Source organism: Serinicoccus marinus DSM 15273, from assembly GCF_008386315.1.
Classification (GTDB): Bacteria; Actinomycetota; Actinomycetes; order Actinomycetales; family Dermatophilaceae; genus Ornithinicoccus; species Ornithinicoccus marinus.
Map to the genome: position 1 here is coordinate 2,562,994 of NZ_CP043808.1, position 56,705 is coordinate 2,619,698.

General features: G+C 72.7%; 51 protein-coding genes, 1 tRNA gene and 6 pseudogenes (2 of these 58 only partly in view). 25 read left to right on the top strand and 33 right to left on the bottom strand.

The features are described from left to right. A pseudogene (locus tag FU792_RS12255) lies at positions 1–1,360 on the top strand (MFS transporter) (it extends 154 nt beyond the left edge of the window). Between the two features lie 64 nt (positions 1,361–1,424). Here FU792_RS12255 and FU792_RS12260 read toward each other — a convergent pair. Beyond that, entirely contained in the window at positions 1,425–1,922 is a 498-nt protein-coding gene (locus FU792_RS12260) for a YajQ family cyclic di-GMP-binding protein (RefSeq protein ID WP_022925240.1), read from the bottom strand. Positions 1,923–2,018: 96 nt separating this feature from the next. Here FU792_RS12260 and FU792_RS12265 point away from each other — a divergent pair. The 4 genes from FU792_RS12265 (at position 2,019) to folP (ending at position 5,266) form a co-directional block, all read left to right on the top strand. Next, a tRNA-Tyr gene (locus FU792_RS12265) sits at positions 2,019–2,101 on the top strand. A gap of 168 nt (positions 2,102–2,269) precedes the next feature. Beyond that, on the top strand, positions 2,270–2,815 hold the full coding sequence (locus FU792_RS12270; RefSeq protein ID WP_028131062.1) for an RNA polymerase sigma factor: 546 nt from the start codon (positions 2,270–2,272) through the stop codon (positions 2,813–2,815). Between the two features lie 71 nt (positions 2,816–2,886). After that, positions 2,887–4,278 carry a hypothetical protein gene (locus tag FU792_RS12275; protein ID WP_028131061.1) on the top strand — a complete coding sequence of 464 codons (1,392 nt, stop codon included), beginning with the start codon at positions 2,887–2,889 and terminating at the stop codon, positions 4,276–4,278. Between the two features lie 16 nt (positions 4,279–4,294). Further along, on the top strand, positions 4,295–5,266 hold the full coding sequence (gene folP / locus FU792_RS12280) for a dihydropteroate synthase (RefSeq protein ID WP_022925238.1): 972 nt from the start codon (positions 4,295–4,297) through the stop codon (positions 5,264–5,266). Between the two features lie 46 nt (positions 5,267–5,312). On the opposite strand, the gene htpX is transcribed toward folP, so the two are convergent. The 7 genes and pseudogenes from htpX to nuoH (FU792_RS12315) form a co-directional block, all read right to left on the bottom strand. Next, entirely contained in the window at positions 5,313–6,182 is an 870-nt protein-coding gene (gene htpX / locus FU792_RS12285; protein ID WP_022925237.1) for a zinc metalloprotease HtpX, read from the bottom strand. A 170-nt stretch (positions 6,183–6,352) separates the two neighbouring features. Then, positions 6,353–7,963 (bottom strand): proton-conducting transporter transmembrane domain-containing protein, encoded by a 1,611-nt coding sequence (locus FU792_RS12290; RefSeq protein WP_149814796.1) that lies wholly within the window; start codon positions 7,961–7,963, stop codon positions 6,353–6,355. Beyond that, entirely contained in the window at positions 7,960–9,567 is a 1,608-nt protein-coding gene (locus FU792_RS12295; RefSeq protein ID WP_022925235.1) for a complex I subunit 4 family protein, read from the bottom strand. Before FU792_RS12295 ends, FU792_RS12290 begins: the two co-directional genes overlap by 4 nt. Next, a complete protein-coding gene (nuoK, locus tag FU792_RS12300; protein WP_149814797.1) occupies positions 9,564–11,909 on the bottom strand; it encodes an NADH-quinone oxidoreductase subunit NuoK in 2,346 nt (781 codons plus the stop codon). The genes FU792_RS12295 and nuoK (FU792_RS12300) overlap by 4 nt, the downstream gene beginning before the upstream one ends. Further along, a complete protein-coding gene (locus FU792_RS12305; RefSeq protein WP_022925232.1) occupies positions 11,906–12,466 on the bottom strand; it encodes an NADH-quinone oxidoreductase subunit J family protein in 561 nt (186 codons plus the stop codon). Before FU792_RS12305 ends, nuoK (FU792_RS12300) begins: the two co-directional genes overlap by 4 nt. Next, positions 12,463–12,774: a 4Fe-4S binding protein gene (locus FU792_RS12310; RefSeq protein WP_238705982.1), complete on the bottom strand. Its 312-nt coding sequence runs from the start codon at positions 12,772–12,774 to the stop codon at positions 12,463–12,465. Before FU792_RS12310 ends, FU792_RS12305 begins: the two co-directional genes overlap by 4 nt. A 151-nt stretch (positions 12,775–12,925) precedes the next feature. Further along, positions 12,926–13,898: pseudogene (nuoH, locus tag FU792_RS12315) on the bottom strand (NADH-quinone oxidoreductase subunit NuoH). A gap of 192 nt (positions 13,899–14,090) precedes the next feature. On the opposite strand from nuoH (FU792_RS12315), the gene FU792_RS12320 reads away from it, so the two are divergent. The 4 genes from FU792_RS12320 to FU792_RS12335 are packed head-to-tail and all read left to right on the top strand — an operon-like array spanning position 14,091 to position 15,959. Further along, positions 14,091–14,624 (top strand): toxin-antitoxin system HicB family antitoxin, encoded by a 534-nt coding sequence (locus tag FU792_RS12320; protein ID WP_052327842.1) that lies wholly within the window; start codon positions 14,091–14,093, stop codon positions 14,622–14,624. Between the two features lie 9 nt (positions 14,625–14,633). Beyond that, positions 14,634–14,963: a hypothetical protein gene (locus FU792_RS12325; protein WP_149814798.1), complete on the top strand. Its 330-nt coding sequence runs from the start codon at positions 14,634–14,636 to the stop codon at positions 14,961–14,963. 23 nt (positions 14,964–14,986) lie between these two features. Continuing rightward, complete coding sequence (locus FU792_RS12330; RefSeq protein ID WP_275100782.1) at positions 14,987–15,475, top strand: DUF4097 family beta strand repeat-containing protein; 489 nt, start codon at positions 14,987–14,989, stop codon at positions 15,473–15,475. A 19-nt stretch (positions 15,476–15,494) separates the two neighbouring features. Beyond that, a complete protein-coding gene (locus FU792_RS12335) occupies positions 15,495–15,959 on the top strand; it encodes a GNAT family acetyltransferase (RefSeq protein ID WP_022925228.1) in 465 nt (154 codons plus the stop codon). A 1-nt stretch (position 15,960) separates the two neighbouring features. Here the strand turns inward: FU792_RS12335 and FU792_RS12340 are convergent, their stop codons facing one another. Next, positions 15,961–16,533: an NADH-quinone oxidoreductase subunit C gene (locus tag FU792_RS12340; protein ID WP_149814800.1), complete on the bottom strand. Its 573-nt coding sequence runs from the start codon at positions 16,531–16,533 to the stop codon at positions 15,961–15,963. Between the two features lie 217 nt (positions 16,534–16,750). On the opposite strand from FU792_RS12340, the gene FU792_RS16810 reads away from it, so the two are divergent. The 5 genes from FU792_RS16810 to FU792_RS12360 all read left to right on the top strand — a co-directional run bounded on the left by FU792_RS16810 (position 16,751) and on the right by FU792_RS12360 (position 19,852). Then, positions 16,751–17,206: a hypothetical protein gene (locus FU792_RS16810; RefSeq protein WP_161600251.1), complete on the top strand. Its 456-nt coding sequence runs from the start codon at positions 16,751–16,753 to the stop codon at positions 17,204–17,206. A gap of 11 nt (positions 17,207–17,217) precedes the next feature. Next, positions 17,218–17,388: a hypothetical protein gene (locus FU792_RS16815; RefSeq protein WP_161600252.1), complete on the top strand. Its 171-nt coding sequence runs from the start codon at positions 17,218–17,220 to the stop codon at positions 17,386–17,388. A gap of 93 nt (positions 17,389–17,481) precedes the next feature. Beyond that, positions 17,482–17,940 carry an OmpA family protein gene (locus FU792_RS12350; protein WP_149814801.1) on the top strand — a complete coding sequence of 153 codons (459 nt, stop codon included), beginning with the start codon at positions 17,482–17,484 and terminating at the stop codon, positions 17,938–17,940. 47 nt (positions 17,941–17,987) lie between these two features. Then, positions 17,988–18,620, top strand: a complete 633-nt coding sequence (locus FU792_RS12355) for an RNA polymerase sigma factor (protein WP_084485177.1) — start codon at positions 17,988–17,990, stop codon at positions 18,618–18,620. Next, complete coding sequence (locus tag FU792_RS12360) at positions 18,617–19,852, top strand: serine/threonine-protein kinase (RefSeq protein ID WP_028131058.1); 1,236 nt, start codon at positions 18,617–18,619, stop codon at positions 19,850–19,852. Before FU792_RS12355 ends, FU792_RS12360 begins: the two co-directional genes overlap by 4 nt. An 11-nt stretch (positions 19,853–19,863) precedes the next feature. On the opposite strand, the gene FU792_RS12365 is transcribed toward FU792_RS12360, so the two are convergent. The 4 genes from FU792_RS12365 to FU792_RS12380 are packed head-to-tail and all read right to left on the bottom strand — an operon-like array spanning position 19,864 to position 23,111. Continuing rightward, entirely contained in the window at positions 19,864–20,472 is a 609-nt protein-coding gene (locus FU792_RS12365; protein WP_022925222.1) for an NADH-quinone oxidoreductase subunit B, read from the bottom strand. A 1-nt stretch (position 20,473) separates the two neighbouring features. Further along, on the bottom strand, positions 20,474–20,830 hold the full coding sequence (locus tag FU792_RS12370; RefSeq protein WP_022925221.1) for an NADH-quinone oxidoreductase subunit A: 357 nt from the start codon (positions 20,828–20,830) through the stop codon (positions 20,474–20,476). Positions 20,831–20,840: 10 nt separating this feature from the next. Next, complete coding sequence (locus FU792_RS12375) at positions 20,841–22,340, bottom strand: serine hydrolase (protein ID WP_022925220.1); 1,500 nt, start codon at positions 22,338–22,340, stop codon at positions 20,841–20,843. Positions 22,341–22,370: 30 nt separating this feature from the next. Next, positions 22,371–23,111, bottom strand: a complete 741-nt coding sequence (locus tag FU792_RS12380; protein ID WP_238705983.1) for a fructosamine kinase family protein — start codon at positions 23,109–23,111, stop codon at positions 22,371–22,373. A 42-nt stretch (positions 23,112–23,153) separates the two neighbouring features. On the opposite strand from FU792_RS12380, the gene FU792_RS12385 reads away from it, so the two are divergent. Further along, complete coding sequence (locus FU792_RS12385; RefSeq protein WP_022925218.1) at positions 23,154–23,663, top strand: low molecular weight protein-tyrosine-phosphatase; 510 nt, start codon at positions 23,154–23,156, stop codon at positions 23,661–23,663. Between the two features lie 11 nt (positions 23,664–23,674). Here FU792_RS12385 and FU792_RS12390 read toward each other — a convergent pair whose 3' ends face one another. Then, positions 23,675–24,610, bottom strand: coding sequence for an SDR family NAD(P)-dependent oxidoreductase (locus tag FU792_RS12390; protein ID WP_022925217.1), 936 nt, complete (start codon positions 24,608–24,610; stop codon positions 23,675–23,677). A gap of 70 nt (positions 24,611–24,680) precedes the next feature. Between FU792_RS12390 and FU792_RS12395 the strand changes: the two genes are divergently transcribed. The 7 genes from FU792_RS12395 (at position 24,681) to FU792_RS12425 (ending at position 34,018) form a co-directional block, all read left to right on the top strand. After that, a complete protein-coding gene (locus FU792_RS12395; RefSeq protein WP_028131055.1) occupies positions 24,681–25,775 on the top strand; it encodes a lipid II:glycine glycyltransferase FemX in 1,095 nt (364 codons plus the stop codon). A gap of 36 nt (positions 25,776–25,811) precedes the next feature. After that, complete coding sequence (locus FU792_RS12400; RefSeq protein ID WP_022925215.1) at positions 25,812–26,132, top strand: TraR/DksA family transcriptional regulator; 321 nt, start codon at positions 25,812–25,814, stop codon at positions 26,130–26,132. Between the two features lie 169 nt (positions 26,133–26,301). Continuing rightward, entirely contained in the window at positions 26,302–28,197 is a 1,896-nt protein-coding gene (locus FU792_RS12405) for a 2-oxoacid:acceptor oxidoreductase subunit alpha (RefSeq protein ID WP_022925214.1), read from the top strand. Next, positions 28,194–29,399, top strand: coding sequence for a 2-oxoacid:ferredoxin oxidoreductase subunit beta (locus FU792_RS12410; protein WP_022925213.1), 1,206 nt, complete (start codon positions 28,194–28,196; stop codon positions 29,397–29,399). The genes FU792_RS12405 and FU792_RS12410 overlap by 4 nt, the downstream gene beginning before the upstream one ends. A 14-nt stretch (positions 29,400–29,413) precedes the next feature. Next, entirely contained in the window at positions 29,414–30,388 is a 975-nt protein-coding gene (gene rarD, locus FU792_RS12415; RefSeq protein ID WP_033418922.1) for an EamA family transporter RarD, read from the top strand. A gap of 121 nt (positions 30,389–30,509) precedes the next feature. Beyond that, positions 30,510–31,139: a TetR/AcrR family transcriptional regulator gene (locus tag FU792_RS12420; protein ID WP_161600253.1), complete on the top strand. Its 630-nt coding sequence runs from the start codon at positions 30,510–30,512 to the stop codon at positions 31,137–31,139. Positions 31,140–31,159: 20 nt separating this feature from the next. Further along, positions 31,160–34,018: an MMPL family transporter gene (locus tag FU792_RS12425; protein WP_022925210.1), complete on the top strand. Its 2,859-nt coding sequence runs from the start codon at positions 31,160–31,162 to the stop codon at positions 34,016–34,018. Here the strand turns inward: FU792_RS12425 and FU792_RS12430 are convergent. Continuing rightward, entirely contained in the window at positions 33,988–34,980 is a 993-nt protein-coding gene (locus FU792_RS12430; RefSeq protein ID WP_149814802.1) for a hypothetical protein, read from the bottom strand. The genes FU792_RS12425 and FU792_RS12430 overlap by 31 nt on opposite strands. A 96-nt stretch (positions 34,981–35,076) precedes the next feature. Between FU792_RS12430 and FU792_RS18025 the strand changes: the two are divergent. Both FU792_RS18025 and FU792_RS18030 read left to right on the top strand, forming a co-directional pair. Beyond that, positions 35,077–35,615 (top strand): annotated as a pseudogene (locus FU792_RS18025) (alkaline phosphatase PhoX); the annotation flags it as partial. A gap of 60 nt (positions 35,616–35,675) precedes the next feature. Then, the gene (locus FU792_RS18030; RefSeq protein ID WP_238705984.1) at positions 35,676–36,578 is read left to right on the top strand and encodes a PhoX family protein; all 903 of its coding nucleotides are present in this window, start codon (positions 35,676–35,678) and stop codon (positions 36,576–36,578) included. 236 nt (positions 36,579–36,814) lie between these two features. Here FU792_RS18030 and FU792_RS12440 read toward each other — a convergent pair whose 3' ends face one another. The 18 genes and pseudogenes from FU792_RS12440 to FU792_RS12525 form a co-directional block, all read right to left on the bottom strand. After that, the gene (locus FU792_RS12440) at positions 36,815–37,813 is read right to left on the bottom strand and encodes a polyprenyl synthetase family protein (protein WP_022925208.1); all 999 of its coding nucleotides are present in this window, start codon (positions 37,811–37,813) and stop codon (positions 36,815–36,817) included. Continuing rightward, positions 37,810–39,345, bottom strand: coding sequence for an NADH-quinone oxidoreductase subunit NuoN (gene nuoN, locus FU792_RS12445; protein ID WP_237740028.1), 1,536 nt, complete (start codon positions 39,343–39,345; stop codon positions 37,810–37,812). The genes FU792_RS12440 and nuoN overlap by 4 nt, the downstream gene beginning before the upstream one ends. 11 nt (positions 39,346–39,356) lie before the next feature. After that, positions 39,357–40,907, bottom strand: a pseudogene (locus tag FU792_RS12450) (NADH-quinone oxidoreductase subunit M). Positions 40,908–41,045: 138 nt separating this feature from the next. Next, positions 41,046–42,530, bottom strand: a complete 1,485-nt coding sequence (nuoL, locus tag FU792_RS12460; protein ID WP_238705985.1) for an NADH-quinone oxidoreductase subunit L — start codon at positions 42,528–42,530, stop codon at positions 41,046–41,048. 363 nt (positions 42,531–42,893) lie between these two features. Continuing rightward, positions 42,894–43,193 carry an NADH-quinone oxidoreductase subunit NuoK gene (nuoK, locus tag FU792_RS12465; RefSeq protein WP_022925204.1) on the bottom strand — a complete coding sequence of 100 codons (300 nt, stop codon included), beginning with the start codon at positions 43,191–43,193 and terminating at the stop codon, positions 42,894–42,896. Continuing rightward, entirely contained in the window at positions 43,193–43,597 is a 405-nt protein-coding gene (locus FU792_RS18035) for a hypothetical protein (RefSeq protein ID WP_238705986.1), read from the bottom strand. Before FU792_RS18035 ends, nuoK (FU792_RS12465) begins: the two co-directional genes overlap by 1 nt. Continuing rightward, complete coding sequence (locus tag FU792_RS18040; protein WP_338101188.1) at positions 43,570–43,980, bottom strand: NADH-quinone oxidoreductase subunit J; 411 nt, start codon at positions 43,978–43,980, stop codon at positions 43,570–43,572. The genes FU792_RS18035 and FU792_RS18040 overlap by 28 nt, the downstream gene beginning before the upstream one ends. A 109-nt stretch (positions 43,981–44,089) precedes the next feature. Further along, positions 44,090–44,799 (bottom strand): annotated as a pseudogene (gene nuoI / locus FU792_RS12475) (NADH-quinone oxidoreductase subunit NuoI). Then, positions 44,777–46,212, bottom strand: a pseudogene (nuoH, locus tag FU792_RS12480) (NADH-quinone oxidoreductase subunit NuoH). Before nuoH (FU792_RS12480) ends, nuoI begins: the two co-directional pseudogenes overlap by 23 nt. Further along, positions 46,209–48,743 carry an NADH-quinone oxidoreductase subunit G gene (locus FU792_RS12485; RefSeq protein WP_022925200.1) on the bottom strand — a complete coding sequence of 845 codons (2,535 nt, stop codon included), beginning with the start codon at positions 48,741–48,743 and terminating at the stop codon, positions 46,209–46,211. Before FU792_RS12485 ends, nuoH (FU792_RS12480) begins: the two are co-directional and overlap by 4 nt. Continuing rightward, positions 48,740–50,053, bottom strand: coding sequence for an NADH-quinone oxidoreductase subunit NuoF (gene nuoF, locus FU792_RS12490; protein WP_022925199.1), 1,314 nt, complete (start codon positions 50,051–50,053; stop codon positions 48,740–48,742). Before nuoF ends, FU792_RS12485 begins: the two co-directional genes overlap by 4 nt. Then, complete coding sequence (gene nuoE / locus FU792_RS12495; protein ID WP_022925198.1) at positions 50,050–51,000, bottom strand: NADH-quinone oxidoreductase subunit NuoE; 951 nt, start codon at positions 50,998–51,000, stop codon at positions 50,050–50,052. Before nuoE ends, nuoF begins: the two co-directional genes overlap by 4 nt. Further along, on the bottom strand, positions 50,997–52,400 hold the full coding sequence (locus FU792_RS12500) for an NADH-quinone oxidoreductase subunit D (RefSeq protein ID WP_022925197.1): 1,404 nt from the start codon (positions 52,398–52,400) through the stop codon (positions 50,997–50,999). The genes nuoE and FU792_RS12500 overlap by 4 nt, the downstream gene beginning before the upstream one ends. Continuing rightward, on the bottom strand, positions 52,400–53,260 hold the full coding sequence (locus tag FU792_RS12505) for an NADH-quinone oxidoreductase subunit C (RefSeq protein ID WP_022925196.1): 861 nt from the start codon (positions 53,258–53,260) through the stop codon (positions 52,400–52,402). Before FU792_RS12505 ends, FU792_RS12500 begins: the two co-directional genes overlap by 1 nt. After that, complete coding sequence (locus FU792_RS12510; protein ID WP_022925195.1) at positions 53,257–53,811, bottom strand: NADH-quinone oxidoreductase subunit B; 555 nt, start codon at positions 53,809–53,811, stop codon at positions 53,257–53,259. The genes FU792_RS12505 and FU792_RS12510 overlap by 4 nt, the downstream gene beginning before the upstream one ends. A 34-nt stretch (positions 53,812–53,845) precedes the next feature. Further along, on the bottom strand, positions 53,846–54,211 hold the full coding sequence (locus FU792_RS12515; RefSeq protein ID WP_022925194.1) for an NADH-quinone oxidoreductase subunit A: 366 nt from the start codon (positions 54,209–54,211) through the stop codon (positions 53,846–53,848). A gap of 88 nt (positions 54,212–54,299) precedes the next feature. Beyond that, positions 54,300–55,595 carry a geranylgeranyl reductase family protein gene (locus FU792_RS12520; RefSeq protein WP_022925193.1) on the bottom strand — a complete coding sequence of 432 codons (1,296 nt, stop codon included), beginning with the start codon at positions 55,593–55,595 and terminating at the stop codon, positions 54,300–54,302. 123 nt (positions 55,596–55,718) lie between these two features. Beyond that, on the bottom strand, positions 55,719–56,423 hold the full coding sequence (locus FU792_RS12525) for a demethylmenaquinone methyltransferase (protein ID WP_022925192.1): 705 nt from the start codon (positions 56,421–56,423) through the stop codon (positions 55,719–55,721). Positions 56,424–56,461: 38 nt separating this feature from the next. Between FU792_RS12525 and FU792_RS12530 the strand changes: the two genes are divergently transcribed. After that, positions 56,462–56,705: the start of an isochorismate synthase gene (locus tag FU792_RS12530; RefSeq protein ID WP_033418899.1), read on the top strand. 1,091 nt of this gene lie beyond the right edge of the window; 244 of the gene's 1,335 nt are visible here — the first part of the coding sequence; it begins with the start codon at positions 56,462–56,464; the stop codon falls past the right edge of the window.

A 56,705-nucleotide genomic window follows, 5' to 3' on the forward strand; every position in this document is an offset into this window, starting at 1 on the left:
CCCCCTCGGCCGCCCAGCAGCTCTGGCTCCTCGACGCCTACCCCCTGGTGCTCGCGACCCTGCTCGTCACGATGGGCACGGTCGGTGACCGCATCGGCCGCCGCCGCATCCTGCTCATCGGGGCCACCGGCTTCGCGGTCGTCTCGGCGCTGGCGGCCTTCGCGCCGACCGCCGAGCTGCTCATCGCCGCCCGGGTGGGTCTGGGCGTCTTCGGCGCCACCCTGATGCCGGCAACGCTGTCGCTGCTGCGCACGATGTTCCTCGACCGGACCCAGCGCCGGCTCGCCATCGCGATCTGGGCGACCGGCTTCTCCGTCGGCTCGGCCCTCGGCCCGGTGGTCGGCGGCATCCTGCTCGAGCACTTCCACTGGGGCTCGGTCTTCCTGGTCGCCGTGCCGGTGCTGCTCCCCCTGCTCCTGCTCGGACCCTTCCTCGTCCGGGAGTCCCGCGACCCGGCGCCGGGAGGCATCGACCTCGGGGGGATCGCCCTGTCGATGGTGGCCCTGGGTGGCCTGGCCTGGTCGCTGAAGCACGTCGCAGTCGAGGGGCCCGACGTCCTGGCCCTGGCCGCCCTCGTCGCGGCCGCCGCGGCGGGCACCGGCTTCGTGCGCCGGATGCGCCGCTCCGCCGACCCCATGCTCGACGTGCGCCTCTTCGCCGTCCCGGCCTTCTCCGGGGCCCTGGCGGTCAACCTGCTCAGCATCGTCGCGCTGACCGGCTTCCTCTTCTTCGTCACCCAGCACCTGCAGCTCGTCGAGGGTATGCCTGCGCTCGACGCCGCGCTCGTGCTCGTCCCGGGCGTCGTGGCCATGGTGGCCTCGGGGCTGCTCGTGGTCCGTGTGGTCCGGCACGTGCACCCGGCGCTCGCCGTGGTGGGCGGGCTGGGGTTCTCCGTCGCCGCCTACGCCCTGCTGAGCCTGGGCGGCACGGCGACGGTCCCGCTGATCGCGCTCGCCTTCGCGCTGCTCGGCCTGGGCATCGGTGCCGCCGAGACGATCTCCAACGACCAGATCCTCACCACGGTCCCCCCGGCCAAGGCGGGCGCCGCCTCGGCCGTCAGCGAGACGGCCTACGAGTTCGGCGCCGTGCTCGGCACGACCCTGCTCGGCGGCCTGCTCACCTCGGTCTACCGCTCCTCGCTGACCCTGCCGGCCGGCACCGACCCGGAGGCGGCGGTCGCGGCCCGCGAGACGCTCGGCGGGGCCGCCGCCGCGGCCGAGCGTACCGGCGACCCGGCCCTGCTCGAGGCGGCGCGGTCCGCCTTCGACGCCGGCGTCGGGGTCACGAGCACCGCGGGCGCGGTCCTGGTCGCGCCGCCGCGCTCATCGCCTGGGTGACGCTGCGCGACGCCGAGCGCTGACCGCCGCAGCGGCGCCTCCGACCGTGCTCCGGCCGCCCATGGCGCGACGGAGCACGCTCGGACCTCAGCGGTAGTTGGTGAACTGCAGCGCCACGTCGAGGTCCTTCTCCTTGAGCAGCCGCTGCACCGCCTGGAGCTCGTCGCGGGACTTCGAGGTGACCCGCAGCTCGTCCCCCTGGATCTGGGACTTGACGCCCTTGGGTCCCTCGTCGCGGATGATCTTGCCGATCTTCTTGGCGTTCTCCGAGGAGATGCCGCTCTTGAGGCCCGCCTCGAGCCGGAACTCCTTGCCCGAGGCGTAGGGCTCCCCGTCGTGGGTGTAGTCGAGGTGCTTGAGCGAGACGCCACGCTTGACCAGCTTGGTCTGCAGCACGTCGAGCACCGCCTTGCACCGCTCCTCGCTGTTGGCGGCCATCGAGATGGTCTCGCCGGACAGCTCGACCCGGGCCCCCACGTTGCGGAAGTCGTAGCGGTTGCCGATCTCCTTGGCGGCCTGGTTGACGGCGTTGGCGACCTCCTGGTGATCGACCTTGCTGACGATGTCGAAGGACGAGTCGGCCATGGGCATACCTCCTGTGTCGTGGCCGGTGGCGGCCCGCTCGCGGGTTCGGACCACCGGGGGTGTGACTGTTAGCATGTCACCCGCGCTTCGCGCACTGGCAGGTTGTCCGAGCGGCCAATGGAAGCGGACTGTAAATCCGTCGGCGTATGCCTACGCAGGTTCGAATCCTGCACCTGCCACCCCTGAGGACGGGCACCGGGAGACCGGTGCCCGTCCTTCGTCGTCTCACCCGCTTCGGTATGCCCGTCGCCGCCCGCTGCGGAGCGGCGCCTGCAACACGGGCCCGACGCCCGACATAGTGCAGGTGGACGGGCCGACGGGGCTCGCCGCAGCAGCCAGGAGGAGCGATGCCGCTACGCCTCGCCGGGGACGACCCCGGCACGGACCGCACCGGGGACACCCGGGACGCCGCCTGGTTCGACTCGTTCTTCGCCCGGCACGCCACCCAGGTGCACCGCTACTACACCCGTCGCGCGAACCACGACGACGTGGAGGACCTCACCGCCGAGGTCTTCGCCACCGCCTGGCGGCGCCGGGAGAAGATCCCGTCGGACTACGAGCTGCCGTGGCTCTACCGCACGGCCTCCTACGTCCTGGCCAACCACCGCCGCAAGCCCACCCTCACCCTCCTGGCGGACTACTCCGGTCAGGAGGAGGGAGAGCTGCACGTCCGCAGCGTCGACCCGGCCGAGCTGGTCATGGCCGACGAGGACGTCCGGCAGGCGATGTCCCGGCTCAGCACCCGGGACCGCTCGATCCTCATGCTCCACGCCTGGGAAGGGCTCGACGGCGAGGGTCTGGCCCGCGCGCTCGGGCTCACCCGCGGCGGCGGCGCCGCCGCGCTCTCCCGGGCCCGCGCCCGGCTGCGCGAGGCCTGGGAGCACGACCACTAGACAGCACGCCGGACCGCACGGTCCGGCAGACCGGCACCACCTGCGCACCACCGCACCGAAGGAGACCGATCATGGTCGAGCACCACGACGACGAGGCACTGCACCGGCTGCGCGCCAGCGACCCGGCCACCGGGTCGCACCCGGACCTCTCCCGACTGCGCGCGCTGGTCGAGCACAAGGCGCCCGCGAGCGGGAGCACCGGCGCCGACTCCGCCGCCCGCGTCGACGACCTGCTCCGGGACCCGGTCATCCGGGCACCGTGGGTGGCGGCCGCATGCATCGGGGCGCTGGCGATCGGTGGCGCCGGGTATGCCGTCGGCGCGCAGCGCGGCCCCGGCACCCTGCTCGTCGCGGGCCAGGACTCGCTCCTGGGCGCCGCCGGGGCCGGCATGGACGCCGGGCTGAGCGCGGAGGTGGCCGGGTCGTCCTACGCGAGCAGCGGCTCGGTCGACGCCGACCCGGAGCCCTACGACCCCGGCCCCGTCCGCCTCGTGGCGGCCCCCGGCCTGTCGCAGGAAGCCACCACCGCGCCCATCTCGGTGCTGCGCAGCGAGGAGGACCCCGAGGCCTTCGTCTCGGCCTGGGCCGAGACGTTGGGCATCGACGGGGTGCCGATGAAGGTGGACGCCGAGTTCCTCCCGGAGGGCGACGTCGGGCTGGCCGAGGCCGACAGCGGGCGGATGCTCATGGCCTCCACCGAGGGCGGCGGGTTGCACGTGTCCTACACCGACATGTTCGCCTCCCCCGACTGCCGGGAGAGCTTCGCCTACGCCGTGGGGGAGGAGCGCGAGATGCTCGCCGAGTACTGGGAGGCGACCTTCGGGGAGGGCACCCCGCTGCCGACCGCCGACGACTGCCGCGAGACGACCGGCGAGCGCCCCACGGACGAGCAGGCCGAGGGCGCGGCGCGCGACTTCCTCGCGCAGGCGCAGATCCCCACGGACGCCTTCACCTTCGTGGTGAGCGAGTACGACCGGAGCACCCCCTTCGCCCACGTCGAGGCGGCACCTCCCGGCGGCGCCTACGGGCCGAAGCACATCAGCCTCACCGTGGGTCCGGAGGGCGTCATCGCCGCCTACGCGGGGCTGGGCGAGATGGTCCCGATCGGGGACTACCCGGTGATCTCCCCCACGGAGGCCGTGGAGCGCTACGGCGAGAAGGAGTTCTCGCAGGAGTACGGCGTGCAGCTCCCCGAGGACCTCGAGGACACCCGGCCGTCCGGGACGGGGACCACCTTCGTCGCACCCGACCTGCCCGACGCCCCGGAGGTCGAGGACGGCATGTCGCTCCCGCTGCTCCTCAAGGACAAGGAGGTCACCGGCGCCGAGCTCGTGCGGGGCACGATCTACACCCACTCGGGCAACATGGAGGTCCCGGTGTGGGAGCTGTCGACAGGCGACGGCATGACCTACCCGGTGATGGCCGTTGCCGACGAGTCGATCGACTGGATCGCCTGGGAGTGACCGAGCCGGTGGGACGATGGCGGGCGTGACCTCGGCCATCCTCCCTCCCCTGCTCCCCCGCCCGCCGGCCCTGGTGCTGCGCGGGCACATTTTCGACAGCGGCCGCCCGGCCGTGATGGCCATCGTCAACCGCACCGCCGACAGCTTCTGGGCCGGCAACCGGCACAGCGCCCTCGACGACGCCCTGGCCGCGCTGCACGCCGCCGTCGAGCACGGTGCCGACATCATCGACGTGGGCGGGGTCCGCGCCGGTCAGGAGGGCGAGGAGGTCGGCGCCGCCGAGGAGTTGGACCGGGTCATGCCGTTCCTCGAGGCGGCGCGGCAGGCATATCCGGATCTGGTGCTGTCGCTGGACACCTGGCGCAGCGAGGTGGCCGAGGCCGCGGCCGGGCTCGTCGACCTGGTCAACGACACCTGGGCCGGGCACGACCCCGAGCTGGTGCACAGCGCGGCGCGGGCGGGCGCCGGCGTCGTCGTCTCGCACACCGGCGGGTTGCCGCCGCGCACCGACCCGGTCGACGTGCGGTATGCCGACTCCCGGGGTGACGACGAGCTGGCCGTGGTCCGTGACGTCCTGGCGGTGCTCGCGCGGGGCGCGCAGGTAGCGGTGCAGGCGGGGGTGCCGCCCGAGCGGGTGCTGGTGGACCCGACGCTGGACTTCGGCAAGACGACCCGGCACTCGCTCACGACGCTGCGGCACACCGAGGACGTCGCGGCCCTGGGCTACCCGGTGCTGCAGGCGCTGTCGCGCAAGGACTTCGTCGGCGAGACCCTCGACCTGGAGGCCGACGACCGGCTGGAGGGGACGCTCGCGGCGACCGCCGTCGCCGCCTGGCTGGGCACCACGGTCTTCCGCGCCCACGACGTGCGAGCCACCCGGCGGGCGGTCGACATGGTGGCGAGCATCCGCGGCGACCGTCCCCCGGCCCGGGCCGTCAGGGGCGAGCCCGGCCGGCACCGAGCACCGGCGGGCGCCGGGCATACCTGACCGGTGCGCGGCTCCGGCGCCTGAGCACGCCCGGCGAGGGGTCGGGTCAGAGACGCTCGATGCCCGGCTGACCGGACTGGGCCATCTGCTCCAGGCGGGCGATCCGCTGACCCATCGGCGGGTGCGTGGCGAACATCTTCGTGACGTCGCGGGCCCGGAAAGGGTTGGCGATCATCATGTGGCTGGCGTTGACGACCTGCCGCTCGGGCGCGAGCGGCGCCTGCTGCGTCCCGGCTTCGAGCTTGCGCAGCGCGGAGGCGAGCGCGAGCGGGTCACCGGTGAGCTGGGCGCCGTCCTCGTCGGCGTCGTACTCCCGGGTGCGGCTGATGGCGAGCTGCACGACGGTCGCGGCGAAGGGAGCGAGCAGCGCCATCGCGAGCATGGCCAGCGGGTTGCCACCGTTGTCGCGGCTGCCGCCGAAGAAGAAGGCGAGCTGCGCCACCGAGGTGATGACACCGGCGATGCCGGCCGCGACCGAGCTGGTGAGGATGTCGCGGTTGTAGACGTGCATGAGCTCGTGCCCGAGGACACCGCGCAGCTCGCGCTCGTCGAGCAGGTGCAGGATGCCCTCGGTGCAGCAGACCGCGGAGTTCTGCGGGTTGCGCCCGGTCGCGAAGGCGTTGGGCGCGGCGGTCGGGCTGACGTAGAGCCGGGGCATGGGCTTGCCCGCCTGCTGGGACAGCTCCTCCACGATGCGGTACATCTGCGGCTGCTGCTCCCGGGTGACCGGCTGGGCCCGCATGGCGCGGATCGCCAGCTTGTCCGAGTTCCAGTAGCTGTAGAACGTCGTCGCGAGACCGAACAGGGCGAAGATCCAGATCCAGCTGCCGCCGAGGAGCGCACCCATCCCCAGGAAGATCGCCCAGATGGCGCCGAAGAGGAAGGTCGTCTTCAGCCCGTTGTAGTGCTTGTGCATGTCAGATCAACGACGGGGCGTCGTGCCGGTGTTCCCGAGGTATGCCTGTCGGTGCCTGCGTGCCGAGCCCGGGTGACCGGGACGTACCCAGTGGCCCACTTCGGTCGGCATACCAGGCCTGATCGGGCGCACAACTGGGCCACTCGGTGCTCCGGGGCAGGCCCCGGAGGTCAGATGACGCCGATCGGGGCGATGCTGCCGACCACGAGGGCGGCGGTGAGCAGGCCGACGAGCACCCACAGCCGGACCGGGACATCGGGGCCGGGCGGCTCGCCCGTCTGCTGCGCCGCAGGCTCGTCCCCGCTCTCCTGCGCCTCCGGCTCGTCCCCGGTCTCGTCGCCCGGCACGCTCCCCCGGCTCGCCCGCGCGCGGACAGGCCGGCGGGCCGACCGGCCCCCCTGGGCGGCGAGCACGACCAGCCAGCGCAGGTAGACCGCGATGCCGAGGGCGATGTTGACCGCCGCGACGACCGCCAGCCACCACGTCTCGTCGCCCAGGACCGGGCGCAGCGCCACCACCTTGGCGACGAGACCCGCGATCGCCGGTGGCAGGCCGGCCAGCGTCAGCAGGGCCAGCCCGAGCGGCACCGCGAGCAGCGGCCGGTCCCGGAGGAGACCGCGGTGCAGCTGCAGCGTCGTGGACCCCGCCGCGGGCGACGCGCCCTGCGTCCCGTCGGAGGCGCTGTCCCGGACCAGTCCGGCGACGGCTGCCACGACCACGAAGGCCAGCAGCGTGGCGGTCAGGTAGACCACGAGGTAGGACCCGGCGGCGCTGGCGGCCCGCGTCGACAGCGAGGCCAGCGGCAGCAGCACCCAGCCGGCCTGCGCCACGGTGGACCACGCGAGCAGCCGCACCGCGTCCTGCTGCACCAGCGCCACGAGATTGCCCACCGTCATCGACGCCGCTGCCAGCAGCGCCATCGCGACCAGGGTGGTCCCCTCGACCGCGCCGAGCGCACGAACGACGACCACCAGACCGCCGAGGGCAGCCACCTTCGACACCGTGGCCAGGTAGGCCGTCACCGGTAGCGGCGCCGCGGCATACGTGATCGGCGTCCACGCGTGGAAGGGCACGGCGGACACCTTGAACGCCAGGCCTGCCACGAGCAGCACCGCGGCCAGCACGAGCAGCTCGGGGTGCGGCGCCGAGGGTAGGCCGGTGAAGCGGGTGTGGCCGGTCGCCGCGGCCCAGAAGGCCGCGCCCAGCGCGAGCAGCCCGAACGAGACCAGCGAGGTCGTCAGCAGCGCGACCGCGCCGTCCACGGCCCGCGCGCGACGGGGCGCCGCCCAGGTGGTGCGCACGAGCGCCACGAGCACGACCGTGGGCAGCGTGGCCAGCTCGAGGGAGACCAGCAGCGAGCCGAGGTCGCCAGCCGCGCCCGCCCCCCCGGCGGTCGCTGCCAGCAGCAGCGCGAGCACCACGGGCGCACGGCCCGTCGGCTCCGGCCCGCCGTCGCGGCCCGGTGCCGACCAGTCGGGCCAGGCCAGCACCAGGACGACCAGTGCGGCCAGCAGCGCCGCCAGCTGGAGCGCGGAGACGAGGTCGTCGGCGGCGTAGGCGCACCAGCCGTCCGGCAGGCACAGCGCTCCGCGGCGGTCCCCGGGAGGCAGCAGGAGGCCGGGCACCGCCGCAGCCGCACCGGCCAGCAGGCCGGCGCCGCCGAGGTAGAGGTGCGGTGTCCGCCGTCCCGGGAGCGTCACGTCCAGCACGAGCACCAGCACCGCGGCCACCACGGGCGCGAGCACCGGCAGCAGCGCCAGCAGGTCGAGCTGCAAGATCATCGCGCGAGCACCCCCTCGACGAAGGGCGCTGTCACCGACAGCAGCACCGTCGGCAGCAGGCCGAGCAGCAGCACCAGCACGCCCAGCAGGCGCAGGGCGGTCCGCTCGGTCCGGACGGCGTCGGGGATGCGCGGCTCGACCCGGTCGCCGAACCACACCTCGCGCAGCACCCGGACGGTGTAGGCGACGGCCAGCGCACCACCGACCGCGCCGACCACCGCGAAGGCCCGGAACCAGCCCTCGGGCCGGTCCGGCGCCGGCGACCACGCCGCCAGCAGACCGCCGATCTCACCCCAGAAGACCGCCAGCCCGGGCAGCCCGCTGGAGGCCGCCATACCGACCATCAGCGCCAGCCCGAGGTGCGGGGTGACCTCGCGCAGCGCCGCGTGCCGCAGGGTCAGGTCCGCGCTGCCCCACCGGTGCTTGAGCCCGCCGACGACGACGAAGAGCAGGGCCGAGACCAGGCCGTGCGCGACGTTGCCGAAAAGCGCCGCCTGCAGCCCGGCCTGCGTCCCGGAGGCGATCCCGAGGACGACGAAGCCCAGGTGCGCCACCGAGGACCAGGCGATGAGCCGTTTGAGGTCGCGCTCGACGAGACAGATGAGCGAGGCCCAGACGATGCCGGCGACCGCGAGCCCGGCCAGCAGCGGCGCCCAGGCGGCGAAGCCCTCGGGCACCACCGGCACGACCAGCCGCACCATGCCGTAGGTCCCGAGCTTAAGCAGGACCGCCGCGAGCAGCACCGAGCCGGCGGTGGGGGCCGTGGCGTGCACCCACGGCAGCCAGGTGTGCAGCGGGAAGACGGGGACCTTGAGCGCCAGCCCCACGAGCAGGGTCGCGGCGATCGCGAGCTGCGAGCCGCGACCCAGGGTGGCGCCCCCCTGCGCCGCCCACACCTGCAGGTCGGTGGTGCCCAGCGCCGTGGCGAGCGCGAGGATGCCGAGCAGCACCAGCGAGGAGCCGACGACGGTCACCAGCAGGAACCGCAGCGCGGCGCCGTCCCGGTCGCTCCCGGGGTCGCCGTGCCGGGCCACCAGCAGCCACATGGGCACGAGCACCAGCTCGAAGCCGACGAAGAAGAGCAGGGCGTCCCCGGCGAGGAACGCCAGCAGCGCCCCCAGGAGCACCAGCAGCAGGCAGGCGTGGTAGCTGGCCAGGCCCGGCACGTCGACCCCGCGCACCACCGGGATGGGCGAGGTGGGGTCGCTGTCCTCGAGGTCGACCGCGACAGTGCGGGCCTCCCGGGCCGGGTGCAGGTGGAGCGCTGTGGCCACGACGCCCACCACCGCCGTCAGCAGCAGCAGCGGCACGGACAGCCCGTCCGGCCGGAGGGTGAACCACACGCCGAGGCTCGGGATCCAGCTCACCTCGACGACGGGGCGGTCCAGCGCCACCCCGGCCACGCCGAGGGCGCTGACCACCGCCGCCGCCACCGAGCTGCGGTGCACCGCGCGGTGCCCGGGCTGCTCGGGCCAGCGGCCCACCACGAGCAGCATCACGGCGGCGAGGAGGAGCGGGGCGAGCGCGAGGGCATACCACCAGGCGCCCAGGTCGGGCACCAGGGCGAGGACGTCGTCCCGCACCCGGCTCAGCGTCCCGGTCACGCCGTCACCACCCCGATCGCCGCCAGCAGCAGCATCCCGGCCAGCACCAGCGCCAGGCCCGGCGTCGCCCGCCGCGGGCTGGTGAGGTCACCGACCCGGCCGAGCGGTCGCGCGCCGGCCCCCAGACCCCGGACCCAGGCGTCGAGGACCTGGTCGTCGAACCACGCGACGCCCCGCGCCAGGGCGAGCACCGGCATGGCGACGAGCACGCGGTAGGCGGCGTCGGCGTGCAGGCCGCGCTCGGCGGCGAGGCTGGCCGCGCCCGGTATGCGTGCTGCCGCGTCGCGGGTGCGCACGCCCCCCGCCGCGAGCCGGACGAGCAGCGCGCTCACCAGCATGAGCAGCAGCGTCGCCGCAGTGAGCTGCAGGTCGAGCGCGACCTGCGGCCCCCAGACCGGCAGCAGCGCGACCAGCCCGCCGAGCAGGGTCATGATCATGAGGAAGGAGGTGCCCATGCGGGCGGAGGAGCTGATCGCGGCCTCGGCCCGCTCCACCCCCTCGGCCTCCTGCAGCACCTGCGGCTCGTCGAAGAAGTCGTCGATCCGCTGCACCGGGCCGGGGTGGTAGGTCTGCGCCAGGCCCTGCACCGCCGTCGGTCGGCTCAGCACCAGCCAGGCGCGCATGCAGTAGGCCGCCGTGAGCGGTGCGCTCGCCCCGACCGAGGCCAGGACCAGCACGGAGACCAGACCCCCGGCCGCACCCGGGCTCGTGCCGGCCTCCGCGGTGCCGAGAATGAGCTCCTTGGAGAAGAAGCCGACGAAAGGCGGCACCCCGGCGAGGGCGAGCAGGCCCCAGCCGAACCGGTGCCGCAGGACCCGGTAGCGCCGGGCACCGGAGGCGACCAGGGCCATGGCGGTGCCGCCGACGAGGACGCCCAGCCAGCCGGTGGTGAGGAAGAGCAACGCCTTGAACCACGCGTGCGCGACGAGGTGCTGCAGCGCCGCGTCCGGGCCGGTGGCCGGGGTGGCGGCCGCGAGCACGGCGAGCATGAGCGCGACCTGGCTGACGGTGGACCAGGCCAGGAGCCGTTTGAGATCGCCCTGCGCGAAGGCCAGGACGGCGGCGCCGATCATGGTCACGCACGCCAGCACCGCGAGCAGCATGCGCGCGGGGCCGGAGAGGACGAGCAGCCCGAAGAGCTGGGTCAGCACCACGGTGCCGGCGGCCACCATCGTCGCCGCGTGGATGAGCGCGGAGGCCGGCGTCGGTCCCTCCATGGCGTCCGGCAGCCAGTCCTGGAAGGGGAAGAGCGCCGACTTGCCGGCGACGCCGAGGACGAGCAGGCACAGCGCCGCCGTGAGCGTGGGCGAGGTGCCGGCCTCGGCCCAGTGCTGCACCACCTCGGTCGTGCGGGTGGTCCCGGCACCGGCGGCGAGCACGACCAGGCCGAGGACGAAGCCGATGTCGGCCGTGCGGGTCACCAGCAGCGCCTTGCTCGCCGCGCGCGCCGCGGCCGAGCGCGTCGACTGGTGCCCGATGAGCAGGTAGGAGCACCAGCCCATCACCTCCCAGCCCACGAGCGTCAGCAGCAGGTCGTCGGAGTGGACGAGCAGCAGCATCGCCGCCGTGAAGAGCGACACGGTCGCCGCGAACGGTCGGTAGCGGGGGTCGTACCAGAGGTACCACCGGGCATACCCCTGGACGACGAGGGCCACGGCGGCGACCGTCGCCGCGACCAGCGCCGTCGGCCACGTCACGAGGAGGCGCAGCGGCGCCTCGAGGTCACCGAGCCACAGCGCTCCGATCGTCCCGACGTCGCGCTGCGCGCCCTCGATCCGGGTGAGCGTGTAGAGCTGCCACGTCGTCGCCACGACGGCCACGAAGGAGCCACCGACCCCGACCCAGGCGGCGAGCCGGTTGGAGCGTCCGGTCAGACCGAGCCCGGCGAGCGCGGCCAGCAGCGTGGCCAGGACCGCCCAGTGGGCCGGGGCGCCCCACAGGTCCGGCATGGGCAGGTCGGGCAGCGGCAGCTCCGGCAGCTGCAGCTCGGACCAGGGCAGGTCGGGCAGCTCAGGCACGCTCCCCCACCTCCCGGGGTCGGGACCGTCGAGCTCCGCGTGCAGGTCGACGTGGCCGCGGGCGCGGAAGAGCGCGAGCAGGACCGCGAGCGCGACCACCACCTCGGCGGCCGCGATCGTGATGACGAAGAGGGTCAGCACCGCGGCTCCCGGGTCGCCCGCCGCGCCGGTCTGGGCGACCGTCACCAGCAGCAGGCCCGCCGCGCCGAGCAGCAGCTCGACCCCGATGAGGACGAGGACGGCGTGCCTCCGGGCGAGGATGCCGTAGGCGCCCAGCCCGGCCAGCAGGGCGGTGAGCAGGTAGGGCAGGGCGGGGCGGATCACGCGTCCTCCCCCTGCACGGCCTCGACCTCGGGCGGCGGGTCGGGCCGATGGCTGGGATCGTCCTGGCCGCCGACCGGAGCGCGGGCCACCGCCACCGCCGCGACCAGTGCCGTGAGCAGCAGGACCGAGAGCAGCTCGAACGGCCAGACGTCGGTGCCGAAGATCGTGGCGGCCACCGCCTCGTTGCCGGCACCGTCGACCGGCACGCTGCCCCACCCGAAGGCGGAGAGCAACGCCCCGCCGAGCACGACCGTCGTGCCGCCGCCGACCAGCCCCGCGGCCACCCGCTGCGGCACCGACGTCACGACCGGCACGCCGCCGGAGCGGGTGAGCATGAGGGCGAAGAGCACGAGCACGACGACGGCACCGACGTAGACCAGCAGCTGGACCAGGGCGACCAGCTCGGCCCCCAGCACGAGGTAGCACCCGGCCAGGCCGCCGAGCGTCACCACGAGCCACAGGGCGGCGTGCAGCACCTGCCGCGAGGACACCGCCAGCAGGGCGGCGCCGGCGGTCACCAGCCCGACGGCGCAGAAGAGGACGTCCAGACCGCTCACGGCCCGTCCTCCGCAGCGGGCAGCGCGCTGTCGGGCACCGTGTCCATGAAGGTGCCGAGCCGCTCCTTGTCGTGCAGCAGGTTGCGGATGTCGCCTTCGGCGTAGGCGAAGTCCGGCGCCCAGAAGAGGGCGTCGAAGGGGCATACCTCGATGCAGATGCCGCAGTACATGCACAGCGAGAAGTCGATGTCGAAGCGGTCGAGCACGTTGTGCGAGCGCTCGCGACCCCCCTCGGTCTCCGCGGGCAGGCTCTCCTTGTGCGAGTCGATCGTGATGCACCAGTCCGGGCACTCGCGGGCGCACAGCATGCACGACGTGCAGTTGTCCTCGAGCAGCGCGATGACGCCGCGGCTGCGCTCGGGCAGCTCGGGCTCGGTATGCGGGTACTGCGCCGTGTGCGCGCGCCGGGTCGCGGTGCGCCCGTCGTCGCCAGCCCCCGCAGCAGGCCCGTGACGCCCCTCATGCGAGGACCACCACGCCGACGCCGGTGATCGCCAGCTGCAGGAGCGCGAGCGGCAGCAGCACGAGCCAGGCCAGGCGCTGCAGCTGGTCCTCGCGCACCCGCGGCCAGGCGACGCGCAGCCACAGGATGAGGACCGCGACCCCCGTCGCCTTGAGCAGCGTCCACAGCGCCGACGGCGCCGATGTCGCCCCAGGGTCCGCGCCACCCGCCGAGGAAGAGCACGGTGAACAGCAGTGCCATGACGACGATGCCGGCGTACTCGGCGAGCAGGAAGAAGGCGAAGCGCAGCCCGGTGTACTCGGTCAGCGGGCCGAAGACGATCTCGGAGTCGGCGACCGGCGCGTCGAACGGGGTGCGCTGCAGCTCGGCGACGCTCGCGGCGAGGAAGACGAAGGCCGCCGGCGCCTGCCAGGCGAGCCACCACCAGGACCACTCCTGGACGATCCCGGTGAGGGAGAGGGTCCCGGCGGCCATGGCCACGCTGGCCGCCGCCAGCACCAGCGGCAGCTCGTAGGACACCAGCTGCGCGCCGGCGCGCAGGCCCCCGAGCAGGGAGTACTTGTTGCCCGAGCCCCACCCGGCCATGAGCGTGCCGATGACGCCGACGCTGGTCACCGCCAGCACCAGCAGCAGGCTGGCGGGGACGTCGACGGCGACCCAGGTGGCGGCGAGCGGGATCGCGGCGAGCGCCACGAGGTAGGGGATGAGGGCCACCGCGGGCGCCAGCCGGAAGACGGGACGGTCCGCGGCCGCGGGCACGACGTCCTCCTTCTGGGCGAACTTGATGCCGTCGGCCACGAGCTGGCCGATGCCGTGCGGACCGGCCTCCATCGGCCCGAGCCGTCCCTGCATGTGGCCCATGAGCTTGTGCTCGAGCTGGCCGACCGCCAGGGGCAGCACGAGGAAGGCCGCGAGCACGCAGGCGGCCTTCAGCCCGGCCTCGAGGGCCCACGGGAGTTCGGCGAGCATCGCGTTCACCCTAACGACTGGCACCCACGACCTGCGGGAGCCGCACCGCAGGGCTGACCGGCCCGTATGCCCAGACCGACCGCGCGGTCTGCGCGCAGCGTGCGCGGGGGTGGTTGACGCAGCACGCGCGGGCGTCCGGGCATGACGTCAGATTGGTTGGCGGTGACGTCATAGTGATGTCACTATGCCGTCATGGATCTGTCGCCCTACCTCGAGGCCGTGTCCGAAGACCTGGCCCGCTCGACCGCGCTCGCCGACGAACCCACCCGCGAGGTGGTGCGGCGCCTCGTCCCCTCGATCGAGCCCGCGGTGCGGCTCGCACTGGTGCAGGCGCTCTCCGACGCCGCCGCCGCGATCACCGCCGAGCTGGATGACGCGGTCGTCACGCTTTGCATGGACGGCCGGGACCCCGCGCTGGAGGTCCGGCAACTGCCCTCCCCCGCAGAGACCGACGACCCGGAGCGCGGCGTCCGCGGCGGCGACGAGGAGGACGACGACGACGACAAGGGTCGTGGCACCGCGCGCCTCACTGTCCGGCTGCCCGAGACGCTGAAGCGTCGGGCCGAGGCCCGGGCCGAGCAGGCGGAGACCTCGCTCAACACCTGGGTCGTGCAGACGCTGCGCCGGGCGACCGACTCCTCCGTCCAGGGCGCCGCCGCCGACCTCGGCGCCGCCATCCGCAGCAGCGCCACACCGACTCCCCGCCGGGTCACCGGCTGGGCCTGAGAGGACACCATGAGCACCACGGCACAGAGCACCAGCACCTACAGCTTCACCGAGGACGACCTCGTCCACGTGGAGGTCAAGAACCACCGCGGGGACATCGCCGTCGTCTTCGACGCACCGGAGGGGTCGGCCGAGATCACCCTGAGCTGCGCCCGCCCGGTGGACTTCGGCCCCGTGACGGCGGTCGCGCAACGAGGTCGGGTGCTCGTCGACGTGCCCGCGCTCGTCGACCCGGAGGGCCCGGGCCGGGGCTTCTCGGTGTCGATCGGCTCCTTCTCCTTCGGCACCGGCCACGAGGCGGTGCACGTCGAGGTGCACCTCCCCCGAGGACCGAGCTGAAGACCAGCACGAAGAACGGCGACATCGTCCTCCAGGGCCTCGGCGGTGCGGCCACGGTCCGCTCCGGCTCGGGAGACCTGTCGCTCGAGGAGGTCGGCATGCTGAGCGCGTCGACCGGCTCCGGCGACGTCCGCATCGGCCAGCTCCGCGCCGGCTCGGTCACCACCGGGTCCGGCGACGTCGTGCTCGACGAGGCCACCGGGCCGGAGTCCCTGGAGGTGCGCTCGGGCAGCGGCGACCTGACCCTCGCCCGGACGGCGCAGGACACCACCGTCACGACCGGCAGCGGCGACGTCGACGTCGCGCACTCCCGGGGAGAGCTGTCGGTGCGCACCGGGACCGGCGACGTCCGGGTGCGGGTGCGCCGGGGCATACCCGTGTGGCTCGACCTGTCCAGCGGGCTCGGCCAGGTCCGGCGGGACGTCGAGGGCGTCGGCGCCCCGGCCGAGGACGAGGACTTCCTGCGCGTCGGGGTGCGCACCGGCACCGGGGACATCACGGTCCAGCACTGACCCCGGGCACGATGGGGGTATGCAGATCCGCCCCCTCACCCTCGACCACACCGATGCCGCGGCCCGCCTCTGGGAGCAGGGCGGTCTCACCCGACCGTGGAACGACCCGCGCGCCGACTTCAGGACCGCGGTGCAGGGACCGGCCTCCGAGGTGCTGGGGGCGCTGGCGTCCGACACCCTGCTCGGCACGGTCATGGTGGGCCACGAGGGGCACCGCGGGTGGCTGTACTACCTGGCGGTCGACGCCGAGCGTCGCGGCGCCGGGGTCGGGCGGGCGCTGGTCGCGGCGGCGGAGCGGTGGATCGTGGACCAGGGCATCCCCAAGGTCATGCTCATGATCCGCGCGGAGAACGACGCCGTCCGGCGCTTCTACGCCGGGCTGGGCTACGTCGACCAGGAGGTGTCCGTGCTCGGTCGCTTCCTCGACGACGACCTGCAACGGCTGCGGCAGGGCGTCGACGGGTGGGTCGGTCCGGGCGCGTAGGTCAGCCCGCGCGCGGCCCCCAGGACGGGTCCGGCACCCCGGGCGGGAGCAGCCGCTTGCGTGGTCGCCGCGGCCGTGCCGCCGCTGACGACGGTCCGGCCCCCTCGCCCGAGCCCTCCCCCGGCTCCTTGGCGCCCGGCCACGGCTTGGAGGCACGCGCCCCCAGCACGAAGTAGTTGCGCAGCGGGGTCCCCTCGAAGCCCTCCGGCAGCAGCAGCGGACGCAGCCCGAGGCCGGTGCCGTCCTCGAAGCCGGTGAAGCCGACCCCGAACATCTCGTGCGTCTCCCGCTCGTGCCACGCGGCGCCGGCGAAGAGGTCCGTGACCGAGGCGAGCGACCCGCCCTCCGGCACCCGCGTCCGCAGCAGCAGCCGACGCAACTCACCCGGACCACGTCGGCTCGCGTCGATGAGGTGGCAGAGGACGTCGACACCCGGCTCCTCACCCGGCTCGGTCTCCGCCTCCCCCGCCTCCTCCGCGTCCTCCCCGTCGGCCTCGTCCACGCCGGAGAGCCAGTCGAAGAAGGCATACCCCTCCGCCCGGGCCGCACGCACGGCCTCGTGCCACTCCTCCACGCGGACGCGGCGGGTGTCGAAGACCGACGTCGCGGGCGGACATGGCCCAGACCTTAGCCCGCCACGTCGCGGCGGCGGGTCACCCGGCCACGGTTGAGCAGCGATCGCCGCCGGCTGGCAGGGTGAGGTGCAACTTCTCTGTCGGTGCCACCGACAGACCCCGTGACACCATTGCCTGCCTGACGAAGGAGAAACCCATGCGACGTACTCCTACCTGGTGCCGCTCGTGCTGGTCGGAGCCCTGACGCTCTCGGCGTGCGAGGGCGAGGCTGCGCAGTTCGAGGACGATCCGGGCCCCTCGGCCTCGCAGGCCGAGGACAACCCCCAGGACGCGGCCCAGGAGGATCAGCCCGACGACGGGGGCCAGGAGTCGGCGAGCGCCGACGCCGAGGACGAGGCCGACGTCGAGGCCGACTCGGCGGCAGCGGCCGGGGTCGACGTCAACGACGTCGGCGAGCCGCTGGCCACCGCGACCATCCCGGCCACCGTCCAGGGGGACGAGGACGCCACGCTGGAGGTGGCCGTGCACAGCATGGTCCGCGACGGGGACGTCGTCCACGGCACCTTCTCCTTCCAGGTCCAGAGCGATGCGCGCGGGGTCGCGCCCGCCTGGATCTACAGCTACCTGGGTAGCCGCAGCTGGCAGCCCTACTTCGTGACACCGTCAACCTGACGCGGCACGACGTGGTGTCGGGGACGGGGGTGAAGGCCGCCACCAGCTCCCAGGAGGTCAAGTTCCTCCCCGGGCAGACGATCTACGGCTACGCGGTCTTCGCCGCCCCCCCGCCGGACGTCACCGCCGTCACGCTGAGCCTGGTCGAGGGCACCCCCACCGTCGAGGTCGAGCTCCGGTGAGCGGCATCGCCACGGCGGCACTGGCGGCGGCGCTTCTCTCCCCGCTCCCGGCCCACGGCGCCGACCCGGCGACTCGGTCGAGGACGCGCTGCGATGGGTCACCCCGACGTGCTCGCGGCGAGCGTGACGTCGCTGGACCCCCAGGTCGTCCAGCTGGTGGAGGAGATCACCCCCGTCGAGACACGCTCCACCGAGGGTGAGGAGACGGTCATCTCGCTCGCCTCTGACGTGCTCTTCGAGTTCGGCGAAGCCGACGTCACGGGCGCCGCCGAGGACAAGATCACCGAGCTCGTCGCCGACGTCCCGGACGGCGCCACGGTGCAGGTGCACGGGCATACCGACAGCATCGGCACATCCGAGGACAACCAGGAGCTCTCCGAGGAGCGAGCCGACACGGTGGCGCAGATCATCGGCCGCTCCCGCCCCGACCTGCAGCTGGAGGTCGAGGGCTTCGGCGAGGACGAGCCGGTCGCCCCCAACGAGGAGGGCGGCGAGGACGACCCCGAGGGCCGGGCGCTCAACCGCCGGGTGGAGGTCCGCTTCGAGAGCTGAGGCACGGTCTGCCCGCCGCGCGTGGGCGGGCGCGCTAACCTCCCCCCATGGACGAGGCCAGTGCTGCGGTCGCCGCCGCAGTGCAGGCCGGGGACGACCTCACCGCCCGCTCCCTGCTGCGGGACACCCCGACCGCCGGCCTCGAGCACCACCTGCAGGCTCTGGCGGGGCTGGCGGCGGACGGCTCGAGACTGGCCACCGAGCTGCTCCTCGAGCAGCTCGACACCTCCGGGATGGTGCGCCGCTTCGTGCGCAGCTCGCTGCTCGACGCCGCCGCGGTCGACGACGTGTGCCAGGACACCCTCATCTCGGTCGCCAGCTCGATCGGCTCCTTCCGCGGCTCCGCCCGGGTGTCGACGTGGGTGCACAGCATCGTGCGGCGCCGGGTGGTGGACCACCTGCGACGGCAGCGGGCCACCGCTCCGCTGCCCCCGGAGCAGGAGGCACCCGCGCAGCGGATGAGCTCGATGCTGGCGACCCGCACCACCGTGCGCGAGGCGCTGGGATCGCTGCCCGACCTCTACCGTGAACCCGTGACGCTGCGCGACGTCGAGGGTCTGACGTATGCCGAGATCGCCGGTCGGCTCGACCGCAACCTCGGCACGGTCAAGGCGCAGATCGCGCGGGGCCGGGCCCTCGTCGCCGGGGCGCTGGACCCGTCGGAGTGGACCAGCCGGTGACGACGGCAGGAGGCCGGCTGTCGGTGGGGCGCTACGCCCTGGACGAGGTGATCGGCGTCGGCTCTTTCGCGACCGTCTACCGGGCCACCGACGACCGGCTCGACGCCACGGTGGTCGTCAAGATCCTCGCGGAGAACCACAGCCTCAACCCCGAGGTACGCGAACGGTTCATCGCCGAGGGGCGGGCGCTGCGGCGGGTGAGCAGCGCGCACGTCGTGACGCTCTACGACCTGGGCGAGAGCGAGCGGCAGCAGCCCTACCACGTCCTGGAGCACGCCGACCGGGGCACGTTGGCGCAGCGGGTGCGTGAGCTGCGGGCGGAGGGGTGGACCGCCTCCCCGGCCGAGGTGCTGGTGCTGGCCCGGCAGCTCGCGACCGCGCTGGCCGCGGTGCACCGGGCCCAGCTCGTGCACCGGGACCTCAGCCCGGCGAACGTCCTGCTCACCTCGCTGGACATCACGGACCCGCCGGACTCCCGCCGGGCGGGGCTGCGGCTCGTGCGCGAGGACGAGCAGGTCCTCGTCGCCGACCTCGGGATGTGCAAGGACCTCGCCATCAACTCCGGCCTCACCGTCGCCGGCGGCACGACCGGCTTCCGCGCCCCGGAGATGCAGGCCGGTCCCGCGATCGTCGACGGCCGGGCGGACCTGTACTCGCTGTCGGCGCTGCTCGCCTGGGTCTGCGAGGACGCCAACCTGCCCGAGGCGCTTGAGCGGGCGCTCGCCCGGGGCCGGGCGACCGACCCCGCGGACCGGCAGCCGGACGTGCCCGCCTGGCTCACCTCCGTCGAGGAGGCGCTCGATCCCTCCCCGCCCCGGGCGGGCCTGCCGTCCGCCGCCCCGGAGGGGCCGGCACAAGAGAGCAGGCCCGCGCGGGCCGGCCTCGTCCGGACCGTCGCCGCCGCGCTCGCGGCGCTCCTGCTCCTGCTGGGCGGGGCTGTGCTCGGGCGGATGACCTCCGGACCGCCCGAGACGACCACGACCGCCACCATCGGCATCGCGGGGCCCGACGAGCTGACCACCGGCACCAGCGCCACCTTCAGCATCGAGCAGGAAGGGCTGCGCTCCTGGGTGTGGCTCCTGCCCGACGGCCGCTACCTCAGCGACGAGGAGACCGTGACGCTCACGCCGACCCGCGCCGGTCGGGCCCGGCTCGTGATCACCGGTCGGGACGAGCAGAACCGCGAGGTCCGTGTGGCCCGCGACCTGGTGGTCGACGCCGACGGCGGCTGATCTTCGTCGCCTCAGGGCTGCGGCGGAGGCGCGACCAGGTCGCGGGTGACCTCGGCTCCGCTCACCGGGCGGTCGGCATACCGCCCGCCGTGGCGCGCCCGCGCCCGTCCCGGTGTCTCGGCGGCGATCTGCTCCTGCAGGGTGACGATGCCGTGCAGCAGCGCCTCCGGGCGCGGCGGGCAGCCGGGCACGTAGACGTCCACCGGGATGAGCTGGTCGACCCCCTTGGTCACCGAGTAGCTGTCCCAGTAGGGACCGCCGGAGTTGGAGCAGGCGCCGAAGGAGATGACGTACTTCGGCTCGGGCATCTGGTCGTAGAGCCGCCGGATGACCGGCGCCATCTTGTCCGTCACGGTGCCCGAGACGACCATGAGGTCGGACTGTCGCGGCCCGGGGGCGAAGGGGATGACACCCAGCCGGATGAAGTCGTGGCGCGCCATCGAGGCGCTGATGAACTCGATCGCGCAGCACGCGAGGCCGAAGTTGAAGACCCAGAGGGAGTACCGCCGACCCCAGTTGAGAACGACCTGGACCGCGCGGGGCGCCTTCTCGACCGGCGCGCCGACGCGCGGCGTCGGCAGGCTGGTGGTCTGCCCGCTCCCGGGCCTGGGCTCGCTCACCTCACCACCACCGCAGCAGCCCGCGCCGCCACACGTGCAGCAGTGCCACGACGAGGACGCCGATGAAGATCGCCATCTCGACCAGGCTGGCGGGGCCGAGGTCGGTGCGGAGCACCAGCGCCCAGGGGAAGAGGTAGACCGCGTCGACGGCGAAGACGACGTAGAGCAGGGCATACACGAGGTAGCGGACGCTGCCCTGCTCCCAGCCGCTGCCGACGGGGTCGACGCCGGACTCGTAGGTGGTGACCTTGGCCGGGGTCGGGTCGCTCGGCGCCAGCAGCCGCCCGGCGCCGAAGGCGGTCGCGACCAGGGCCACGCCCAGGAGCGTGACCAGCGCGACGACGAGGTAGTCGGACATCGCCGTCAGACTAGCCGGGACCCTGCGCCAGGTGCTGGAGGCCGGCCTCGACGATCGTGATCGCCCGGAGCTCGTCGACGGGCTCGCCGCTGGCGGTGAGGACGACGAGCACGACCCCCTCGGGCGGGGAGGCGTCGGGGTCGCCGTCGGGCTCGGAGGTCTCCAGATAGAACGAGAGCGCCAGCACGCCCGGCACGGAGCCGCCCTTGAAGGCCTGGTAGGCGACGCCGTCGGGCGGGGTGAGGCCGGGGTTGACGGCGAGGATGTCGCGCACCGGCCCGGCCTGCTCGGTCCTGGCCTGCAGCTGCAGCCGGGCGTGCAGCGCGCAGACCTCGGCGCCGGTGAGGAACCAGTCGGCCCCGCTCTCCCAGACGGGCTCGGTCACCGACCCCGGTGCGAGGTCCAGCTCCTCGGGCAGGTCGGCCAGGATCGCCTCCCGGCGCTCGGGGACCTGCGCCTCGGACCAGCGGTCCCGCACCTCGCTGTCCACCTGCCACCCGAGTTGGAAGAGCTGCCGGGTCGTGGGCACCGGCATGATGCGCGTCGGGTCGACCCCGGCGGTGAGGGCGCTCTCGCGCAGGGCGCGCTGGCCGACGGCCTCGATGAGCAGGTCGGTGGCGGTGTTGTCGCTGATCGAGATCATCAGCTCGGCGGCCTCGCGCACGGTGACCGTTGACCCGTCCTCACGGTCCTGCAGGACGCCGGAGGGCAGGCTCTTCATCTCCGGGATGATCGTCAGCTCGTCCTCCCAGGCGAGCTCCCCCTCGATGACGGCATCGGCCACCGCCGCGAGCACCAGCAGCTTGACAACCGACCCGGTGGGGTAGGCGGCGTCGGCGGGGTCGAGGCCGGCGGTGGTGTGCTTGACCTCGCAGTCGCCGTTGCCGACGTGGCCGACCACCACCTGGCTCACCCCGCCGAGTTCGGCCAGGGCGGCGTCGAGGTCGGCCCACGAGTCGATCTCGGGCGGCTCGCCGGAGGTGTCCGGCTGGAAGAGCAGGGTGCTGATCCGCCCCTCGTCGTCGAGCCCGAGGGTCATGACGAGCGGCTGCTCGGCGGCGTGCAGGGTCAGCGTCGCGGTGCGCCCGACGCCGTCGCTCTGCCCGGACGAGGTGACGGTGTAGGGGGCCGCGCCGCGCAGCCCGGCGAAGATCGCACCGAGCTGGATCACCGAGGCCTGCTCCAGGAAGGTCGGCGCGAAGCGCTGCACCGACTCCTCGGCGGCCGGCCCGCGGGCACCCTCCTCCAGCAGCCCCAGGACCCACTCGGTCTGCTCCAGGAGCTCCGCGTCGGCGATGCCCTCCGCCGGGTCGACCGGCTCGGCGGCCTGCCTGGCGAGGGCGGGGTCAGCAGGGGACGTCGTGGCGGAGGCGGGCTCCGGCGGCGCAGCGGTCTGCACGACGAGCGGCGGGGTGGTCCTCGCAGCCATGTCGTCGTCGTACTCCCGGGTGCAGGAGGCTGTGGTCACGAGGAAGGCGCCCGCGAGCACGGCACCGAGCATCCGCCGCATCACGCACCTCCCTGGTCGCCTGCTCCTATCTCAGCACGCCGCCGCGCGCAGCGCCTCGGCGGCCTGCACGGCATACCCACCGCCGAAGAGGAGGACGTGCACGAGGAGCGGGACGGTCTGGAACACCGGGACCCGCTGCTCCCACCCGTCGGCCAGCGGCAGGTCCTCGACGTAGGCCGCGAAGACCCGTCCGCTGAAGCCGCCGAAGAGCTGCATCATCGCCAGGTCGACCTCCCGGTGGGCGTGGTGGGCGCACGGGTCGATGAGCCAGCTGTGGCCGCGTCGGTCGATGAGCCGGTTGCCCGCCCACAGGTCGCCTTGGACGAGGGTCGGCGGCTCGACCGGGCCCAGGTGCGCGGCGCTGAGCCGCTCCGCGTCCGCGAGGCTGCTGGGGTCGAGCTGCCCACGCTCCACGCACTCCCGTGCCAGCGGGACCACCCGGCGCTCGAGCCAGGACTCGGCGAAGGTGTCGGACGGGGTGAGGTCCACCGGGCAGTCGCCGAGGTAGGCCGTCGGCTCGCCGTCGAGCGCGCCGTAGCGCTCACCCGTGGTCCGGTGCAACGCGGCCAGCTCGCGCCCGAAGGCCTCCTCCGAGGCGGCGGTGCGGCGACCGCCCGCCTCGACCCGGTCGATCGTGATGCCCTCGTCGGACACCTCCCGCACGGCGGGCACCCGCGCCCCCGCGGCGGCGAGCGCCCGCAGCCCCATCGCCTCGCGGTCGAAGAACAGCGGCGGCGCGCCGGCGCGGGTCTTGGTGAAGGTCTCGCTCATCACCCCACCCTCGCAGGCCAGGCCCGGTGAGAGAGTGAGGGCATGCACCTCATGACCGTCTGCCTGGGCAACATCTGCCGCTCACCTGCCGCCGAGGCGGTCCTGACCGCCCGGCTCGAGGAGGCCGGGCTCGACGACGTCACCGTCAGCTCGGCCGGGACCGCGGACTACCACGTCGGTGAGCGCCCGCACCCGCAGTCGAGCGCCGAGGGCGAGAGCCGGGGGTATGCCTTCACCAGCCGCGGCGCGCGGTTCGACGCCGCCGACTTCGACACCGCCGACCTCGTCCTGGCGATGGACTCCTCCAACGAGGAGGACCTGCTCGCGCTCGCGCGGACTCCCGAGGACGCGGCCAAGGTCGTGCGGCTCGGGGCCTTCGCGAGCGAGGTGGAGGAGAGCGGGGTCCGCGACGTCCCGGATCCGTGGGGCCAGTCCCGCGAGGCCTTCGTCGCGATGTACGACCAGGTCGAGGATGCCGTCGCCGGGCTGGTCGCCGCGATCGAGCAGGGCCGGGTCGAGGAGGTCCTCGCCGCCTACCGCGCGACCCGCTGACGACCTCGGCTTCAGGGGTCCAGACCGACCTCGCGCCGCATCCACGCGACGGTGCGTGCCGCGAGATCCCGATCCAGCGCGGCAGGTGACCGGGGGATCAGCGTCGGGCGGCCGCGCAGGTGCTGCCACCCGTCCGGCCCGACGTAGGACCCCGGCGGCAGCGGCTGGGTCAGCGCGAGCAGGACGGCGGCCGCGCCCTGGGTCGCGGTCATCGCCAGCGGCCTGCTGGCGGCCGTGACAGCGCGGTCGAGCAGCGCGCTGCCGCTGGCGTTCTGCAGGTTGGTGACCACCCAGCCCGGGTGCGCGAGCTGCAGGTCGCTGCCGGAGGGCATACGGGAGCCGAGGTCGAGGCCCCACAGCATCGCGGTGAGCTTGGCGCGGGAGTAGGCCCGGGGCAGGGTCCACCGGGTCCGACGGAAGTGCATGTCGTCCAGGTCGATGCGGCCCGCGGTGTGCGCGTGCGAGGTGACGAGCACCACGCGGTCACGGACGACGGGGAGCAGCGACTCGACGAGCAGCATCGGCGCCAGCGCGTTGACCCCGAGCAGCAGCTCGGCGCCGTCCGCAGTCTCCCGGCGCCGGGGCGAAACGACCCCGGCCACGTTGACGAGGTCCGCCGAGGACTCCCCCAGCACCTCTTGGATCGCCACCACGGCCCGGCGCACCGACCCGAGGTCGGCCAGGTCCATCTCGACCAGCCGCACCGGGTCCGGCCCGGTGGCGCGGGTCTCGCGGAGCAGCCGCCGCCGGACCACCTCGCCCTTGCCCCGGGTGCGGACCGGCAGGACCAGCCGGGCGCCCCACCGCGCCAGGTGCAGCGCCACCTCGCGGCCGATGCCGTCGCTCGCCCCGGTCACCACCACCGTGCGTCCACCCAGGTCAGGGGCCGTGAGGTGCTCCCACCCCAGCACCGTCGCAGGACCCTCGTCCTCCACCGATCCGGACATGCCGGTCAGTGTGCCAGCGGCCCGGCTCGGCCTGGCCGGACGGCCTCGCTTCGAGGGCTACCCTGTCGGCATGACGGTGACCCTGGAACCCGCCGACGACCGCGCCTCCTTCACGGCCGCCGTGGCCGAGATGCCGATCACCAGCCCGCTCCAGGGCTGGGGCTACGGCGAGGCGCGCAAGGAGCTCGGCCAGGAGCCGGTGCGCTACCTCGTCCGACGCGGCGGCGAGGTCGTGGGCGCCCTCCAGCTGCTGCGCAAGCGGCTCGTCCCCGGCGTCAGCACCCTGTATGCCCCGCGCGGCCCGGCCCTGACCGACCTCGACCTGCTGCCCGACGTGGCCGCGGCCGTCAAGCACGTCGCCCGCCGCACCGACCACTACCTCACCATCGAGCCGCCGCACCCGATCTTCGCCGGCCACAGCGCCACCCAGGAGGATCTCGCGCAGGAGCAGGCACGCATCCCGGACCGGCACGGGCCCTTCCGCCGCGCGAAGACCGAGCAGCCCGAGCACACAATCCTCATCGACACCACCCCCGACCCGGACACGATCTTCGCCGGGCTGCACAAGATGGCCCGGCGCAACGTCCGCACCGCGGAGCGGATGGGGGTCGAGGCCGGACGCGACGACAGCTTCGAGGACTTCTGGGAGATCTTCACCGCGACCAACGAGCGCTCCAGCCTGGGCGCCTTCCCGCGCGCCTACTACGAGGCGCTGCGGCGGGAGGCCGACCAGGACGGCGGTGAGGCCTACCTCGTGCTCTCCCGGCACGAGGGGCGCGCCCTGGCCGGCGGCTTCTTCATCGCGCTCGGCGACACCACCTGCTACCTCTACGGCGGTTCGGTGCGCGACGACCGGCCCCCGCTGGAGGGCGAGAAGCGCAAGGACGCCAAGGCGCCCGACGCCTTCTACTGGGCCTCGATCAAGGACGCGCACGAGCACGGCTACGCCACCCTCGACCTGTGGGGCATCCCCCGGCTGCTGGACGAGAGCAAGCACTCCTTCGGCGTCTACAAGATGAAGCTCAAGTTCGGCGCGGACCGCTACTGGTTCCCCGCCTACGACCTGCCGCTCAGCCCGCTCAGCCCCGCGCTGCGGCGCGCGCTGCGGTTGCGTCGCTCCTACCTCAACTACCGCAGCTTCGGCACCACCGACGACGTGCTCTGAGCCCGTCGCCGGTCGGCCGCGTGCGATGCTGGGCCGATGCACGAGCAGACGCGGGCGCAGCTGGAGGCCAAGGAGGCCGAGCTGGTCGCCCAGATGGACCAGCTGGCCGCCCCGGTGCAGGACCAGGGCAGCATCTCCTTCGGCAAGCGGGTCGGGGACGGCACGGCGATGGCTGTCGACCGGCTCACCGCGGTCACCGCGCACGACAACCTGCAGGCGCTGCTGACCCAGATCCGCGCCGCGCTCGCGGCGCTCGACGACGGCAGCTACGGCCGGTGCAGCGTCTGCGGCGAGCCCATCCCGGAGGGCCGGCTGGAGGCCCGCCCCTGGGCGACCACCTGCGTCCGGCACGGCTGAGCGCGGCGCCTCACCTCCGCATCGACCGCCCGCTGCCGGGCGAGCGAGGCCTCGCTCCTGCCCACCCGGGTCCTCGTCGTCAGTCCCACGGTCCTGGTCGGCGACCCCACACCGAGCACGATAGCCGTTCATCCACCACCTTTAGGGGAGAGTAGCCTTGTCTATTGACATGTCTTCTACTCCCCTCCACCAGCTCGAGCGGGTCGTCATCCGCTTCGCCGGGGACTCCGGCGACGGGATGCAGCTCACCGGCGACCGCTTCACCTCCGACACCGCGGCCCTGGGCAACGACCTGTCGACGCTGCCGAACTTCCCCGCGGAGATCCGCGCGCCCCAGGGCACGCTGCCGGGGGTCAGCTCCTTCCAGGTGCACTTCGCCGACCACGAGATCGCCACGCCGGGCGACGCCCCGGACGTGCTGGTCGCGATGAACCCGGCCGCGCTGAAGGCCAACCTCCCGGACCTGCCGCGCGGGGCCACGGTCATCGCCAACTCCGACGAGTTCAGCAGGCGCAACCTCGCCAAGGTGGGGTATGCCGCGAGCCCCCTGGACGACGACTCCCTCACCGACGCCGGCTATCACGTGCACGCGCTGCCGCTCACCTCGATGACGGTCGAGGCGCTCGCCGACGTCGAGGGTCTCACCCGCAAGGAGAAGGAGCGGGCCAAGAACATGCTGGCCCTGGGCCTGCTCTCCTGGCTCTACTCCCGCGACACCGAGTCCACCGAGGCCTTCCTGCGCGCGAAGTTCTCCGGCGCCCCGGAGATCCTCGACGCCAACCTCACGGCGCTGCGGACCGGGCACGCCTACGGCGAGACGACGGAGGACTTCGCGGTCCGCTACCAGGTGGCGCCCGCCCCCATGACGCCCGGCACCTACCGGACCATTACCGGCAACCAGGCGCTGGCGCTCGGGCTCGTGTCGTCGGCATACCGGACCGGGCTCCCGCTGGTCCTGGGGTCCTACCCCATCACCCCGGCCTCCGACGTCCTGCACCAGCTGTCCGCGCTCAAGGCTCACGGCGTCACCACGCTGCAGGCCGAGGACGAGATCGCGGCCGTCGGCATGGCGCTCGGGGCCAGCTTCGGCGGCTCGCTGGGGGTCACGACCACCTCCGGCCCGGGCCTGGCCCTCAAGAGCGAGACGATCGGGCTCGCGGTGGCGACCGAGCTGCCGCTGCTCGTCATCGACATCCAGCGCGGCGGCCCCTCGACCGGGCTGCCGACCAAGACCGAGCAGGCCGACCTGCTCCAGGCCCTGCACGGGCGCAACGGCGAGTCGCCCGTCGCGGTCGTCGCGGCGCAGTCGCCGACCGACTGCTTCGACGCCGCGCTTGAGGCGGTGCGGATCGCCACGACCTACCGCACCCCGGTGATCCTGCTCTCCGACGGCTACCTCGGCAACGGCTCCGAGCCCTGGCAGATCCCCACCGCCGCGGACCTGCCCGACCTGACCGTCCGGCACACCACCGAGCCGAACGCCACGGACGACGCGGGCGAGCCGGTCTTCCACCCCTACCTGCGCGACCCCGAGACCCTGGCCCGGCCATGGGCGGTCCCGGGCACGCCCGGCCTGGAGCACCGGATCGGCGGCATCGAGAAGGCCGACGTCACCGGCAACATCTCCTACGACCCGGCCAACCACGACCGGATGGTCCGGCTGCGGGCCGACAAGATCGCGAGGATCGCCGACTCCCTGCCCCCGCTGGAGGTCGACGACCCCAGCGGCGAGGCCCGGGTGCTCGTGCTCGGCTGGGGCTCGACCTACGGCCCCATCGCCGCTGCCACGCGCCTGGTCCGCGCGACCGGGGCCAAGATCGCCCGCGCCCACCTGCGCCACCTCAACCCGCTGCCCGCCGACCTCGGCGACGTCCTGCGCCGCTACGACCGGGTCGTGCTGCCGGAGATGAACCTCGGTCAGCTCGCGCTGCTGCTGCGGGGGCGCTACCTCGTCGACGTGCGCAGCCACACCGCCGTCCGGGGGCTGCCGTTCACCGCCGGTGAGCTCGCGCAGGTGATCCACGAGAACCTCATGGAGATCCAGGGACAGGAGGTGCGCGCATGAGCATCGACCTCGGTATGCCGACCGCCGGGACCGCGGGGGTACCCACCCTCGACGAGGGCGAGCGGCAGACGAAGAAGGACTTCACCTCCGACCAGGAGGTGCGCTGGTGCCCCGGTTGCGGCGACTACGCCGTGCTCGCGGCCGTCCAGGGCTTCCTGCCCGACCTCGGGCTGCGCCGGGAGAACATCGTCTTCGTCTCCGGCATCGGCTGCTCCAGCCGGTTCCCCTACTACCTCGACACCTACGGCATGCACTCCATCCACGGACGTGCCCCCGCCATCGCGACCGGGCTCGCGACCGCGCGGGAGGACCTGTCGGTCTGGGTCGTGACCGGGGACGGTGACGCGCTGTCCATCGGCGGCAACCACCTCATCCACGCGATGCGACGCAACGTCAACCTCACGATCCTGCTGTTCAACAACAAGATCTACGGGCTGACCAAGGGGCAGTACTCCCCCACCTCGGACGTCGGCGCCGTGACCAAGTCGACGCCCGCCGGGTCGGTGGACCACCCCTTCAACCCGGTCTCGCTCGCGCTCGGCTCGGAGGCGACCTTCGTGGCCCGCACGATGGACTCCGACCGGGCGCACCTCACCGAGGTGCTGCGGGCCGCGGCGGCGCACCGCGGCACCTCGCTGGTGGAGATCTACCAGAACTGCCCGATCTTCAACGACGGCGCCTTCCAGCTGCTCAAGGACCGCGACGAGGCCACCGGCCGGGTGGCTCACCTGCGCGCCGGTGAGCCGGTGCGGATCGGTGCCGAGGGCAGCGAGGAGGCGAGGGTCGTCGCGCGGGACCCGGGCGGGCACCTGCACGTGGTGCCGGAGGCCGCGGTGCCGGACGGGCATACCGTCGTCGTGCACGACCCCACCGACCCGGACCCGACGCCCGCCTTCGCCCTCTCCCGGCTCGACGACCCGAGCATGCAGACGGTGCCGATGGGCATCTTCCGGCAGGTCGACCGGCCGACCTACGACGACGGGGTGCGCGAGCAGGTGGCGTCGGCGACCGCGGGGAGCGCACGCGACGAGGGCTCGCTCGACACCCTGCTGCGCGGCCGCGACACCTGGACGGTGGACGGCACCCGCCCCGGGGAGGTCGAGCAGACGCTGGAGGGCGAGACCACCGAGGGGCCGATCCCGGCCGCCGGTGAGGCGCTCGTCGACGAGGCCGACGAGGTCTTCGAGGGCCCCCAGGAGTGACCGACGAGCAGGCTGTGCGCCAGCAGCGCGGCACGGCATACGGCTTCCTCGCCTATCTCCTCTGGGGCATCTTCCCGCTCTACTTCGCGACCCTCCGCCCGGCCGGGCCGTGGGAGATCGTCGCCCACCGCATCGTGTGGACGCTCGTGCTCTGCGGGCTCATCCTGCTCGTCCGGCGCGACCTGCGGTGGATGGTCGCGCTGGCACGCACCCCGAAGCGGCTGCTCGGCGTCGCGCTGGCCGGTGGGCTGATCGCCACGAACTGGGGCATCTACACGTATGCCGTGCTCTCCGGGCACGTCACCGAGGCCGCCCTCGGCTACTTCCTCAACCCGCTCGTGACGGTCGCGCTCGGGGTGGTGATCCTGCGGGAGCGGCTGCGCCGGCTGCAGTGGATCGCCGTGGGCATCGGCGTCGTCGCCGCGGTCTACCTGACGATCGACTACGGCTCGCCGCCGTGGATCAGCCTCGCGCTGGCGTGCTCGTTCGCCCTCTACAGCCTGCTGAAGAACCGGCTCGGGGTCTCGCTGAGCGCGCTGCGCTCCCTCGTGGGCGAGACGCTGGCCATCCTCCCGGTCGCGGTGGTCATCCTGCTCTGGCTCGCCCGGGAGGACGCGACCACCTGGGGCGGCCACGGCGCGGTGCACACCGGTCTGCTCATGACGACCGGGGTCGCCACCGCGGTGCCCCTGCTGCTCTTCGCGGCCGCCGCGAGCCGGGTGCCGCTGTCCACCGTCGGTCTGCTGCAGTTCCTCACCCCCTTCCTGCAGCTGCTGTGCGGCGTGCTCCTGCTCGGGGAGACCGTCCCGGGATCGCGCTGGGTGGGCTTCGCGCTGGTCTGGCTCGCCCTCGTCGTGCTGTCCACCGACATGGTGCGGCAGGTGCGGCGGGCCCGGCGCGAGCGGCGCGCGAACCGCCAGGCCGGACGAGGGCGGCCGAGCACCGGGACCGACCCCGAGCCGGACCTCACCGACCCGGCCCCGCTCTGACCGAGCGTCGCCTGTGGTTGCCTGACCCCCCACCGAGCGACGGCCGGTCGAGGGGGGACGCGCGGTGGTGCACGTCGTGCAAGTTTGCACGGTGTGCATGTTGCGTCGTATGCTCGTCGGCATGCCCGAGGCACCCCCCGTCGGACGGCGCGAGCTCAACAAGGCGCGGACCCGTGAGGCCATCCTCGGCTCGCTGCGCGAGCTGGTCGCCCAGCTTCCCGCCGAGGAGATCACGGTCGACCAGGTCGCCGAGCGGGCAGGCATCTCCCGGCGCACCTTCTTCAACTACTTCGGGAGCATCGCCGCGGCACTGAGCGCCGTCTTCGCCGAGCACGCCGCCGGCATGCTCTCGAGCCTGGACCCGCAGCAGATCAGTGTCGACCCGCTGGCCGCGCTGCGCCGCCTCGTGCAGGACCGCGAGATCCCGCCGGACTTCATCGGCTGGCTGTCCGACCTCAACTGCCACGAGCAGGGCACCGACGGGCAGATGCTGCTGGAGCGCACCGTCTGGGCGGACATGGCGGGGTGGCTGCGCGAGCAGCTGCACGACCTGCTGCCCGGCGCCGATCCCCTCTTCGTCGCCACCCTCTCCTCGGCGGTGATGAGCTGCTTCCAGGCGGCCGAGGAGGCCTGGGCCGACGACCCGGCCCGTCCGGCCCCCCTCACCGAGGCGGACACCACCGCCTTCCACGACCACCTGGACCGCGCCCTGGCCCTGCTGGCCTCGGGCTGGCGGTCCGACCTCGACTGAGCAACCCCGAAAGGACCCTCGTGGCCACTCTCCTGCACCGCCTGGGGCGCTGGTGCGCCCACCACCGGCTCGGCGTCATCGCGATCTGGGCCGCCGTGCTCGCCCTCACCGTGACCGGCATGGCCACGCTCGCCAAGCCGCTGTCCAACGAGTTCTCCATCCCCGGCAGCCGCTTCGAGCAGGTGCTGCAGACCTTGCAGGAGGAGATCCCCGAGGCGGCCGGCACCACCGGCACCGTGGTCTTCCGCAACGACGACGGCTTCACCGACGAGCAGCGGGAGGCGATCGCCGGGGCCGTGGAGGACTGGGAGGACCTCGACGGCGTCACCTCCACCGACCCCTTCGAGGCGCAGGCCGAGCTCGACTCGGCACCCCAGGACATCACCGACGGCGAGGTCGAGCTGGCCGACGGCCGCGCCCAGCTCGAGGACGGCCGGGAGCAGCTCGAGCAGGGGCGCGCCGACCTCGAGACCGCGCGTGAGGAGCTCGCCGCGGGCCGGGAGCAGCTCGAGGCCGGTCAGGCCGAGCTGGACGCCCAGGCCGCCACCCTGGAGGAGTCGCAGGCCGAGCTGGACGCCCAGCTGGAGCAGCTCGAGGCCGGGGTCGCCGCCGGGCAGGTCCCGCCGGCCGCCGAGGAGCAGGCCCGGGCCGAGATCGCCGCGGGCCAGCAGCAGCTCGACGCCGGCCGAGAGCAGCTGCAGGCCGCCCAGGCGGAGATCGACGCGAATGCCGAGCAGCTCGAGGCCGGCGAGGCCGAGATCGCCGAGGGCGAGACCCAGCTCGAGGAGAACGCCGCCGAGCTCGAGGACGCCGAGGCAGAGATCGCGCAGGGCGAGGAGGACCTCGCCGCAGCCCGGCGCACGGTCGAGCTGACCGACGGCTTCCGGGTGGTCAACACCGACGGCACCGTCGCCCTCACCCAGGTGTCCGTTGTCGACGCCGAGGGGTTCATCCCCCCGGAGACGACCGAGGCCATCCAGCGGATCGGCGACGACCTCGAGGGCGAGGGCCTGACCGTCGACTTCTCCAAGGAGATCACGGACGACCTGTCCAGCCTGCTCGGTCCGGGGGAGGTCGTGGGTCTGGTCGTCGCGGCGGTCGTGCTGCTCGTCATGCTCGGCAGCCTGGTCGCCGCCGGCCTGCCGATCCTCATGGCCCTGGTCGGGGTCGGCGTCGGGCTCACCGGTGCCCTGGCCCTGTCGCAGTGGGTCGACATGCAGTCCATCACCCCGGTGCTGGCCCTCATGCTCGGCCTCGCCGTCGGGATCGACTACTCCCTCTTCCTCATCAACCGGCACCGGCAGCAGGTGCGCCAGGGTATGCCGCTGCGTGACTCGATCGCGCTCGCCGTGGGCACCTCCGGCAACGCCGTGACCTTCGCCGGGCTCACGGTCATCATCGCGCTGGTCGCGCTCACCCTGACCGGCATCCCGTTCCTGGGCGTCATGGGCCTGGTCGCCGCGGCGACGGTGGCCATCGCCGTGCTCGTCGCCATCACCCTGACCCCGGCCATGCTCTCGCTCATCGGCGACAAGGTGCTGCCCCGGCGCGAGCGCGCCGAGGGACACCGGGGCAAGCACGAGGAGGACCCGGCGACCGAGCACGCCGACGACGCCTCCCACGGCTGGGCCGCCCGGGTGCAGCGCCGGCCCTGGCTGGCGGTGCTCGGGGTGCTGGCCGTCGTCGGCGCGCTGGCCTGGCCGACCCTGGACCTGCGCCTCGGCCTGCCCGACGGCAGCAGCGAGCCGGCCGGATCCACGGCATACACCACCTATGACACCGTGCGCGAGGAGTTCGGCGCCGGTGCCAACGGGCCGGTCCTGGTCGTGGCCGAGCTGGACGAGCCGCTCGTGGAGGGCGACACCGCGCTCCTGACAGCACAGGCCGACCTCGGCGAGGAGCTGGCCGCGGTCGAGGGTGTCGAGCAGGTCCTGCCCGCCGGGGTCAACGAGGACCGCGACGTGCTCGCGTTCAGGGTGCAGCCCGAGGGCGGCCCGGCCGACGCCTCCACCGAGGCGCTCGTGGACCGGCTCGGCCCCGCGGTCGAGCAGATCGGGCAGGACCAAGGTGCGACCCTGGGGTTGACCGGGCAGACGGTCGCCAACATCGACATCTCCGAGCAGCTCGCCGACGCGCTGCCGATCTACCTCGTCGTCGTGGTCGGACTCTCGCTCGTCCTGCTGCTGCTCGTGTTCCGGTCGGTCCTGGTGCCGCTGCTGGCCACCGGAGGCTTCCTGCTGAGTGTCGGGGCGGCGTTCGGGGCGGTCGTCGGGGTCTACCAGCTCGGCTTCGCCTCAAGCTTCTTCGGGGTCAACGAGGCGGGGCCCATCTTGTCCTTCCTGCCGATCCTGCTCATCGGGATCCTCTTCGGCCTGGCGATGGACTACCAGCTCTTCCTCGTCTCGGCGATGCGCGAGGAGCGGGTCCACGGCAAGGACGCCCGCACGGCCGTGGTCACCGGCTTCAACGCCAGCGCGCGGGTCGTGACGGCCGCGGCGATCATCATGATCTCGGTCTTCGCCGGCTTTGTCTGGGCGCACCTGACGATGGTCCGGCCCATCGGGCTGGGGTTGGCCGTGGGGGTGCTCGTCGACGCCTTCGGTGTCCGGATGACGCTGACGCCGGCGGTGATGTCGCTGCTGGGCGAGCGCGCCTGGTGGCTGCCGCGGTGGCTGGACCGCATCCTGCCGGACGTCGACGTCGAGGGTGCTCAGCTCGAGCGGACCCTGGGGATGAGCCACGGGTCGCAGGACGACGGGGCCGGGGGCGACGACGAGAGCGCCGCGGACGGCGAGCGGGGAGGCGGCGAGCGTGCGGACGGGTCCGCGGAGCCCGCTGGACCGTCGGCTCAGGAGAGCGAGCCCTCCCCCACGCGCTGACCCGCGGCCTGCAGCAACGTCGCGGCGCCGGCGCGCGCGGCAGCATCACCCTCGGTGATCTGCAGCGCGAGCCGGCGCCCGTCGCGCTGGTAGACGACGATGCCCGGCCCTCCGCCCGGGCCGACGATGTAGGCGGTGCGGCCCGGGAGCACCCGGAGCCCGACCCCGCCCCACCGCATCGGGTCCAGCTCCTGCACGTCCGCCCCGGCGACCCGCTCGGCCGGGACCCGGAGGACCCCCCACGGGAGCACCCGCGAGCGCACTCGCAGCCCCGCCGCGTCCACCTCGACCCGGACCGCGGACCACAGCAGCGCGAACCCGCCGGCACCGGCGCCGGTCAGGAGCAGGACGACGAGCACCTCGAGGCTCTCCCCGGTCCACCAGACCACCGCACCCACGACGACGAAGACGACGACCAGGCCCACGCCCAGCACCTGCAGCATGCGTGAGTACACCACCGAGCTCCAGGGCTCCACCGGTCTCGGCTCGCGGACCGGGCGGACGCGGGCGTGCTCGGGCACGAGGTCCTCCAGCTCCTCCTCGCTCGGGACCTGTCGGCCGTGCAGGGCATACCCGAGGAGTCCGGCGAGCCCTGCCGCGGCGAGCGCGAGCAGCGGCCACCACTCCCGCACCTGCTCCGGCCCGTCGATGCCGACACGCCAGACCGTAACCCCCCAGAGCGCCACGGCGCCCCAGCCGACCGCCGCGACCACGGCCAGCACCCAGCGGCACCAGCTCGGAGGCACGACGCGGCGGGCGATCGCCGTGAGGGCGGCCACGACGGTGCACACCACGGTCGTCGCCAGCACGCCGGAGAGGAACCCGGCTCCCCCCACGAAGTCGTCCGGCAGCCGGCCCGACCAGTGGCTGGGCACCCGCTCCGGGGTCGGCAGCACCGTGACCGCGACCAGCAGCACCGCCAACGGCAGCATGGCCCACAGTCCCGCCAGCATGCGTCTCACGGGTCCTCCTCCTCCGCTCTCCGGCCTCCCAGGGTATGCCCGTGGGGCGCGTTCCTCGACCCGTCACCCACCGACCACGGAGGATCGCCCGTGTCCATGCCCTCGACCACCACCCGCCGCATCCTGCTGCCGATCCTCGCCGCCCACCCGGGGGGCCGGAGCGCGGCCACGTGCCGCTACCGCTGCGGCGACGCCTGCTCCCAGCCGGTGCCCAACACCAGCGACAACACCTACTTCGGCGACGTGGTCCAGGGCGCGGTGCGTCGTCGATCGGTCCTCGCCGGGGGGACCGCTGCGCTGGCCGGCGTGGCCTGGGCGGCAGCCCCCGACGCTGCGGCGGCCGCCTCGGAGCTGCCGGACACCGACCACCGGCTGTGGGGGTTCCCGTCCATCTCCCCCACGCCCGCCGACGTGGACGACCTCGTGGTGCCGACCGGCTTCACCTGGGCACCCGTGATCTCCTGGGGCGACCCGGTGGAGCCCGGCGCTCCCGCCTTCGACGTGGACCGGCAGTCGGTTGAGGCCCAGAAGGGTCAGGCCGGCTACAATGCCGACTACCTGACCCTGCGCCAGGACGGCGACCGCGGCTGGGCGAGGCGGCGCGGCGTGATCGTCTTCAACAACGAGTGCACGAACCCCGAGATGATGTTCCCCGACTGGGACGGGTCGGTGACCGCCGAGCAGGCGAGATCGAGATGGCCGCCGACGGGCGCCGCGTGCTGGGGACGCTCAACAACTGCGCCGGGGGCGACACGCCCTGGGGCACGGTGCTGTCCGGCGAGGAGAACTTCAACCAGTACTTCGACTCGACCGGGGCGCCGGACCCCGAGGGCAGGCTCGCCCGCTACGGCATCACCTCCGGCGGGCGCGGCTGGGAGCAGGCGGACCGGCGCTTCTCGGTCGCCGACGAGCCGCACGAGGTCAACCGCTTCGGCTGGATCGTCGAGGTGGACCCGGACGACCCCGGCTCCACGCCGGTCAAGCACACGGCGCTCGGCCGGTTCAAGCACGAGGGCGCCACGATCCGGCTCGCGCACGACGGGCGCGGTGAGTGGCTGCCGCACGTCGTCGACGGTGAGTCCCGGGTCGAGGGTATGACCGTGGCCGAGGTGTGCACCTGGACCCGGCTCGCCGCGGACCGGGTCGGACCGACCAAGATGGACCGTCCCGAGGACGTCCAGCCCGACCCGCACACCGGCCGGGTCTACGTCGCGCTCACCAACAACACGGCACGCACGCCCGGCCAGATCGACGAGCCGAACCCGCGGGCCAACAACACGTTCGGTCACGTCATCGAGTGGCGGGAGGAAGGCGACGACGCCGCGCCGCTGCGCTTCCGCTGGAAGATCGTGCTCGTCGCGGGCGACCCCTCGGACCCGGGCACCTACTTCTCCGGCATGGACCGCCGGGAGGTCACCCCCATCAGCTGCCCGGACAACGTGGCCTTCGACGGCGAGCCCGGCCACCTGTGGATCTCCACCGACGGCGCGCCCGGCACGATCGGCACCTGCGACGGGCTCTTCCGCATGCCGACCCGCGGCCGGGACCGCGGCCTGGTGCAGCAGTTCCTCTCGGCGCCGAGTGCTGCGGCCCGGTGATCGACTGGCAGGACCGCTCGGTGCTCGTCAGCGTCCAGCACCCCGGCGAGGGCGGTACCAGCGCCTACCCCTACCTCGGCGACAGCGCGCCCCGCCCCGGCGTGGGCCCACGTCTACCCGGGCCGCGGTCGTCGCGGCTGAGGCACGGGCATACCCCGGGGAGGGTAGGGCGGGAGGGCGCGGTGTCGGTCGGTGAGTGGGGTGGGCCGCTGAGGTGGTGCTGGACGTGGTGGTGCTCAGCGGGAGCGGTCGGCGACGCCGTCGACGAGGGCCCGCAGCGCCGCGACCGCGGGTGAGTCGGGCAGGCCCTCCAGCAGCTCCCGGGCCTGCGCGGCGACCCGCAGGGTGTGCTCCCGCGCCTGGGTCATCGCGGGGTGCGCGCGCAGCAGGGCCAGTGCCTCGGCGAGCTCGTCGGCGTCCTCGACCGGGCCGCGGGTGAGCTCGAGCAGCCGGGCGTCGGCGGGGTCCTCGCTGCCCCGGGCGTAGAGCACCGGAAGCGTCGCCTTGCCCTCGCGCAGGTCGGTGCCCGGGGTCTTGCCGGACACCTGCGCGTCGGAGGCGACGTCGAGCAGGTCGTCGGCGAGCTGGAAGACGACGCCGACCTTCTCGCCGTAGGCCGTCAGCGTGCGGGTCGTCGCCTCGTCGCAGCCGCCGAACATCGCGCCGTAGCGAGCCGCGGTCGCGATGAGCGCGCCGGTCTTGTCCTCCAGGATCTCGAGGTATGCCTGGACCGCCTGGTCGCTGGGCAGCTCGGCGTCGGCCTGCCGGTCGTCGCGGATCTGGCCGGCGCACAGCCGCACGAAGGTGTCCGCCTGGATCCGCACCGCCTCCGCACCGAGCCCGGCCACCACCGAGGACGCGGTGCCGAAGAGCAGGTCACCCACGAGGATCGCGGTGGAGTTGCCGTAGCGGGCGTTGGCGCTCTCCACCCCCCGCCGCAGCTCCGCCTCGTCCATGACGTCGTCGTGGTAGAGCGAGGCCAGGTGGGTCAGCTCGACCCCGACGGCGGCATCGACGACCCGCTCGTCCCAGCCGTCGCCGACCTCGCTGGCGAGCAGCGTGAGCAACGGGCGGAAGCCCTTGCCGCCGGCGCCCGCGAGGTGGTGGTTGGCCTCGGAGACGAAGGGGTCGTCGTGGTCGACGACCTCCTCCAGCCGCTGCGTGACCCGGGCCAGACCCGCCTCGACCCGACCGGTCAGCTCCTCGTCGGCACCCGGGATGCTCGGGGGTCTCACCGCAGGAACGCCGCGGTGCTCTGCGCCAGGTCGAGGACCGGGGAGGGCATGACGCCCAGGGCCAGGGTCATGGCGACCCCGACGAGGATCGCGACCGAGGTCATCCACGATGGACGGACCACGACCGTGTCACCGCCGGCGTCGGCGTCCCCGAGCCACATCTGCACGACGAGCACGAAGTAGATGTAGGCGGTGACCGCGCTGGCGAGGACACCGATGACGGCCAGCCACGCCCAGCCCTGGCTCACCGCCGCGGAGAAGACCGCGAACTTGCCGGTGAACCCGGAGGTGAGCGGGATGCCCGCGAAGGCCATGAGCAGGAAGGTGAAGCAGGCGGCGATCCACGGGGAGCGCCGGCCGAGGCCGGACCACTGGTCGACCAGGGTGGCCTCGGTGCCGGCGCTGCGGACCAGCGCCACGATCGCGAAGGCCGGGATCGTCATGAAGCCGTAGGTCACGAGGTAGAACATCGTGCTGGAGACACCGGCGACGTCGAGGGCCACGACTCCGGTGAGGATGAAGCCGGCGTGGGCGATCGAGGAGTAGGCCAGGATGCGCTTGACGTCGGTCTGCACGATGGCCAGCAGCGCGCCGCCGATCATCGACAGCGCCGCGACGACCGCGATGACCGGCTGCCACTCCAGCCGCGCGCCCTCGACGGCGACGTAGAGCACGCGGAGCATCGCGCCGAAGGCGGCGACCTTGGTGCAGGCGGCCATGAAGCCGGTGACCGGGGTCGGGGCGCCCTGGTAGACGTCCGGCGTCCACGCGTGGAAGGGCACGGCACTGACCTTGAAGAGCAGGCCGACGGCGACCAGCAGCACGCCCGGCACGAGCAGGCCGTCCATGCCGACGCCGGTGCTGATGGCGGCGGCGATGTCGGCGAAGCGCATCGAGCCGGCGTAGCCGTAGAGCAGGACCGCCCCGAAGAGGTAGAACGCCGAGGAGAAGCTGCCGAGCAGGAAGTACTTCAGCGAGGCCTCCTGCGACAGCAGCCGCCGGCGCCGCGCGAGCCCGGTGAGGACGTAGAGCGGCAGCGAAAGGATCTCCAGGGCGACGAAGAGCAGCAGCAGGTCGTTGGCCGCGACGAAGAGCATCATGCCCCCGACCGACATGAGCGTCAGCGGGTAGACCTCGGTGGTGGTGGCCCCGACCTTGGTGGCCAGCGTCTCCTCCGCCGAGCCGGGGGTCGAGACCCCGGACTGGGTGAAGGCGTCCGGCTGCTGGCCCCCGAAGCGCTCGCTCATCGCGAGCAGACCGAGGATCGACAGCACGAGCACGAGCCCCTGCAGCGAGAGCGCCACGCCGTCCACGGCGACCGTGTCGGCGGCGGTGAGGCCCTGGTTGTCCCGACCGAGCAGCACCAGCGCGACCAGCGCCAGCACGAGCGTGGCGACCGAGAGCGGCACCTGCACGGCATACCGGGTCCGCCGCGAGGCGAAGCCCTCCACGGTGACCCCGACCAGCCCGCCGACGAAGACGATGATCATCGGGAGAAGCGCCGTGTAGTTGATGTCCGGCGCGACGAACATGGAGCCACCCATCAGTGGTCACTCCCTTCGGTCGAGTGGTCGGCGGTCGTGTCGACAGCGGGGGAGACGTCGCTGATCCCGACGGTCTGCAGCGTCTGCTCGACGGCCGGCTCCAGCAGGTCCAGGACGGGCTTGGGGTAGAAGCCGAGGACCAGGAAGGCGGCGATGATCGGGGCCACGACCCACTTCTCCCGCCCGCTCATGTCAGATATGCCCTCGACCTCGGCGCCCTCGGGCCTCGGCCCGGTCGCGACCTTCTGGTACATCACCAGGATGTAGACGGCCGCGAGGATGACGCCCAGGGCGGAGATGATCGCCAGCCACGGGTGCCGGCCGAAGGTGCCGACGATGACGAGGAACTCGCTGACGAAGGAGTTCAGGCCGGGCAGCGCCAGGCCGGAGAGGCCGGAGACGAGCAGCGCACCGGCCACGAGCGGGGTGACCCGCTGCCAGCCGCCGAAGTCACGCAGGTCGCGCGAGCCGCGCCGGACGATGAGCATGCCGGCGACGAGGAACAGCCCGGCGGTGGTGAAGCCGTGGTTGACCATGTAGAGCGTCGCGCCGGTCTGGCTGACCGTCGTGAAGGCGAAGATGCCCAGCACGATGAAGCCGAAGTGGCTGATCGAGGTGTAGCTGATGAGCCGCAGCATGTCGGTCTGCCCGATGGCGAGGAAGGCGCCCACGAAGAGCGAGACCAGCGCCAGGGCGAGGATCACCGGGGTCGCCCACTGGCTGGCCTCGGGGAAGAGCGCCAGGCAGAAGCGGATCATGCCGTAGGTGCCGACCTTGTCGAGCACGCCCACCAGCAGGACCGAGGTCGCCGGCCGGGCCTGCTCGGCCGCGAGCGGCAGCCAGGTGTGCACCGGCCACATCGGCGCCTTGATCGCGAAGGCGATGAAGAAGCCGAGGAAGAGCCAGCGGCCCGCCTCCACCGACAGGTCGAGCCCGGTCAGGTTGGACAGCAGGAAGCCGTCGGTGCCGCGCGGGCCGGCCAGGTAGACCCCGATGACCGCGACCAGCATGATGAGCCCGCCCGCGAGCGAGTAGAGCAGGAAGCTGGTCGCCGCCCTGGCCCGGCGGGTGCCGCCGAAGACCCCGATGAGGAAGTACACCGGGATGAGCATCGCCTCGAAGAAGACGTAGAAGAGGAAGACGTCGATCGCGGCGAAGACACCGACCATCATCGAGGTCAGCGCCAGCATGAGGGCGAAGTAGGCGTGCTGGCGGCGGCCCACCGCGGGCACGTCGTCCCAGGCGGACGATGCAGATCGGCACGAGCACCAGCCCGAGCAGGATCATCGACAGCGAGATGCCGTCGACGCCCAGGGCGTAGGAGACGCCGAACTGCGGGATCCAGGAGTAGACCTCGGTGAGCTGGAACTGCTCGCCGCCGCCGCCGCCGAGGCGGAACTGCGTGGCGGCGCCGATGCCGACCGCAAGGGTGAGCAGGGCGACGCCGAGGGCGACGGGCGCACCAGGGCGCTGCCCTTGGGCAGCAGCGAGACCAGGAGCGCGCCGACGAGCGGCAGCACGAGGAGCGTGGTCAACCAGGGGAAGTTCATCACTGCATCACCCAGACTGCGCCGAGGATCGCGACGACGCCCAGGAGCATCGTCAGGGCATAGGAGCGGACGAAGCCCGTTCTGCGCGCGGCGCAGCAGGCCGGAGGCGGCCCTTGAGGCCACCGGTCGTGCCGCCGGTCACGCTGCCCTCGACGAGGGTGCTGTCGGCGTCGACGGCGGTGCGCGCCAGGGCCATCGTCGGCCCGGTGAACAGCGCGTCGTTGACGTCGTCCTGGAGAGGTCGCGGCGTGCCGCCACGGTGACCAGGCTGGCCGCGGCGCGGTGCGGGGGACCTCGCGGCGGGCATACATCATCCAGGCCAGGCCGGCACCGATCACCATGAGCACGAAGACCATATGCGGATGGCCAGGACCGGGATGATCGGCTCACCGTGCTCGACGTGGCCGAAGACCGGCCCAGCCAGTCGGTGATGATGTGGGTCTGGTAGAGGACGTACCCCAGGCCGAGCGAGCCCAGCGCCAGGATCATCATCGGCACCGTCATGAGCAGCGGCGACTCGTGCGGGTGGTCCTCCTCCTCCCAGCGCTTCTCGCCGAAGAAGGTCATGAAGAACAGGCGCGACATGTAGAACGCGGTGATCCCGGCGCCCAGCAGCGCGATGCCGCCGAAGACCCAGGCGCGCCAGCCCGGCTCGGCGAGAGCGGTCTCGATGATGAGGTCCTTCGAGTACCAGCCCGCGGTGAACGGGAAGCCGATGATGGCCAGCCAGCCGCACAGGAAGGTCACGAACGTGATCTTGATGTCGGTCCGTAGCGCACCGAAGCTGCGCATGTCGACCCGGTTGTTCATGGCGTGCATGACCGAGCCGGCCCCGAGGAACATGTTGGCCTTAAAGAAGCCGTGCGTCACCAGGTGGAAGATCGCGTAGAGGTAACCGACCGGGCCGAGCCCGACCGCGAGCATCATGTAGCCGATCTGCGACATCGTCGAGGCGGCCAGCGCCTTCTTGATGTCGTCCTTGGCGCAGCCGACGATCGCGCCGTAGAGCAGCGTGACCGCGCCGACGATCGCCACGACGAGCCGGGCATCCGGGGTGAGGTCGTAGATCGCCTGGCTGCGGGCGACGAGGTAGACACCGGCGGTGACCATCGTCGCCGCGTGGATCAGGGCCGAGACCGGGGTCGGGCCGGCCATCGCGTCACCCAGCCAGCTCTGCAGCGGGAACTGCGCCGACTTGCCGCAGGCCCCGAGCAGCAGCGCGCGCCCGATCAGCGTCAGCGTGAGGTCGCCCGCGCCGGAGGCGTTGCCGTGCACCGTCGCGAAGTCCAGCGCCCCGAAGGTCGCGAGCATGATCGCCATGGCCGTGATGAGCCCGACGTCACCGACGCGGTTGACGACGAAGGCCTTGTTGGCGGCCGCGGCATACTCCGGGTTCCAGTTCCAGAAGCCGATGAGCAGGTAGGACGCCAGACCCACGCCCTCCCAGCCGACGAAGAGCAGCAGGTAGGAGTCGGCGAGCACCAGGATGAGCATCGCCGCCACGAAGAGGTTGAGGTAGGCGAAGAACCGGCGCTTGTCCGGGTCGCCCTCCATGTAGCCCAGCGAGTAGACGTGGATGAGGCTGCCCACGAAGGTGATGAGCATGACGAAGGCCAGCGACAACGGGTCCAGCAGCAGCCCCGCGGTCAGCGACAGCTCGCCGCGCGCCCCAGTCCCACAGCGGCACCGACAGCGAGCGCTCCTCCGCGGGGAGCCCGGTGAGCTGGACGATGACCGCGACGCCCACGGCGAAGCTCGCCCAGGACAGCAGCGTCGCCAGGGCCGGGCCCCAGCGGTCGGTCATCCGCCCGCCCAGGAGCAGCAGGGCCGCACCGATCAGCGGCAGCGCGATCATCAGCCAGCCCAGGCCGGCGATGCCGTCGGCCTGGGTGGCATGGGTCGCGCCGAGACCGCCCGGGTCGTCGGCGAGGTCAGGCTGACCGAGGCCAGGCCCTGACTCAGGTCGTGCACAGACACGAGCGCTCCTTACAGCTTCAGCAGGTTGGCGTCGTCGACCGAGGCCGACCGGCGCGCACGGAAGATGGACATGATGATCGCCAGCCCGACGACGACCTCGGCTGCGGCGACGACCATGACGAACAGGGTGTAGACCTGCCCGTCGAGGGTGCCGTGCATGCGGGCGAAGGTGACCAAGGCCAGGTTGCAGGCGTTGAGCATGAGCTCGATGCCCATGAAGACGATGATGGTGTTGCGGCGCGTCAGCACGGTGACCGAGCCGAGCGCGAAGAGCACCACGGACAGATAGATGTATGCCTCGAGCCCCATCAGTGCTCACCCCTCCCCTGCTCGTCGGTGCCCTGGCCGCTGTCGCCCAGGTCCGCCTCCGGCTCGACGTCGTGGCCGCGGTTGTCGACGGCGGCGTTGGTGCCCGAGGGCAGGTCCTGCGGCGACTGCTCGGCCGGCGGCTGACCGTCCGCGCGCCCGGTCGACCCGGCCAGACGGTACTCCGCCGGGTTGGTGACCTGGCCGCGCGCGACCAGGACCCGCGGCACCGACTCCTCGATCGGGCTGCCGTCGGGCGCGAGCGCCGGCGTGTCCGCGGCGTTGTGCCGGGCATACACCCCGGGGTTCGGCTTGCCGGCGAGCCACTGGCCCGAGCGCAGCTTGTCCTGCGAGGTCTCCCGCTGCGTGCGCCGCGGCGTCAGCCGCTCCCGGTGCGCCAGCACCATCGCGCCATGACCGCGATGACCAGCAGCGCGCCGAGCGTCTCGAAGGTCAGCACCTGCCGCTCGAAGATCTCGCGGGCCAGGGCCGTGACGCTGCCCTCGGTCTGCACCGCCTCGAGCCCGACGGCCTGCGGCCAGGACACCTGCGCCAGGGCCAGCGTCGCGACGACGACGAAGAGCGCACCCAGCCCGAAGGCCCAGACCCGCTGCCCGCGCAGCGTCTCCACGGTCGAGTCGGAGGCGTCCACGCCGACGAGCATGACGACGAAGAGGAAGAGCATCATCACGGCGCCGGAGTAGACGAAGATCTGGATGATGCCGACGAACTCGGCCCGCTGCACGATGTAGATGACGCCGAGGCTGATCATGGTCATGGCCATCCCCATCGCGGCGTGCACGGCCTTGCGCGCGAAGAGCAGCCCGAGGGCGCCTATGACGGCGACGACGGCGAGCACCAGAACAGTCCGACCTCCATGCCGTCGATCCGGTCGGGGGTCACGACCCGACCTCGACGTCGCGCCCGCTGTCCTCACGTGACTGCACGTAGTCCCGCTGCGCCTGCGTGGGGCCGGTGACCTTGCCCTGGTAGTAGTCGCGCTCCTCCATGCCCTCGACCATGGGAACGGCGGCGCGAGCATGTCCGGGCGCAGCGGCGCGAGCAGCTGGTGCTTCTCGTAGATGAGCGGCGCCCGCTCGGAGTCGGCCAGCTCGTACTCGTTGGTCATCGTCAGGGCGCGCGTCGGGCAGGCCTCGATGCACAGTCCGCAGAAGATGCACCGCAGGTAGTTGATCTGGTAGACGCGGCCGTAGCGCTCGCCGGGGCTGAAGCGGGCCTCGTCGGTGTTGTCCGCTCCCTCGACGTAGATCGCGTCCGCCGGGCACGCCCAGGCGCATAGCTCGCAGCCGACGCACTTCTCCAGCCCGTCCGGGTGCCGGTTGAGCTGGTGCCGCCCGTGGTAGCGGGTGGCGGTCGGGCGCTTCTCCTCGGGGTACTCCTGCGTCGGGACCTTGCGGAACATCGTGGCGAAGGTCACCCCGAAGCCGGCGACGGGTGCGAAGAGCTGACCCAGGACGCCGGGCTCCTTCTTGCCGCCCGCGGGATCGACGTCGCGCCCGGGGCGGGCCGGGGTCGCGGCGTCCTCCCGGCGGGCGGGCTCGGGGGCGTGCTGAGGCTCGGTCGGGTCAGCCACGGCTCTCCTTCTCATCGGTCGGGCTCGTGCGTGCGTCGTCGGTGTCGGTCGGGGGCGCCCCCGCGGGGACGGTCACCGGGGCGGCCTGCTCGACCGCGGGCCGCGGCTCGACGAGCCGCTGACCGGGCATCGGCGGGACAGGGTAGCCGTCCGCGAACGGGTCGATCTCCTCGGGGACCTCGCGCGCCTCCTCCTTCGCCGCGGCGCGGCGCTGGGCATACCGGTCCCAGACGAGGATCCCGATGAGGACGAAGACGCCGATGCCGCCGAGGGTGAGCACGGTCACCCAGCGGCCCTCGCCGAAGTAGCCCTCCTGGGCCGACCGGATGAGCATGACCGCGACGACCCACACGAGGGACAGCGGGATGAGGATCTTCCACCCCAGCGCCATGAACTGGTCGTAGCGGACGCGCGGCAGCGACCCGCGGACCCAGACGTAGAAGAAGATGAAGGCCCACATCTTGAGGGTGAACCACAGCAGGCCCCACCAGCCCTGGTCGAGCATGCCGTCGCCGACGAGGTTGAGCGGCCACGGCGCGTGCCAGCCGCCCATGAAGAGCGTGGTCGCCAGCGCCGAGACGGTGAACATGTTGATGTACTCGCCGAGGAAGAACATGCCGAACTTCATCGAGGGTACTCGGTGTGGAAGCCACCGCCGAGCTCGCCCTCGCCCTCGGCGAGGTCGAAGGGCAGCCGGTTGGTCTCGCCGATCATCGTGATGACGTAGACGACGAAGCTGAAGAAGAGCGGCACGACGTACCACAGCGGGATGCCCAGCACAGTGGTCTGCTGCTGGGCCTCGACGATCTGGCTGGTCGACATCGACCCGGCGTAGAGGAAGACAGCGACGAGGGACAGTCCCATCGCGATCTCGTAGGAGATGACCTGCGCCGTCGAGCGCAGCCCGCCGAGCAGCGGGTAGGTCGAGCCCGAGGACCAGCCGGCGAGGACGAAGCCGTAGGCGGAGACACCGGCGACGGCGAGCACGAGGAGCACCGCGACCGGGGTGTCGGTGAGCTGCAGCGGCGTGGTGTGGCCGAACATCTCGACGTCGCCGCCCATGGGGATGATGGCGAAGGAGACGAAGGCGAGCGAGGCCACGATCAGCGGCGCCGCGTAGAACATCAGCTTGTCCGCGCCCTTGGGCGTGACGTCCTCCTTGAGGAACAGCTTGATGCCGTCGGCCACGGTCTGCAGCAGCCCGAGCGGGCCGAGGCGGTTCGGGCCGGGGCGCTGCTGCATCTGGCCGATGACGCGCCGCTCGAACCAGATGACGATGACGACCGAGAGCATCACGTAGACGAAGAGCAGCGAGGCCTTCATCAGCGACAGCCACCAGGGGGTGTCGCTGAAGTCGGCGGCCGGGAGGTCCTCGGTGAGCAGCGGCACGCTCGCCGCGAGCTCGGGGTATGCCGTCAGCAGGTTCATGCCTCACCTCGCGTGGTCGTGGCGGCGGCGGGGGCAGCGGCGCCGGCCAGGCGCACGACGTCACCGGCGCCGACGCCCAGCGTCGGCCGCACCGTCGAGCCCACCTGGTTGGCCGGCACCCACACCACACCGTCGGGCATCGGGGTGATCGCGGCGGGCAGCGCGATGCCGCCCCGGTCGGTGGACACCTCGACCGGATCGCCGTCGACGACGCCGAGCGAGGCCGCGGTGTCCGCCGAGATGCGGGCCACCGGGGTGTGCCGGGTGCCGGCGAGGAAGGGCTCGCCGTCCTGCAGCCGGCCCGCGTCGAGCACCTGGTGCCAGGTCGCCAGCACCGCCTCGCCCGGGCCGACGGCCGCCGGCCCGGTGGCGGGCACGTCCGGCAGGCCGGTCCGGTCGCCGGACCAGTCGCCCAGCGCCTGGATCTCCTGCCGGACCGCGGGCACGGTGCCGGTGCCCAGGGTGACGCCCATCGCGCCGGCCAGGCGGTCCAGGATGACGTGGTCCGAGCTCGCGCCGGACTCGATCGCCCGGTCGAAGGGCCGCGGGCGGCCCTCCCAGTTGAGGAACGACCCGGACTTCTCCTGGTGCGGCGCGACGGGGAGGATGACGTCGGCGAACTCGTGGACCGCGCTCTCGCGGACCTCCAGCGACACGACGAAGGCACGCGCCAGCGCGCGTCGGGCGAGCTCGGGGTCGGGCAGGTCGTCGATCTCGACGCCCCCGACGACGAGCGCGCCCAGCTCGCCGGACGCGGCGGCCTCGAGGATCGCGGTGGCGTCCCGGCCGGGACCGGCCGGCAGCGCGGCACCGTCCAGGCCCCAGCGCGTGGCGACCTCGTGGCGGGCGGTGCCGTCGGAGACCGGTCGGCCACCGGGCAGCAGGCCCGGCAGCGTTCCCATCTCCACACCGCCCCGCTCGCCGGCGCGGCGCGGCACCCAGGCCAGGCGGGCACCGGTGGCCCGCGCCAGCCGGACGGCGGCGGACAACGCGCCCGGCACCATGCCGAGGCGCTCGCCGACGAGGATGACCGCGCGCTCGCCGAGCGCGTCGGAGGCGGCGTCGAAGCTGTCCTGCTCGAGCGGGCTCGTCGCGCCGTCCACCTGCTTCTGGCCGCCCTGCTCCCGACGCGTGGTCAGGGCCTGCAGCACCTCTGCCTCGGTGCCCGGTGCGGCGGGCAGCAGCGTGCCGGCCATCTTCTCCAGGCCGCGGGTGGCCCAGGGCGCCACGGCGTAGACCTGGGTGGCGTTCTTGCGCATCGCCTTGCGGAGCCGCAGGAAGACCATCGCGGCCTCCTCCTCGGCCTCCAGGCCCACGAGCAGCACCGAGGTCGCGTGCTCGAGGTCGGTGTAGCTCACGTCGCGGGTCCCGACCACGGTCGAGGCGAGGAAGTCCTCCTCCTCGGCGCTGTGCGGGCGGGCGCGGTGATCGACGTCGTGGGTGCCGAGCGCGACCCGAGCCAGCTTGGCGTAGGCATACAGGTCCTCGACGCTGCCCCGGCCACCGGGCAGGACCCCGACACCCCCCGCGTCGCGAGCCGTGGTGAGGCCCGCGGCCGCCGCGGCATAGGCATCACGCCAGGAGCTGACGGCGTAGTCGCCGTCGGCACCGCGGACGACCGGGTCGTGCAGCCGGTCCGGGAGCGTGGGGTAGGCGAACGCCCAGCGCCCCTTGTCGCAGTTCCACTCCTCGTTGACCTCGGGGTCGTTCAGCGCCATCCGGCGCAGGACGGTGCCGCGCCGGTGGTCGGTGCGGATGGCGCAGCCACCGGCGCAGTGCTCGCAGACGCTCTCGGTGGAGACGAGGTCGAAGGGGCGCGAGCGGAAGCGGTAGGCGGCGCCGGTCAGCGCGCCGACCGGGCAGATCTGGACGGTGTTGCCGGAGAAGTAGCTCTCGAACGGCTTCTCCTCGTAGATCCCGACCTGCTGCAGCGCGCCGCGCTCGATGAGCGCGATGAACGGGTCGCCGGCGATCTGGTCCGAGAAGCGGGTGCACCGGGCGCACAGCACGCAGCGCTCGCGGTCGAGCAGCACCTGGCTGGAGATGTTGACCGGCTTGGGGAAGGTGCGCTTGACGTCCTCGAAGCGGGACGTCGGGCGGCCATCGGACATCGCCTGGTTCTGCAGCGGGCACTCGCCGCCCTTGTCGCAGACCGGGCAGTCCAGCGGGTGGTTGATCAGCAGCAACTCCATCACACCGCTCTGCGCCTTGTCGGCGACCTCGGAGGTGTGCTGGGTGTTGACGACCATCCCTGGGGAGACGGCGATGGTGCAGGAGGCCTGCGGCTTGGGCATGGGCTTGAGGTTGCCCTCGCGGTCCGGGGTCGACACGTCCACGAGGCACTGCCGGCAGGCGCCCACCGGCTCCAGCAGCGGGTGGTCGCAGAAGCGCGGGACGTGGATGCCGACCTGCTCCGCGGCCCGGATGACCAGGGTGCCCTCGGGGACCGAGACGGGCACGTCGTCGATCGTGACGTCGACCATCTTCACCTCGGCGTCCTGCTCGGCGCGGGCGTCGGTGTCGATACTCATGCGGGCTGGCTCTCCTTCGCGAAGAGGGTGTTGCGCTCGGCCGGGAAGAGCTCGTGCCACGGGGTGTGCATCCCCTGCTCGAACTCCTCGCGGAAGTACTTGATGCCGGACGTGACGGGGCTGGTGGCACCGTCGCCCAGCGCGCAGAAGCTGCGGCCGAGGATGTTGTCGCAGATGTCGTCGAGCTTCTCGATGTCGCCCTCGCGACCCTGGCCGGCCTCCAGCCGGGCCAGGATCTGCTTGAGCCAGAAGGTGCCCTCGCGGCACGGGGTGCACTTGCCGCACGACTCGTGGGCGTAGAAGTCGATCCACCGCGAGACCGCACGGACGACCGAGACGGACTCGTCGAAGATCTGCAGCGCGCGGGTGCCCAGCATGGACCCCTCCGCCGCCACCGACTCGAAGTCGAGCGGCACGTCGAGGTGCTCGTCGGTGAAGATCGGCGTCGAGGACCCGCCAGGGGTCCAGAACTTCAGCTTCTTGCCGCCACGCATCCCGCCGGCCATGTCGATGAGCTCGCGCAGCGTGATGCCGAGCGGCGCCTCGTACTGCCCGGGACGCTCGACGTGCCCGGAGAGGCTGAAGAGCCCGAAGCCCTGGGACTTCTCGGTGCCCATGCCGGCGAACCAGTCCGCCCCGTGCAGCACGATCGGCGGCACCGAGGCGATGGACTCGACGTTGTTGACGACGGTGGGCCGGGCGTAGAGGCCCGCGACGGCGGGGAACGGCGGCTTGAGGCGCGGCTGCCCACGTCGGCCCTCGAGGGAGTCCAGCAGTGCGGTCTCCTCGCCGCAGATGTATGCCCCGGCGCCCGCGTGCACGGTGATGTCCAGGTCGAAGCCGGTCCCGAGGATGTTTTTGCCGAGGTAGCCCGCGGCATACGCCTCCTCGACGGCCCGCATGAGCCGGCGGTAGACGTGCACGATCTCGCCCCGGAGGTAGATGAACGCGTGGTTGCACCCGATCGCGAACGAGGTGATGACCATGCCCTCGATGAGGAAGTGCGGGGCGGCCATGAGCAGCGGGGTGTCCTTGCAGGTGCCCGGCTCGGACTCGTCGGCGTTGACGACGAGGTAGCGGGGGCCGCCGTCCGGCGGGGGCAGGAAGCCCCACTTCATGCCGGTCGGGAAGCCGGCGCCGCCGCGTCCGCGCAGGCCGGACTCCTTGGCCGCCGCGACCAGGTCCGCCGGGTCCGTCGTCAGCGCGGCCCGGAGAGCCTGATAGCCCTCGTGCTGCTCGTAGGTCTCCAGCGTCCAGGACCGCTCGGCGTCCCAGAAGGCGGAGAGGATGGGGGTCAGCTGCGTGCTCACGCGTCGTCTCCCTCGTGCGTCTCGTCGACGTCCTTGACGCCCTCGGAGGTCGGGACCTCGTCGGGCTCGTTGGCGTCCGTGTTCACCGAGTCGTGCTGGCCGGCCGCGAGGCCGCCGCCCGCCTGCCCCTCGGCGGTGGGCTCGGTGTCGGTCTCCGGCTCGGGGCGGGGTGCGGTCCACCCCTTCTCCTTGGCGAGCAGGGTGCCGCGCAGCGAGGGCTCCCCCGCCCCCGGCCCCTCGTCGGCCAGGCCGTCCGGGAAGCCGGCGAGCACGCGGGACACCTGCTTGAAGGTGCAGACCCGGGACGGACCGCGGGTCGGGGTGACCGGCTCTCCGGCGCGCAGCCGGTCGGTCAGCGCCTTGGTGCTCTCGGGGGTCTGGTCGTCGAAGAACTCCCAGTTGACCATGACCACCGGCGCGTAGTCGCAGGCCGCGTTGCACTCCACCCGCTCGAGGGTGATCGTGCCGTCCTCGGTGGTCTCGTCGTGCCCGACCCCGAGGTGCTCGCTCACCTCGTCGAAGATCTGGTCGCCGCCCATGATGGCGCACAGGGTGTTGGTGCAGACGCCGACGGTGTACTCGCCGTTGGGGTGCCGCTTGTACTGCGTGTAGAAGGTCGCGACCCCGCTGACCTCGGCGGTCGTCAGGTCGAGCAGCTCGGCGCACAGCTGGACGCCGCGGCCGGTGACGTAGCCGTCCACCGACTGCACCAGGTGCAGCATCGGCAGCAGCGCGGAGCGCTTCTGCGGGTAGCGGGCGATGATGAGCTCGCTGTCCGCCACGAGCTGGGCCCGGACGTCCTCCGGGTATGCCTCCTCCGAGGCGTGCAGCGGCGTGTGGTGGTGGAGCGGTCCGTGGTCCGCGTGGCCCGCGACGCTGTGGTGGACGCGCCGCTCGGAGGCCTCCTCGAGCTGGCTGCGCATGTCCTCCTGCTCATGAGCCGTCATCGGTCCACTCCTCCCATCACCGGGTCGATCGAGGCGACCGCGACGATCACGTCGGCGACCAGGCTGCCCTCGGACATCGCCGAGGCCGCCTGGAGGTTGTTGAAGCTCGGGTCCCGGAAGTGGACGCGGTAAGGCCGGGTGCCGCCGTCGGAGACCGCGTGCACCCCCAGCTCGCCCTTGGGCGACTCCACCGCGGTATACGCCTGCCCGGGCGGGACCCGGAAGCCCTCGGTCACCAGCTTGAAGTGGTGGATGAGCGACTCCATGGACTCGCCCATGATCGTGCGGATGTGGTCCAGGCTGTTGCCCTGCCCGTCCGCGCCGACCGACAGCTGCGCCGGCCAGGCGATCTTTTTGTCGGCTACCATGACCGGCTCGCCATGGCTCGCGCGCAGCCGGGCGATGGCCTGCTCGGCGATCCGCAGCGACTGCCAGATCTCGTCCAGCCGGATGCAGATGCGGCTGTAGGCGTCCATGTCGCGGCGGGTGATGACATCGAAGTCGTAGGTCTCGTAGCCGCAGTAGGGCTCGTCCTTGCGCAGGTCGTGCGGCAGACCGGTCGAGCGCAGGATCGGTCCGGTGATGCCCAGCGCCATGCAGCTGGCCAGCGAGAGGTAGCCCACGTCGACGGTGCGGCCCTTGAGGACCGGGCTCTCCAGCAGCAGCTTCTCCAGCTCGCCGATCCCGCGCCGCAGCGCGGGCAGCTCGGCCTCGAACTGGTCCAGGTGCTCGGGCAGGACGTCCTGGGCGACGCCGCCGGGCCGGACGTAGGCGTTGTTCATGCGCAGCCCCGACACGGCCTCGAAGAAGCGCAGCAGCCGCTCCCGCTCCCGGAACCCGGTCGTCATGACCGTGGTGGCACCCAGCTCCATGCCACCGGTCGCCAGCGCGATGAGGTGGGAGCCGATGCGGTTGAGCTCCATCATGAGGACGCGGATGTCGCTGGCGCGCTGCGGGATCTGGTCGGTGATGCCGAGCAGCTTCTCGACCGAGAGGCAGTAGGCGGTCTCGTTGAAGATCGGCGTGAGGTAGTCCATCCGGGTGCAGAACGTGGTCCCCTGCACCCAGGTGCGGAACTCCATGTTCTTCTCGATGCCGGTGTGGAGGTAGCCGATCCCCGCACGGGCCTCCCGCACGGTCTCGCCGTCGAGCTCCAGGATGAGCCGGAGCACGCCGTGCGTGGAGGGGTGCTGCGGCCCCATGTTGACCACGATGCGCTCCGCGCCGAGGGTCGCGACGTCCTTGGCGATGTCGTCCCAGTCGCCGCCACCGGCGGTGTAGACCGCGCCGCCGTCGACGGAGTCCGAGGTCGGTCCGCCCTCGGCATACAGGTCCGTCGGGGTGCCGCCGAGGTAGTCGGCGCCCTGGTCTGCCTTGGTCTGGTCGTGCGTGGTCGCCATCAGGTGTAGCTCCTCCGCTGGTCGGGAGCCGGGATGGTGGCCCCCTTGTACTCGACCGGGATGCCGCCGAGCGGGTAGTCCTTGCGCTGCGGGTGCCCGGGCCAGTCGTCCGGCATGAGGATGCGGGTCAGCCCCGGGTGCCCCTCGAAGACGATGCCGAACATGTCCCAGGTCTCGCGCTCGTGCCAGTCGTTGGCCGGGTAGATGCCCACGATCGACGGGATCCGCGGGTCGTCGTCCGGGCAGGTGACCTCGATGCGCACCCGGCGCACACCGTGGGTGATCGACTGGAAGTGGTAGACCGCGTGCAGCTCCGCGCCGGTCTGCTCGGGCCAGTGCACCCCGGAAACCCCGGTGCAGATCTCGAAGCGCAGCCGCGGGTCGTCACGCAGCGGGCGGACGAGCGCCTGCAGGTGGTCACGGTGCACGTGCAGCGTCAGCTCGCCGCGGTCGACGACCACGCGCTCCAGCCCGGCGGCGACAGCCTGCGGGGCGGCCGCCTGCAGGGCGTCCACGACCTCGTCGAAGTAGGAGCCGTAGGGCCGCTCCGCGGCGCCGGGGAAGAGCACGGGCGCGTCCAGCCCGCCGTAGCCCGAGGTGTCGCTGCCCATGGACCCGCCGAACATCCCCTGCTTGCGGGCCATCGTGACCGGCTCGCCGGCGCTCTGCGCCGCCGGCACCGAGCCGCCCGCGGTCTCCTGGGCGGTCCCGGTGTCGACCTTCTGGCCCTCGGTCCGCGAGGGGGCGTGCTCCTCGTCGAGGGTGGTCTCCTGCGTCGCCGGCTCGCGGTTCGGGGTCTCCGGGCCGGTCTCGACCTTGTCGCCGGCGCTGTCGTCACGCGTGGTGTCGTCCGCGCTCACGCGAGCAGCCCCTTCATCTCGGAGGTCGGCATCGCCTTCATGGCAGCCGCCTCGGCCGCGCGGGCCGCGGCCTCGCGGTTGACGGAGAACTTGAACTCACGGATCTGCTTCTGCAGCTCCAGGATGGCGTTGAGCAGCATCTCGGGCCGGGGCGGACACCCGGGGAGGTAGACGTCGACCGGCACGATGTGGTCCACGCCCTGCACGATCGCGTAGTTGTTGAACATGCCGCCCGAGCTGGCGCAGACGCCCATCGAGATGACCCACTTGGGGTTGGGCATCTGGTCGTAGACCTGGCGCACGACCGGCGCCATCTTCTGCGACACGCGCCCGGCGACGATCATGAGGTCAGCCTGGCGCGGGGTCGCCGCGAAGCGCTCCATCCCGAACCGGGCGATGTCGTAGTCCGGGGTGCCGACGGCCATCATCTCGATGGCGCAGCAGGCCAGCCCGAAGGTGGCCGGCCACACGGAGTACTGCCGCAGCTGGCCGGCCAGTCCTTCGACCGTCGACAGCATGATCCCACCGGGGATCTTGTCCTCGAGACCCATCGTCAGCTCACCACACTCTCAGAGTTGTGCACGTTCAGTCCCATTCCAGCCCGCCCCTGCTCCACTCGTAGACGAAGGGCACCGAGACGACGACGAGGAAGAGCAGCATCGCCAGCACGGAGAACAACCCGACCTGGTCGAAGGCCACGGCGAAGGGGTAGAGGAAGAGCACCTCGACGTCGAAGACGATGAAGAGCATCGCCGTGAGGTAGTACTTGACCGGCACGCGCCCGCCCTCGTGCGCCTGCGGCGTGGGCTGGATCCCGCACTCGTAGGCCTCGGCCTTGGCGCGGTTGTAGGTCACCCGGCCCAGCAGCCCCCCGCCGAAGACCGACCCGAAGGCGAAGAGCAGGCCGAAGAAGAGGAAGAAGATGATGGGCAGATAGGGGTGGTAGTCCATGTCTTGCCTCAGCACTCCTTTCGGGACAGGCCCAGCGCTGGGCTCACCGGGGTCGCGCGCATACTTATCCTAAGGTCAACACAGCGTCTCATGCCGCCGGAGTCATCCTGCTCAGGGCGTTGATGACGCGGTCGTCGAGCCCGCCGCCGCGCTCCTGCGGCAGGTTGGCCATGATCTTGAGCAGCAGCCGCATGAGCGAACGGCGCGGCAGGCCGTACTTCACCGCGAGCCGCATGATCTCGGGCTTGCCGATGAGCGTGGCGAAGCCGCGGCCGAGGGTGTAGTAGCCGCCGAGGGCGTCCTTCATGGCCGCGGTGTAGCTGTGGAGCACGGCCTCCCGCTCCCCCGGCGTGGCCCGGGCCAGCGCCGCGCTGATGACCTCGGCGGCGTGCCGTCCGGCCTCCATCGCCTCGGCGATCCCCTCGCCGTTGAACGGGTTGACCATGCCGCCGGCGTCACCGACGAGCAGCAGCCCCCGGTCGTAGAGCGGCTGCCGGTTGAAGCACATCGGCAGCGCGGCACCCCGGATCGGGGCCTGGCGGGTCTCCTCGGAGAAACCCCAGCCCTCGGGCATCGTCTCCACCCACCGCCGCATGACGTCGCGGTAGTCGAAGGTGCCGAAGGCCTCCGAGGTGTCGAGGATCCCGAGGCCGACGTTGGCGGTGCCGTCGCCCAGCGGGAAGATCCAGCCGTAGCCGGGCATGAGCTCGTCCCGCTCCCCGCGTGCGTCCTTCGTCCACAGCTCCAGCCAGGACTCGAGGTAGGCGTCGTCGTGCCGCGGGGTCTCGTAGTAGGCCCGCACCGCGACCCCCATCGGCCGGTCGTCGCGCTTGGGACGGTCCATCCCGAGCGAGAGCCGGCTGGAGTTGCCGTCGGCGGCCACGACGACCTGGGCCCGGAACTCACGGCGCTCCCCCGTGGCCCGCCCGTCCGGACCCATGACCTTGGCCTGCACGCCGCAGATGTGACCGCGCCCGTCGAGGACCGGCGTCTGGACGTTGATGCCCTCGAGGAGCCGCGCCCCGCGCGCCGCGGCGTGGCGGGCCAGGGTCTCGTCCAGGTCCTGCCGGGTCCGCACCAGCCCGAAGGGCGGGAAGGTCGCGTTGCCAGGCCAGTCGAGCTCCAGGCGCATCCCGCCGCCGATGATCCGCAGACCCCGGGTGCGGTGCCAGCCGTCGGCCTCGTCGATGGGGACGCCGAGGTGGATCAGCTCGCGGACGGCGCGCGGGGTGAGCCCGTCGCCGCAGATCTTGTCGCGCGGGAAGGTGGACTTCTCCAGCAGCAGAACGTCGAGGCCGTGGGACGCGAGGTAGGCGGCGGTGCTCGAGCCTCCCGGCCCGGCGCCGACGACGATGACGTCGGCTGTCTCGACCTGCTCACTCACTGTTGGCGCCTCGCTTGTGACAACGTTCACGAACTCTGCGAAGTCTAGGCTCCTGCCGGCCGCCGGATCGGCGCAGGGACGCCTCAGACCAAATACGTCAGGACGACGCGGGCTAATGGGCGATCAGTCGACGGGGGCGACCGCGTGGTGCAGCGCGACGACACCGGCGCTGAGGTTGCGCCACCGCACCTGCTCCCACCCGGCCGCGCGGACCTGCTGCGCCAGCGCGCGCTGGTCGGGCCAGGCGCGGATCGACTCGGCGAGGTAGACGTAGCTCTCCGGGTTGGAGCTGACGCGGCGGGCCACGCGGGGCAGGGCCCGCATGAGGTAGTTGCGGTAGACCGTGGCGAAGACCGGCAGGACCGGGCGGCTGAACTCGCACACCACCAACCGGCCACCGGGGCGCACCACGCGGCGGAACTCGCGCAGCGCAGCGTCGACGTCCGCGACGTTGCGCAGCCCGAAGCTCATCGTCACCACGTCAAAGGAGTCGTCGGCGAAGGGCAGCCGCATCGCGTCCGCCGCGGTGAACGGCAGGTCGGGCCGCCGGCGGTAGCCCTCGGTGAGCATGCCCAGGGAGAAGTCCGCGGGGACCACCTGGACACCGCGGTCGGCATACGGCTCGCTGGAGGTGCCGGTGCCCGCGGCGATGTCCAGCACGCGCTCGCCCGGGGCCGCGCCGACCGCGCGCACCACGGCACGCCGCCACAGGTGGTCCATGCCTCCGCTGAGCACGGTGTTGGTGAGGTCGTAGCGCCGCGCCACGCCGTCGAACATCCGGGCCACCTCGTGCGGCTGCTTGTCGAGGTCGGCGCGTGTCGGGCTCATGCGGGCCATCCTCCCATCACGTCCTACAGTGGTCGGCTGTGGCTGTGACCCGCACCCTGCCCCGCCTGCGCGCCCGCACCCTCGCGGTCGACGCCCCGGGCGACCTGCTGACCCGCGTGCCCGACGAGGTCGACCCGCGCGACGTCGTGGCCTGGCTGCGCGAGGGCGACGGCCTGGTCGGGTGGGGCCGGGTGGCCGGGGTGAGCGCCACCGGGCCGGACCGGTTCCGCGAGGCCGAGACGTGGTGGACGCAGGTGCGCGCCGCGGCCGTGGTCGAGGACG

Excerpts from the sequence above, each read along its gene's own strand:
- FU792_RS12260 (WP_022925240.1), bottom strand. The coding sequence starts at position 1,922 with ATGGCCGACTCGTCCTTCGACATCGTCAGCAAGGTCGATCACCAGGAG.
- FU792_RS12320 (WP_052327842.1), top strand. The coding sequence starts at position 14,091 with ATGGATCTGTCGCCCTACCTCGAGGCCGTGTCCGAAGACCTGGCCCGC.
- FU792_RS12335 (WP_022925228.1), top strand. The coding sequence starts at position 15,495 with ATGCAGATCCGCCCCCTCACCCTCGACCACACCGATGCCGCGGCCCGC.
- FU792_RS12420 (WP_161600253.1), top strand. The coding sequence starts at position 30,510 with ATGCCCGAGGCACCCCCCGTCGGACGGCGCGAGCTCAACAAGGCGCGG.
- FU792_RS18035 (WP_238705986.1), bottom strand. The coding sequence starts at position 43,597 with ATGGTGCTGGCGCACCGGGAGCGGCTGACGCCGCGGCGCACGCAGCGG.
- FU792_RS12325 (WP_149814798.1), top strand. The coding sequence starts at position 14,634 with ATGAGCACCACGGCACAGAGCACCAGCACCTACAGCTTCACCGAGGAC.
- nuoK (WP_022925204.1), bottom strand. The coding sequence starts at position 43,193 with ATGGGGCTCGAGGCATACATCTATCTGTCCGTGGTGCTCTTCGCGCTC.
- FU792_RS12405 (WP_022925214.1), top strand. The coding sequence starts at position 26,302 with ATGTCTTCTACTCCCCTCCACCAGCTCGAGCGGGTCGTCATCCGCTTC.
- htpX (WP_022925237.1), bottom strand. The coding sequence starts at position 6,182 with ATGCACAAGCACTACAACGGGCTGAAGACGACCTTCCTCTTCGGCGCC.
- FU792_RS12485 (WP_022925200.1), bottom strand. The coding sequence starts at position 48,743 with ATGAGTATCGACACCGACGCCCGCGCCGAGCAGGACGCCGAGGTGAAG.
- FU792_RS12410 (WP_022925213.1), top strand. The coding sequence starts at position 28,194 with ATGAGCATCGACCTCGGTATGCCGACCGCCGGGACCGCGGGGGTACCC.
- FU792_RS12350 (WP_149814801.1), top strand. The coding sequence starts at position 17,482 with ATGGGTCACCCCGACGTGCTCGCGGCGAGCGTGACGTCGCTGGACCCC.
- FU792_RS12275 (WP_028131061.1), top strand. The coding sequence starts at position 2,887 with ATGGTCGAGCACCACGACGACGAGGCACTGCACCGGCTGCGCGCCAGC.
- FU792_RS12375 (WP_022925220.1), bottom strand. The coding sequence starts at position 22,340 with ATGCGGCGGATGCTCGGTGCCGTGCTCGCGGGCGCCTTCCTCGTGACC.
- FU792_RS18040 (WP_338101188.1), bottom strand. The coding sequence starts at position 43,980 with ATGGGGATGGCCATGACCATGATCAGCCTCGGCGTCATCTACATCGTG.
- FU792_RS12370 (WP_022925221.1), bottom strand. The coding sequence starts at position 20,830 with ATGTCCGACTACCTCGTCGTCGCGCTGGTCACGCTCCTGGGCGTGGCC.
- nuoE (WP_022925198.1), bottom strand. The coding sequence starts at position 51,000 with ATGACGGCTCATGAGCAGGAGGACATGCGCAGCCAGCTCGAGGAGGCC.
- FU792_RS12500 (WP_022925197.1), bottom strand. The coding sequence starts at position 52,400 with ATGGCGACCACGCACGACCAGACCAAGGCAGACCAGGGCGCCGACTAC.
- FU792_RS12395 (WP_028131055.1), top strand. The coding sequence starts at position 24,681 with ATGACGGTGACCCTGGAACCCGCCGACGACCGCGCCTCCTTCACGGCC.
- FU792_RS12380 (WP_238705983.1), bottom strand. The coding sequence starts at position 23,111 with ATGAGCGAGACCTTCACCAAGACCCGCGCCGGCGCGCCGCCGCTGTTC.
- FU792_RS12310 (WP_238705982.1), bottom strand. The coding sequence starts at position 12,774 with ATGCTGTGCGCCCGCGAGTGCCCGGACTGGTGCATCACGATCGACTCG.
- FU792_RS12290 (WP_149814796.1), bottom strand. The coding sequence starts at position 7,963 with ATGATCTTGCAGCTCGACCTGCTGGCGCTGCTGCCGGTGCTCGCGCCC.
- FU792_RS12400 (WP_022925215.1), top strand. The coding sequence starts at position 25,812 with ATGCACGAGCAGACGCGGGCGCAGCTGGAGGCCAAGGAGGCCGAGCTG.
- folP (WP_022925238.1), top strand. The coding sequence starts at position 4,295 with ATGGCGGGCGTGACCTCGGCCATCCTCCCTCCCCTGCTCCCCCGCCCG.
- FU792_RS12525 (WP_022925192.1), bottom strand. The coding sequence starts at position 56,423 with ATGAGCCCGACACGCGCCGACCTCGACAAGCAGCCGCACGAGGTGGCC.
- nuoN (WP_237740028.1), bottom strand. The coding sequence starts at position 39,345 with ATGTTCGTCGCGCCGGACATCAACTACACGGCGCTTCTCCCGATGATC.
- FU792_RS12355 (WP_084485177.1), top strand. The coding sequence starts at position 17,988 with ATGGACGAGGCCAGTGCTGCGGTCGCCGCCGCAGTGCAGGCCGGGGAC.
- FU792_RS12270 (WP_028131062.1), top strand. The coding sequence starts at position 2,270 with ATGCCGCTACGCCTCGCCGGGGACGACCCCGGCACGGACCGCACCGGG.
- FU792_RS12515 (WP_022925194.1), bottom strand. The coding sequence starts at position 54,211 with ATGGACTACCACCCCTATCTGCCCATCATCTTCTTCCTCTTCTTCGGC.
- FU792_RS12510 (WP_022925195.1), bottom strand. The coding sequence starts at position 53,811 with ATGGGTCTCGAGGACAAGATCCCCGGTGGGATCATGCTGTCGACGGTC.
- FU792_RS12390 (WP_022925217.1), bottom strand. The coding sequence starts at position 24,610 with ATGTCCGGATCGGTGGAGGACGAGGGTCCTGCGACGGTGCTGGGGTGG.
- FU792_RS18030 (WP_238705984.1), top strand. The coding sequence starts at position 35,676 with ATGGCCGCCGACGGGCGCCGCGTGCTGGGGACGCTCAACAACTGCGCC.
- FU792_RS12385 (WP_022925218.1), top strand. The coding sequence starts at position 23,154 with ATGCACCTCATGACCGTCTGCCTGGGCAACATCTGCCGCTCACCTGCC.